This is a genomic window from Streptomyces daliensis (assembly GCF_054782395.1).
Genome location: NZ_BAAGSO010000125.1, coordinates 78,156 through 134,528, shown reverse-complemented (window position 1 = coordinate 134,528; position 56,373 = coordinate 78,156). Strand labels below are relative to the sequence as shown.

Here is a 56,373-nt window from a genome sequence, read left to right as displayed (position 1 = left end):
TCCGGTTCCCGCAGCAGGTCGTGCGTGTCCGACACCGTGAACGGCACCGTCCGCACGGACAGCTTCGGCGTCTCGTCCCAGCCGGTCGTCTCGCTGACGGTGACGCCGGGCCCCGCCTCCCCGTACGGCAGCTCAGGGCCCGGCACGATCCACGGCGCCCGCGCGGGCATGACCGCGCCGGCGGCGAGCACCGAGGCCGGTTCCGCTTCCGGCTCCCCGAGCAGCAGGTGGACGTCCACCTCGTCCTCGCCCTCGACGCGGAACCGGGTGACGGCGCCCGCCGGGGTGGTGGCGACGGCGATCTCGTCCAGGTCCGTGCCCACCCGGAACATGTCGGCGAGCCGCCGCCCGGCCCACGGCCCGCTCTCGGGCACCATCCCGCCCCAGCCGGGCTCGAACGGCCTGGCCCAGCGCGTGCGCACGGTGAGCGCGCTCGCCAGCACGAGCAGCGTGTCCGGTGCGATCTCGACGGGCATGGCCGGGATCTGCCCGCCGGTGTTCGACGAGGCCCAGTCGTCGAGCCGCGCGCGGTCCGCCTCGGCGTCCCCGGTGAGTTCGCCGTGCGCGAGGGGCGGCAGCGCGCCCGCCCACTCCGGTTCCAGTGCCAGCACGTCCCGTGTCCACAGGCCGAGGGCCGCGTCCACGCCGGGGATGCCGCGCAGCTGGGCGACGAGGTCGCGTGAGCGGCGGGCCGCCTCGCGGGCAGCGAGGTCGAGGGCCCGCGAGTCGGCGGGAGCGACGGGAGCGGTCGTGGCAGGTACGGCGGCCGGGTCAGCCCCGTACGTGTCCGTGTGCGTGCCCAGCGCGTGCGCGAGTTCGGCGCGCGCGGGCCCGTGTGCCCCCGCCGTGAGCGAGGCGAGCAGCGGCCACAGTCCGGCGGCGGTGAAGACGGTGCCCTCGTCGCGGAGGGCGTGCCGGGCCCAGCGCGCGGTCAGCGCGTTGACCGCGCGCACCGTCGCGCCGTGGTCGGGTGCCATCGCATACGGCACGCGGGGGTCAGGGCCCGCCCGTCCCGTGCCGCCGACCGTGCCGTGGTCCGTCCCCGTCATGTACCGCCCCGTTGCTCGCCGTTGCCTGCCATGGCCGCCGTTCCGTCGGCGGCGGTCCGAGCATACGGACGGGCGTACGGACGCATGCGCGGAGGGCGGCGCCGGACACCGGCGAAGGGACGGGAAGAGGACCGACCGGCGCGTCCCGTCTCGCACCGGTCGGCCCTCGTCTGCGGTCGCGGCGTCACCACCGCGCCGTGGACGGGCCGTCGTCACGCCCTGTGGTGCGGAGTCTCGGGGTCGGTCTCCGTAGGCACGGGCGGGGGTGTCGTCGGCGCGGGCGGCACGCCGCTGCCCGGCGGCGGAACCGCGCCGGGCGGGGCGACCGCGCCGGGCGTGGGCGTGGTGGGCGGTGCGGGGGCCGCCGTGGTCGCCGCGCCGGTGGCGTCCGCCGCCGTGCCCGTCGCGTCTCCGGCCCCGTCGCGCGAGGTACGCGAGGCCCGTGACACACCGTCACCCGCGCCGGGCCTGTCACCGCGCGCCGCGGAACGCAGCGCGTAGGCGAGCGCGAACAGGGCCGCCGCGACGATGAGGAAGGCCGCCCAGCCGGGGAGTACGAGTGCCAGCACCAGCGCGATCGCGATGGCCAGCGCGGCTCCGCCATAGAGGGCCGAGGCGGCGGCTCCGCCGTTCAGCCGGACCGTACGCCGGAACGCCTGCGCCCGTATCTCCTCGCGCAGCTCTTCCTCGATGGCGTGGAACTGTTCGCGGACTACCCGTGCCACCGGCTCGGAGAGTTCAGCGGCCGAGGCGGCGGCGCGGGACGTGCCCGCCCTGGGATAGATCGCTTTGTCAGTCATGCGGCCCGAGTACCCGTTCGAAGCCAGCCAACCCTTGGGCACCCGGTGCCCAGCGGCCGGTGCCCGCGCACACGCTTCGGGCGCGGGGTCCCTGATTCCCCGCGCCCGAAGCTCTCCCACAAAGGCCGGGCCGCTCTCGCTCTCGGCCACGCCCCGGGTGCCCCACCCGTCACAGAACAAACGCGCCACGCGCCGGTGTTCGCCCCCTCACACGCTCACGCCTCACACGCTCACGCCTCCCGTGCCCGCGCGCCCTCGCGGGTGCGCCCGGAGGACACGACGCGCAGGGGGTTGCGGCGCAGGTACTCGCCCTCCAGCTCGGCCGTACGGGTGCTGTGCGCGACCAGCGCGTCGGCCGAGCCGTGCAGCAGGGTGTCGTGGCGGGTGCGGTGGATCGTCTCCAGTTCCTTGATGAGCTGCGCGTCCGACAACTCACCCGGGTCGACTCCGGTCATCGTTCTCGTCCCTTCCTCGTCCTCGTCCTCGCTCCGGGCCCCGTCTCGTGTACGGGGGCCACGGGTACCCGTTCCACGCCGTCCACCGAGGGAGACACGGAACCGGATCCGTCACGGAAAGGGATCAGCGCCCCGAGCCCTCCGCCCCCTGAGCCCCCACCCCCAGGCGTAGCCCCGCACGGACCGGGTACCCGCCCGAATCCCGTACGCCGGAAGAGCTAAGGCAGGAGCGATGGCAGAGTTGGTAAGGGACGTCATGACCCCGGCCGCCACCTCGGTGCGGCCCGACGCCTCACTGGTCGAGGCCGCACAGCTCATGCGCGCGCAGGACATCGGGGACGTCCTGGTGACCGAGGCCGGGCGGCTGCTCGGGCTCATCACCGACCGGGACATCGCCCTGCGCGCCGTGGCCGACGGCGCCGACCCGCTGACCGTGAGCTGCCGCTCGGTGTGCACGCCCGAGCCGGTGACGGTCGCGCCGGACGAGGACGTGAGCACGGCCGTCGATCTGATGCGCAGTCACGCGGTGCGCAGGCTGCCCGTCGTCGAGAACGGCCGCCCGCTGGGCTTCGTCACCATCGGCGACCTGGCCGGGGTGCGGGACGCGGGCGCGGTGCTCGCCGACATCAGCCGCGCCGAGCCGCGCGGCGGCGAGAACGGGGTACCGGCCTGACCGGGCAGGGCCTGTCCGGGCCGCGCCGCCCCGGACGGGGACACCCCGAGCCGAGCGCCCCCGCCGGGCGGGAACCGTCCGGCCTCCTGTACTCCGGCCTGTACCCCGACCCCCACTCCCCCGGAACCGTGCGGCCCCCTCGCGCCTGGGCCCCGCTCTGGCGGAAGGGCCTCCACTGGCGCACCTGGCGCGAGGTGGACCGTGCCGCGTTCCGGCTCGTGGCCACGCGGCACTGGCCGGGCGCCGAGGACGTGCTTCCCCGCCTCAGCCGGAGCGCGAACCACGGGCGGCTGTGGTTCGCCGTCGCCGCCGGGATCGCCGCGAGCGGCAGCCCGCGCGCCCGCCGCTGCGCGGCCCGCGGCATCGCCTCGCTGGCCGTCGCGTCGGCGACCGTCAACACCCTGGGCAAGCGCTCGGTGCGCCGCGCCCGGCCGCTGCTGGAGGGGGTGCCCCTCGTTCGTCAGCTACGGCGGCAGCCGATCACGACCTCGTTCCCCTCCGGGCACTCGGCGTCGGCCGCGGCCTTCGCGACGGGTGTGGCGCTGGAGTCCCGGCGCTGGGGCGCGGTGGTCGCGCCGGTCGCCGCTTCGGTGGCCTTCTCGCGGGTCTACACGGGTGTGCACTATCCGAGCGACGTGCTCGCGGGTGCCGCGCTGGGCTTCGGCGCCGCCTTCGCCGTACGGGGCGTGGCGCCCACCCACTCCCAGCTCCCGCCCACGGCGCGCCCGGTGGCCGAGGCGCCCGCGCTGCGCGAGGGCAAGGGGCTCGTCATCGTCACCAACGCGTCCTCGGGCCCCTCTGGACGCACGGCGACCGCCCCCGAAGCGGACGACGCGGCGCAGCAGGACGCGGGCGGCGACGCGCGGGTCCCGGTGGCCGAGGACATGGCGGCCGAGGACCCGGCGACCGCCGAGGTGCAGAGCGTGTTACCGCGCGCCGAAGTCGTCGCGTACGGGCCTCGGGACGGCGCACTCCGCGACGTGCTGGAGGAGGCGGCACAGCGCGCGCTGGCCCTCGGCGGCGCGCTGGGCGTGCACGGCGGGGACGGTTCCGTGAACGCGGCGGCCACGGTGGCGACCCGGCACGGGCTGCCGCTCGCGGTGCTGCCCGGCGGCACCCGCAACCACTTCGCCTACGACCTCGGCATCGAGTCGGCCGACCACACCGCGCGGGCCGTGACCTCGGGCGAGGCCGTGGCGGTCGACCTGGGCCGCTTCGCGCCCGTCGGCCCTGACGGCGGGCCGGGCGAGGGACCCTCCGGGTACTTCGTGAACACCTTCAGCCTCGGCTCGTACCCGGAACTGGTGCGGCTGCGCGAACGCTGGGCGCCGCTGATGGGTTCCAGGGCAGCCGGGGTGCTGGCCGCCTGGCACGTGCTGCGCACCTCGCGCCCGGTGGAGGCCGGGGTCGCGGGGCGGCAGCGGCCGCTGTGGCTGATGTTCGTGGGCAACTGCACCTACCGGGGCGTCGGGCTCGCGCCCGTACGGCGGCACGATCTGGCCGACGGACTGCTGGACGTACGGACGGTGCGCGGCGGCAGGTTCGCGCGTACCCGCCTGCTGTCGGCGGCCGTCGCGGGCGCGCTGGGCAGGCGCTCGCGGCGCAGCTCGGCGAAGCTGCGCAGCCTGCTCGTCACGGGGCTCCCGGAGGGGACGCATCTGGCGTACGACGGTGAAGTCGCCGAGGCGCCCGGCCAGTTGCTGCTGGACAAGGAGCGCGAGGCCCTCGTCGTCTACCGCCCGATGCCCGGCTGACCACCGAAGAGGGTGTCCGCACAACGAGCGTGTCCATATAGCGAAACACTCTTGCTCACATACCAAGACGCGGGCGTACGGTGCCGTCATGGCAGACCAAGAGACCGCCGTCTACACGCACGGCCATCACGAGTCCGTCCTGCGCTCGCACGAATGGCGCACGGCGGAGAACTCCGCCGCGTATCTGCTGGGGTCGCTCAAGCCCCATATGCGGATCCTGGACGTGGGCTGCGGCCCCGGCACGATCTCGGCCGACCTCGCCGCGCTCGTGCCCGAAGGGCATGTCACGGCCGTCGACGCGGCGCCGGGCGTGCTGGAGCGGGCCCGGGAGACGGCGGCGGCGCGGGGCCTGACGAACATGACGTTCGCGACGGCCGACGTCCACGCGCTGGACCACCCGGACGACACCTTCTGCGTCGTCCACGCGCACCAGACGCTCCAGCACGTCGGCGACCCGGTGCGGGCGCTGCGCGAGATGCGCCGGGTGTGCAAGCCGACCGGCTATGTCGCGGTACGGGACGCGGACTACGCGGGCATGTTCTGGTACCCGCGCGTGCCAGGGCTCGACCGGTGGCAGGAGCTGTACCGACGGGTCGCGCGCGCCAACGGCGGGGAGCCGGACGCGGGTCGCCACCTGCACGCGTGGGCCAGGGAGGCGGGCTTCACCGACATCACCGCGTCCGGCTCGCTCTGGCACTACCGCACGGAGCCGGAGCGCGCGTGGTGGAGCGGCCTGTGGGCGGACCGCACGGTCGCCTCCTCCTACGCCGACACCGCGCTCGCGGGCGGCCACGCGTCGCGGGAGGAACTGGAGGAAGCGGCGGCGGCCTGGCGGGAGTGGGGGGCGCACGAGGACGCCGTCTTCTTCGTCCCGAACGGAGAGATCCTCTGCCGGGCCTGACGTGCGCGCATGTCCCAACTAGGGGGTGTCTTCAACGTCCCGTCTGGGCTGCGACGCCTGGCACGCACACTCGCGACGTTGTCGGTCGTCAGCGCAGCCCTCCCCCAGGCCCTGCGGGCGGGAGGTACCCCCTGCGCTTTCCTCCCTCCGCCTTGCGATTGCACGCACCAGACTCCCCCAGCTACCGCTGGGAGGTGCCCCCGGCAGCCCCCGGCCTAACGGCCGGACGACGCTACGTGGAAGACACCCCCTAGGCTCGCTCCCATGGACATTCTGGGAACCTCACTGCGTGTCTGCGTCGACGATCTGGACAGCGCGGTGCCGGTGTACGAGAGACTGGCGAACGCCGAAGCGGTGCGCTTCCAGCAGGGGCCCGTCGCGGTCGCGGCGGTCGGGCCCTTCTTCTTGATGAGCGGCCCTGAAGGGCACCTCGAAGTGCTGCGCAAGATCGTGGCCACGCTCGCGGTGAAGGACGTCGACGAGGCGGTGGCGGACCTGCGGGCCGTGGGCGCCGAGATCATCGCGGGCCCGAAACCCACGCCGATCGGCCGCAATCTGCTGGCCAGGCACCCCGACGGCAGCGTCTTCGAGTACGTGGACCGCCAGGAGGGCGCGGCCTGACACGACCCGCACGGTGACGGGGCCGTATCCGTATCGCGGTACGGCCCCGTCGCCCTGTCGTCCCGTCAGGCCCGCCGACCCGTCACTTCACCTCCAGCACCAGCTTGCCGCGCGTGCGGCCCGCCTGGCTGAGGTGCCACGCCTCGGCGGCCTCGGCCAGGGGCAGCACGCGGTCCACGTTGACGGTGAGCTTGCCCGCGTCGGCGAGGGCGCCCAGTTCGGCGAGCCCGGCGCCGTCGGGGCGGACCCACACGTAGTGCGCGCCCTTCGAGGGCGCGTCGGAGTCGGCGATGGACGCGACCCGCTCGGGCTTGGTCACCACCTGCTGGGAGACCTCGACGGCGTCGCCGCCGACGAAGTCGAGCGCGGCGTCCACCCCGTCGGGTGCCAGCTCGCGCACGCGCCCGGCCAGCCCGTCCCCGTAGGTGACGGGCTCGGCGCCGAGGCCGCGCAGGAAGTCGTGGTTGCGCTCGCTCGCGGTGCCGATGACGCGGGCGCCCCAGGCGACCGCGATCTGGGTGGCGAGGGAGCCGACGCCGCCCGCCGCCGCGTGCACGAGCACCGTGTCGCCCGCGCCCACGTCCAGCCGCCGCAGCGACTGGAGCGCGGTGAGCCCGGCGAGCGGCAGCCCGGCCGCCTCCGTCCAGCTCAGCGAGGCGGGCTTGGGCGCGAGCATGCGCACATGCGCGGAGACGAGCTCGGCGTAGGTGCCCTTCTGCGCCCAGTCCTTGCGTACGTATCCGACGACCTCGTCGCCGACGGAGAACTCTCCCGCGTCGAGGCCCACCCGCTCCACGGTCCCGGACACGTCCCAGCCGGGGACGAGCGGGAAGCCCACCTCCATGAGCGGGTCGAGATACCCGGCGGCGAGCTTCCAGTCCACCGGGTTCACCCCGGCAGCGCGCACCCTGATGAGGACTTCGCCGGGTGCGACCTTCGGGTCGGGGAGTTCGGTGAGGCGGAGCGCGTCGGGGCCGCCGTACTGCTCTAGTGCGATTGCCTTCATGCACGGCACAACGGCGGACCGGACGCACACATTCCGCCCACTCCCCCGTTCGGCCCCGCACATGGGGCCACCCGGGGCAGGGGCGTGCCGGGAACCGGGCCTGGGCCCGGCGCGCGGCCGGTCAGGGGACGACGACGATCTTCCTGCCCTTCCCCTCGGAGAAACGTTCCAGCGCGGCCGGGTAGTCGTCCAGCGACATGCGGTCGCTGATGAAGACGTCCGGGTCGAGCACGCCACCGGCGAACAGCTCGGCGGCCCGCTCGTAGCTGTGCAGGACGGCCATCGAGCCGGTGATGGTGATCTCCTGGTTGTAGATCTTGTACGGCTCGATCGTCGCCGTCGTCGCGTAGTCCGAGACGCCGAACTGGAGGAAGGTGCCCGCCTTGGCGACGCGGCCCAGGCCGTCCTGGATGGCGGCGGCGTTGCCCGTCGCGTCGACGACGAGGTCCCAGCCCTGCGGCCGGTCCAGCTCCTCGGCCGTCGCAGCCGCGCCCGAGCAGCCCAGCAGCCTGGCGGTCTCCAGGCGGTCGGGGTTGAGGTCCAGGACCTCGACGCTCGCGGCGCCCGTCCGCTTGGCCAGCTCCAGCATCATCAGGCCCATCGTCCCGGAGCCGTAGATCAGGACGTGGGAGCCGAGCTGGCTCTTGAGGACGTCGTAGCCGCGCACGGCGCAGGACAGCGGCTCGATGAGGGCCGCGTCCTGGGTGCGCACGTGCTCGGGCAGCTTCACACAGTTGGCGACGGGCGCGACGGCGTACTCAGCGGCGCCGCCCGCCGTGGTGACGCCGATGGCGGCCCAGCGGTCGCACATGTTGTTGTGGCCCTGGCGGCAGTAGCGGCACTCGTGGCAGTAGAGCGAGGGATCGACGGCGACCCGGTCGCCCTCGGCCAGCTCCGTCACCTGGCTGCCCAGCGCGACGACCTCACCCGCGAACTCGTGCCCGGGGACCAGGGGCAGCGAGGGCGCGAACTCGCCCTGAAGGATGTGCAGATCGGTCCCGCACAGCCCGCACGCCGCCACCCTCACCACGACGTCGCGGGGCCCCGGGGTGGGGTCGGGCACGGTCGTGAGGGATACCTTGCCGACGGACTCGACGAGTGCGGCCTTCATTTCACGGCTCCTAGAGACAGGCCCTGGACCAGCTTGTCCTGGGCGGCGAACCCCGCGGCGAGAACCGGCAGGGAGATCACGAGAGACGCGGCGCACACCTTGGCCAGGAAGAGGCCCTGGCTGGTGATGAAGCCGGTCAGGAAGACGGGCGCGGTCTGCGCGACGACGCCGGTCAGAACCCGGGCGAAAAGCATCTCGTTCCAGCTGAAGATGAAGCAGATCAGCGCGGTGGCGGCGATGCCTGGGGCGGCGATCGGGGCGATGACGCGCGCGAGGATGACGGGCAGCCTCGCGCCGTCGATCTGCGCGGCCTCGATCAGCGCGGTGGGAACCTCGGCGAGGAAGGACTGCATCATCCACACGGCGATCGGCAGGTTCATCGAGGTGTAGAGGATGACCAGGAGCCAGATGTTGTCCAGCATGCCGGTGTTCTTGGCGAAGAGATAGATCGGCAGGATGCCCGCGACGATCGGCAGCATCTTCGTCGAGAGGAAGAAGAACATCACGTCGGTCCACTTGCGCACGGGCCGGATCGACAGCGCGAACGCGGCGGGCAGCGCGAGCACCAGGACCAGCGCGGTGGACACCAGCGAGGCGGTCAGCGAGTTGGCGAGCGCGAACCAGGGGCTGGCGCCGCCGCCCGCGCCGAAGAACTCGCGGTAGCTGTCCAGGGTGAGCGGGGCCGTCAGGGACGGCGGGTTGGTGGCGGCGTCGCCCTCGGAGTGGAACGAGGTCAGGATCATCCACAGGATCGGCAGGGCGAAGAGTATGCCGATGATCCAGGCGAGCAGCCCGAGCGCGGCGTTGCGCCTGCGCACGCTGCGGGGCTGGGTGTTCGGGTCCACCTTGGCGGCGGACTTCTTGGGTGCGGTCGTGGGGACGCTGTCGACGGCGCTCATGCGCGTGCCTCCTCGCGGAAGAGGGACGAGACCACCCGCAGGGCGACGGTGGCGATGATGAGGGAGCCGATCACGACCAGCACGCCGGCGGCGGAGGCCAGTCCGTACTCGTGTCCCTGGTAGAAGGTCTGGTAGATCGTGTACGGCAGGTTGGCGGTGCCGAGGCCGCCGGAGGTGATGGTGAAGACGGCGTCGAAGTTCTGCACGATGTAGATCGTGCCGAGCAGGCCGCCCAGTTCCAGATAGCGGCGCAGGTGCGGGAACGTGATGTAGCGGAAGATCTGCCAGGCGTCGGCGCCGTCGATCCGGGCCGCCTCGATGGCGTCGGACGGGCGGCTCTGGAGGCCCGCGAGCAGGATCAGCATCATGAACGGCGTCCACTGCCAGATCAGCGAGGCTTCCACCGCGCCGAGCGGCATCTCGGCGACCCAGTCGGGCTGGGCCGCGCCGTCGCCGAAGATCCAGTGGAGGACACCGTTGAAGAGGCCGTACTCGGGGTTGTAGAGCACGTGCTTCCACAGCAGCGCGGCGGCCACGGGCACCACGAGGAAGGGCGCGATGAGCAGCGTGCGGACGATGCCGCGGCCCTTGAAGGTGCGGTCGAGCAGCAGGGCGAGCAGCAGCCCGAGGACGAGGCTGACGAGGACCACCACGACGGTCAGCACGATCGTGGTGAACACGGACTTGCGCAGCGCGTCGTCGCCGAGCACCTCGGCGTAGTTGGCGAACCAGTCGAAGGTGCGGGCCTCGGGGTAGAGGGCGTTCCAGTCGAAGAAGGAGATCACCAGCGTCGCCACCATGGGGAGCTGGGTGACGATGATCATGAAGACCAGCGCGGGCAGCAGGGGCGCGCGGGTCACCCACGCCTTCAGCTTGCCGGGCGGCTGCGGGGGCGCGGGGCGGGTGGGTGGTGGTACGGGCGTGCTGGGCGGCGTCGTCGTCGCGGTGGTCATCGTCCTCGTCCCTCGTAGTCCTCGGAGATCTCTTCGGCGAGCTGCTGCGACTTCTTCAGCGCGGTGTCCACGGACTGGCGTCCCGCGATGGCCGCGCTCAGCTCCTGCGAGACCTTGGTGCCCAGGTCGGAGAACTCGGGGATGTCAACGAACTGGATGCCGATCGTGGGGCGCTCCTGCACGCCGGGGTCGCGCGGGTCGGCCTCGGTGATGGCCTTGCGGGTGACCTCGCCGAAGGCGCCCGCCGTCTTCTTGTACTGCGGGATGTCGTAGGTGGAGGCGCGCTTCCCGGCGGGCACGTTGGCCCAGCCGAACTCCTCGCCGACCAGCCGCTCGTACTCCTTGCTGGACGCCCAGGAGATGAACTTCCAGGTCTTGTCCTTGTTGCGGGACGCCTTCTGGAGGCCCCAGGCCCAGGTGTAGAGCCAGCCGGAGGACTCGGTCTTGACGGTCGGCGCCGGCACGTAGCCGATCTTGCCCTTGACGGGGGACTTGGCGGCCTCCAGGGAGCCCGCGCCCGCCGTCGCGTCGTACCACATGGCCGACTTGCCCTGCGTCATGTTGTTCAGGCACTCGGCGTAGCCGGACTGCGCGGCTCCGGCCTCGCCGTGCTCGCGGACCAGCTTGACGTAGAACTCGGTGGCCTTGCGGAAGCCGGGGTCGGTGAGCTTGGCCTTGTAGTCCTTGTCGAACCAGGTGCCGCCGAAGGTGTTCACCATGGAGGTCAGCGGGGCGATCATCTCGCCCCAGCCGGGGAGCCCGCGCAGACAGATGCCCTTCATGCCCTTCTCGGCGCCGTCCGCCTTCGCCGCCAGGTCGGCGACCTCGTGCCAGGTCGGTTTGGCGGGCATCTTGAGGCCCTTTTCCTCGAAGACGTCCTTGCGGTACATGAGGAAGGAGGACTCGCCGTAGAAGGGCTGCGCGTACATCTTGCCGTCCTCGCCGGTCAGCGACTCGCGCAGCGAGGGGAGGATGTCCTCCTGGTCGAACGCCTTGTCCTTCTTCGTGTACCTGTCGAGCGGCTCCAGCCACTCGTTCTTCGCGTAGATCGGCGCCTCGTAGTTGCTGATCGTGGCGGCGTCGTACTGGCCCGCCTGGTTCGCGAAGTCCTGGCCGATCTTGTCGCGGACGTCGTTCTCGGGCAGCGTCGTGAACTTCACCTTGATGCCCGTCTCTTTGGTGAAGTGCTTGGCGGTGAGCTTCTGAAGCTCGACCATCTGCGGGTTGTTCACCATCAGGATGTTGATGGTGTCGCCGCCTGTGCCGAGGCTGCCGGCTCCGGCACAGGCGGACAGCAGCGCTGTCGCCGTGCCTATGCCGATGGCTGCGCGCGTCCGGTGTCGGCGCTGACTGCGACTGCGCATGGGGGCTCCTGGTCGTATCGGGATATAGCGGGCGCGGGGAGGCGCCGGAGGGCGTGCGGGGTGGGGCGTTCCGGTGTGGCGTTCCAGTGGGGGTGAGGCGGTCCGGTGGGGGCCGGAGCGGGGTGTTCCGGGTGCTTCGGGGTGCTCCGCGAGGGGGAAGGGGGCGGGCCGTGGCCCGTGTCAGACGCGGATCACCTGCGGCCCCTGGAGCGAGTAGCGGTGGGCCTCGGAGGCGGGCAGCCCGGTCGAGGTGATGATGGCTTCAAAGTCGCCGACCTCGGCGAACCGGCAGAAGCTCACCGCGCCGAACTTGGTGTGCATGCCCGCGAAGACCCGCCGCCGCGAGGCGCGGATGGCCTGCGCCTTGACCTCGCTGACGGCCGGGTCGGGCGTGGTCAGACCGTGGTCGCGGGAGATGCCGTTGGCCCCGATGAAGGCGAGGTCGATGACGAACCCGGCGAGCATCTTCGTCGTCCAGTGCTCGACGGTGGCCAGTGTCCCGCCGCGCACCCGCCCGCCGAGGAGCAGCACGGTGACCTTCTCGGCCGACGCGAGGGCCCCCGCCGCCGCCAGGGATGCGGTGACGACGGTGAGCTGACGGTCCTGCGGCAGTGCCTCGGCGATGAGCTGGGGGGTGAAGCCCTCGTCGATGAAGACCGTCTCCGCCTCGCCGAGCATCTCGGCGCAGGCGGCGGCGATCCGCCGCTTCTCGGGGACGTGCATGGTGGTACGGAAGGCGAGCGTCGTCTCGAAGCCCGCGCTCTCCACGGGATAGGCGCCGCCGTGGGTACGGCGCAGCAGCCCGTGCGACTCCAGGACGCGCAGGTCACGGCGGACCGTCTCCTTGGCCACGCCCAGTTCGGCGGCGAGTTGGGCCACGTCGACGGAGCCCGTGCGACGGGCCGCCCCGACGATCTCCCGCTGACGTTCCTCCGCGCTCATGGCGTACGCGCTCCCTCTCCGTTCGGTCACCCGGGTGCCCGTTCGGGCCCGTGTGGAGAGTTGTACAGGCCCTCGAACATCCGGGCCAGGTTCGTCACGAGGCGGATCATGACCGTCTCCGCCCGTTTCCCCGTGCTTCGACTACGCGTCGCACCTGCGGAATCCTGGTCCGTGACCCCTCTCTTGGTGCCCGTTCCGGTGCATGGAGGCGCCCGTTCAGCGTCCGCGCGGCTTCGGGCGGCGGGCCGACGGAGTCCGTACGGGCACTTCCGGTGCGGGTGGGGCATGTGTTCCGCGACGTTCCGGATGCCCGAACGGTCAGCCCCGGATACGGAGTCCGTTCCGCGAGGGTGGCCAGGAGCGGGGCGGAGGCGGTCCGGGCGTCGTCGGGCGGGATTCCGGCGCCGACGGGCACGGCGCGGGCAGACGGGCGCGGGGCCGGGCGGATGCGGGCAGTCGCGGGCAGGGCGGACCGGCCTGCGGGCAGTCCGGGGCCACCGGGGGCCAGTACGCGGGCGTCCCGGCCCCGGGGCGGGCGAGGGCAGGGCCCCGGTCAGTCCCGGGCCGGGCGCATCCGGAAGTCGTAGCGTGCGGGCAGCGGTTCGTCGGTCAGCGCGGCCCAGGTGTCGCTGAGCACCTCGTCGCCCTCGCGGAGGTCGGCCACCTCGAAGCCGTGGTCGAACACCGCCCGCGCCCCCTCTCGGTCACCCCGCGCGAGCAGCACCCGCGCGTGCAGGAGCCGGAAGCGCCCCCGCTCCCTGATGCCGGGGCGCAGCCCCTCCAGTACGGCCGCCGCCTCGTCGGCGAGCCCCGCGGCCAGCAACGCCTCGACCGTCTCCCGGCCGAGCGCGGCCATCGCCGCCGTCCACGGGCCGCCCTCGCGGCTCTCCTCCCGCGCGTCCTGGAAGGCGGCGAGATAGCGCTGCGCGGCCCGTACGGTGTTGCCCTCCTGGAGATCGGCGACGGCGAGGCAGCGCAGCGCGGGCCAGTCGTCGTCGTGGGTGAGGGCCCGCTCCCAACTGCGTACCGCCTGCGAACGGTCACCGGCGGCCCACTGCGCCACCCCCAGGTGGTAGTCCAGCTCCGTTCCCGCGGGCGCCGTCGGCTGCGCCGCCTCCAGCAGTTCGCGCCACTCGCGCGAGACGGGTGCAGGGCCCGGCGGCAGCACCTTCGCTGGCGCGGGCAGTACGCCCGTGCGCAGCAGCTCGGTCCAGGGCTCCTGGTCGGGTCCCAGCGTGTCCGCGTCGAAGGGCGTGCCTGGCAGGTGGTGGCCGCCGCGCGCGGCCTCCAGCGCGCCCCATCCTGAACCCGTCGCCAGGCGCGGCCCCTCGGGCTCGGTGTCCGCGTACGGGCGCCAGGCGGCGAACGCCGCCTCGACGTCCGCGCGGGGCAGCGCCGACTCCAGCCGGTCCGCCGTGTGGGCGCGCGCCGCGGCCCAGTCGGCGCCGTGCACGGTGCCGGGATCGGCGGCCAGCGGTCCGTACGCCTCCAGCCACGCGAACTCCTCCCCGGCGGGCAGCGCCACGTGCTCCAGTTGCGTGCGCGCGAGCCCCGCCTGGATCTCCGCGTACCCCGGTGTGCCGGGCTTCGTCAGCCACTGCTGCCAGCGCCGCCCGCCGGGCCCTCGGCCCCACACGAACAGCTTCCGGCCGCTGAGCAGGTCGGTCGAGGTCTGCACGAGGCCGCGACCCTCCCCGTCGAGTGCCGCGATCCACTTCCTGGCGGCGCGCGGCACCTCGTAGAAGTAGTCGGCGGGGAAGTCCCCGCGCGCGGGATATGTGCGGTCCACCCCCTCCCACTCGGGGACGGGGACGTTGCGCAGCCTGCCCTCGTACGCGAAGTACCAGGTCTCCTCGGCCGGGACGAGCACGCGGGTGCGCTCGTCCTCCGGTACGGCGATGTTGGACCACCAGTAGACGGGCACCGGGCGGTCGTGGGGATTGCGGATACGGACGCCGACGTGGAGGAAGTCCGATCCGTCCGGCAGCCACAGATCGACCTGGAACGGGGTGTCGCGCAGCCGCTCCCACTCCCACAGGCGCAGCATCTCGCCGCTCCCGTCGGGCGCGGGGACGCGCGCTGCGTGCACGGGCGCGCAGGAGAGCGTGGTGTGCCCCGTCGCGCCGATGTTCCACTCGACGCCGCCGGAGAACCACGCGCCGTTGAGCGCGAAGCAGGCGGGCTGGAACACAGGGTTGGAGTAGAGCAGTTCGCGCCCGGTGGGCTTGTGGTGGAGGGAGTGGATCCGCCCGCCGAGACCGGGCAGCACCGTCGCCCGCAGCCGGTCGTTCTCGATCACCAGCGTGTCGAGGTCCGTCGGGACGCGCTTGCGTCCATAGCCGTCCAGCAGCCGGGTGGGCAGTACGGTGCGCAGCGGCTCGTAGCCGACCTGGCGCGCCATGTCGGGGGGCAGCGCGGCGCGGTCGCGGTCCTCGACGGTGTGCGCCTCGTCGAGCGGCACGAGCGCGGGAAGCGGGTTCTCCTGGCCGAGGGGCGCGGCGGGAAGGGTGAGGGTGCTGCGTCGTACGGTCGTGGCCACGGCGTCCTCGCTCTCGTTCACGGGCGCCGCCGCCAGCCGGGACCCCCGATGACCATGGAACACGGTCCGCTACGGCTTGAACAGCCCCTGTTCCGGGCACGCTTGCGGCTCCGGCGGGCCGGGTGCGGGCCGGGTGCGGGGCCGGCGCGGGGCCGGTGCGGGACCGGTTCGCGGGCGGCTCAGGCGGCGGTGCCGTCGCGGGCCGGAGCGGCCCTCCTGACCGCGCGGTTACGCCCCCGTACCGTCCGTGCAACCCGTACCGTCCGGGCCGTTCCCCTCTCGGAGGGCGAGGGCCGAGGCGGCGGCGTAGCCGGGGGGCGCGTCGATGTCGTCGAGCCGCCAGCCCGGGAGGACACCAGGGTCCTCGCCCGTGCCGACGTAGCTGACGGACGGCGCCTCAGCGAGGCCGGTCCCGGTGCCCTTGAGATACGCCTCCTTGCGGGTCCAGCAGCGCGCGAACGCCTCCGGGCGCCGCGCCTCGGGGAGCGCGAGGCACTCGTCGCGCTCGCGCGGGTGGAGGGTGGGGATCAGCTCGGCCACGGCGACGGCCCGCGGATGCTCCTCCACGTCCACGCCGACGGGGGTGGCGGCGAAGCCGAGCAGCACCACGTCACCGGCGTGGGAGAGCGAGAAGTGGAGCGGGTCGCCGGGGACCGAGGGCCGTCCGTGCGGCCCGCCGCACACGGGGCAGTCGGCGCGGGTCAGTTCGAGAGCGGCGGGGTCCCCGCCGAGGCGCGCGGCGAGTTCGCGGCGCAGGGCGACATGCGCGACGCGGTAGCGGTCGCGGTCCGCCTCCCGTACGAACGCCGCGGCGCGGGAACGCTCCGCCTCCGAGAGCAGCGCCTCGTCACGGGCGGCTTCGGCGGCGTACTCGGAGACACGCAGGAGGCTGAACTCGACGGTGCCGGGCGGGGGCGCGGCCCCGGGCGCGGGCCGGGCTCCGGGCCCGGGCGCGGGCGACGGTGGTGTGGGCGGCGGCGTGGGCACGGGCATGGACGGCGGCATGCGCCGAACGTAACAACTCGGAGGCGTCCGCGGATCGCCTCGTGCTATACCGGCACCCCTCGTGGTCTCCCGTCGGCCCCACAGCCCTCGCGGACCTCACAGAGCCCCACTGTCCCCGCCGCCCGCCGCCCGCCGCCGAAGAGGAGCGCCCGCCCGTGCCGCCGTCCTGGGCCACCGCACCGCTGATCCCCGACTCCCTCCCCGTCGTGACCACGATGCGGCGCCACGCGAGCGGCCGGGAGTGGCTGGCCCGACTGCCGGGGCTCATCCGCGAGCTGGCGCTGCGGTGGGAAGTGGAGCTGGGCGCGCCGTTCCACGGGGGCAGTTGCTCCTGGGCCGCCCCCGCGCGCACGGCGGACGGCGGCAGCGCCGTCCTCAAGGTGACGTGGCCGCACCCCGAGGCCGAGCACGAGGGCGAGGCGCTGCGGCTGTGGGACGGGCGGGGCGCCGTGCGGGTGTACGCGGCGGACGCCGGGCACTACGCGCTGCTGCTGGAGCGGTGCGAGCCGGGCACGGAGCTGGGCCGGAGCGGGCATCTGCCCGCCGAGGACCGGCTGCGCCAGGCCGCCGCCGTGCTGCGCGAGCTGTGGGAGGCCGCCGCGCCTGGGGCCGCGCCCGGGACCGTGTCCCGTATGAAGCGCGTGGCCGACGTGACGGCCGAGTGGGCCGGGCTGGCCGAGGAGCGCGCGGCGCGGCGCGTGTGGCCCGCCGAACTGGACAGCGGGCTGTTCACGACGGCGGCCGGGCTGCTGCGGGAACTGCCCGCGACGGCGGGGCGCGAGGTGATCGTGCACGGCGACTTCAACCCCGGCAACCTCCTCGCGGCCCGTCGCAGCCCGTGGCTGGCCATCGACACCAAGCCGATGAGGGGCGACCCGGCCTTCGATCCGTGGCCGCTGCTGGAACAGGTCGACGACCCGTTCGCGCATCCAGAGCCGCACCGGGTGCTGGCCCGCCGCACCGCGCTGATCGCCGACGAGCTGGGCCTGGACGTGGACCGCGTACGCGCTTGGACGGTGGCCCGGCACGTCGAGTACGTCCTGTGGTCCGTGGACGAGGACGACGACCTCTCCGGCAGCGTCCGCATGATGCGCCAGGCCCGGATCCTGGCGGACGTGGCCGGGCTCTGACCCGGCCCCCTCCCGGCCCCCTCCCGTCAAGGCCCGTCACTCCCCCGTGCTGCCGTCGGCCAGCTCCCGCGCGACGTCGAGATGGCCGAGGTGGCGCCCGTACTCCTGGAGCAGGTGGAAGAGGATCCAGGCCAGCGACGGCGCCCGTTCCCCGTCGGGGAAGCGGCCCCCGGTCCGCGCACGCGTGCCCAGCGGCACCCCCGCCACCACGTTCCGCGAGCGCGCGCACTGTTCGTGGAAGGCGGTGAACACCTCCTCGGTGGTCGTCCCCTCCGGGATGTACCACCGCCCGTCCGCTTCCCCGCCCGCGTGATCGCCCCATGGGTCCGGCACGGGCTCAGCAGCGAACCCCCAGGACAGCCAGCGGCGTTCGACGTAGGTCAGGTGCCGCAGCAGTTCCAGGGGCGCCCACCCGGACGGCAGCCGGCTGCCGCGCAGCTCGTCCTCGGACAGTCCGTCGAGCTTCCGCAGCAGCGCGGCACGGTGGTAGTCGAGATAGCCGGACAGGAGGGCGTGCGGGTCCGCGACGGTGGGCTCGGGCTCGCCCGGCGGCAGCGGCGGGATCACGGGTCCGGTCACAGCAGGCCCGGCGCGTCGTACGTCAGGGTGCGGGCATCGGCGTCCAGGACGGCGGGGACGCCCAGCGGCAGCGACAGGGTGGAGGGGCCGTGGCCGAAGCCCAGCTCCTCCACGACGGGGACGCCCAGCGGCGCCAGCCGCTCCCGCAGTACCGCGCGCACCTCCTCCGGCGGCCCGCACCCGGTCCAGGAGCCGAGCGCGATGCCCGCGACGCCTTCCAGCCAGCCCGAGCGCAGCAGTTGCGTCAGCATCCGGTCCAGGCTGTACGGGGGCTGGTCCACGTCCTCCAGGAGCACGATCCCTCCGGCGGCCGACGGGCGCGCGTTCGGGGTGCCGCGCTCGGCGGCAAGCAGGGAGAGGTTGCCCCCGAGGGTGATGCCGCGCGCCCGGCCAGGGACCAGGGTGCGGGTGGCGGGTCCCGGGCCCACCTCGCGCATCGTCTCCGGCTCGAAGAGGGTGCGCCGCAGGTGGTCCTGGGTGGCCTGGTCCTTGAGGAAGGAGGCGGTGGCCGTCATGGGCGCGTGGAGGGAGGCCAGGCCCAGGCGCAGGGCCAGGGCCTCGTGCAGGACGGTCAGATCGCTGTACCCGACGAACAGCTTGGGCCCCGCGGCGCGCAGCGCCTCCCAGTCCAGCAGATCGAGGACGCGCTGGGTGCCGTAGCCGCCGCGGGCCGCCAGGACGGCGGTCAGCGAGGGATCGCACCAGGCGTCCTGGACGTCGCGGGCGCGGTCGGCGTCCGTGCCCGCGAGATAGTCGCACTCCGGGTGCCTGTCGCGCACATGGGGCATGACGACCGGCTCCAGGCCCCACTCGGTGAGCAGTTCCACGCCCGCCTCCAGCCGCTCGCGGGGCACGGGCCCGCTGGGCGCGACGAGGGCCACGCGGTCGCCGGGGCGCAGCCTGCGCGGCCTGGCGAGGGAGCCGAGGGCGACGGTCATTTGCTCAGCTCCACCGTGGGCACGTCCTCGCGGGGGATCCCGAAGGTCTGCGCGTACAGGGAGAGTTCGGCCTCGACCGCGCGCACGATGGTCTCCGCGCGCCGGAACCCGTGCCCCTCGCCCTCGAAGGCGATGTAGGCGTGCCGGACGGCGCGCCCGTCCACCTTCTCCAGGAACCGTTCGCACTGGACGGGCGGGCAGATCACGTCGTCCAGGCCCTGGAGCAGCAGGAAGGGCGCGGAGATGCGCTGGGCGTGGTTGATCGGCGAGCGCTCGTGGTACCGGCCCGGGTAGTCGGCGAGCGGGCCCACCAGCGACTCCAGGTACTGCGATTCGAAGTCGTGGGTCTCGCCGGTGGCCCAGCCCGCCAGATCGAGGATGGGGTACGTGATGGTGCCGCAGGCGTAGAGCCCGGCGGCGGCCGGGGAGGTCAGGGATGCGGCGCTGGTCCAGCCGCCCGCGCTGCCGCCGCGGATGGCGAGCCGCCGGGGGTCGGCGGTGCCCTCCTCGGCCAGGGTGCGGGCGACGGCGGCGCAGTCCTCGACGTCGACCACGCCCCACTGCTCGCGCAGTCTGTTGCGGTACTCCCTGCCGTAGCCCGTCGAGCCGCCGTAGTTGACCTCGGCGACGCCGATGCCGCGCGAGGTGAAATAGGCGATCTCCAGATCGAGGACGAGGGGGGCGCGGCTCGTCGGGCCGCCGTGTGCCCAGACCACGTACGGCGGAAGCTCGCCCTCGGCCGCCGTGCGCTCGGGGTGGTGGGGCGGATAGAGGTGGGCGTGGATGTCGCGGCCTTCGGGCCCGGCGAAGGTGCGGATCAGCGGTTCGGGGTAGTAGGCCGGATCGACCGCGTCCTCGTGCCGGGAGGCGACGACGAGGCTGTGGCCCGTGCAGGTGTCGAGTTCGACGATCTCGTACGCCGTGCGGGGGCTGGCGGCGACGCCGGTGACGCGGGTGCCGGTGACGGCCAGCGTCGGCCCCCATTCGGTCCAGGGGCCCGGCGCGTCCACGAGATCGCCCGTCTCGGGGTCCAGGATGCCGAGCGTCATGGAGCCGCGGCCGTGCAGGGTGGCGATGAGTCCGCTCGGCAGCGGCTGGAACCACTTCTGGCCTATCCGCCACAGCCCCGCGGCGAACTCCTCCTCCCTCGGGCACAGGGCCGTCCCCGAGGCGGGCCCGCGCTGCCACGCGTCGGGTTCCAGGCGCTGGAGGTTCCACCAGCCGCTCGCGTCCGAGGCGTAGAGCAGCGCGCCGTCGGCAGCCCACTCGATCTGCGGCACCGACTCCTCGGGGCCTCCCGCGACGGTGCACACCCCGGTGAACTCGCCCGCCTCGGTCACCAGCGCCGCCTTGACCTCGGTGCCGTCCCAGGGCATCGCCGGGTGGTCCCAGGCGATCCAGGCGACGTGCCGCCCGTCGGGCGACAGGCGAGGCCCTGTCACGAAGCGGCTGCCGTCCCCGTGCAGTTCGCGGACGCGCGAGCGGTCGTCCGCCGCCGATCCGTCCAGGGGCACGGCCACGAGGGCGCGCCGCAGTTCCGTGGGGCCCGGTCCCGTGAACTCCTCCATGACGCACCACACTTCGCCCCGCTCGGGCAGCACGACGGGATCGCACCAGCGCAGTCCGTCCTCCACCACGGCCGAGAGCGGGGTGAGCGGCACGGGGGCCGCGCCGGGGGCGTCGGGTTCGTAGGCGTAGAGGCGCTGATCGCCGAAGTGGGTGAAGACGACGAGGGGCCCGCCCTCGGTGCGGGGGGCGCCCGCCCAGGGCTGGCCGCCGTACTCGATGACGCGGTTGCGGACGTTCCACGGCGCGGGCAGGACCGAGGCGGGCCCGCCCTGGCCGTAGGGGGCGAGCCGGACCAGGGCCCTTCGGCCGCCCTCCTCGGGGCGGGGCTCGGTCCACCACACCTCCTCGCCGACGGAGCCCAGATACTCGGGCCGCCCGTCGTGCGCGGCGACGAGCCGCGCGTCGATGGGCGACGGCCAGCTACCGAAGGGGGCCTGGATGGTGGCCATGGGGTGTCAGCCTCCTGGAAGAGCTAGAGGGCGAGCAGTGTGCGGTCGAGGACGCGTACTCCGAAGTGGAGCGCGTCCACCGGCACCCGCTCGTCCACTCCGTGGAAGAGCGCCTGATAGTCGAAGCCCTCCGGCAGCCGCAGCGGCGAGAAGCCGTACCCCGCGATGCCCAGCCGGGAGAACTGCTTGGCGTCGGTGCCGCCCGACATGCAGTACGGCACGACGTGCGCGTCCGGGTCGAAGTGCTCCAGTGCCTCCTTCATCGCGGCGAACGAGGGGGCGTCCACGGGCGCCTGGAGGGGGACCTCCCGGTGGTGGAACTCCCACGAGACATCGGGCCCCGTGAGCCGGTCCAGGGTCTCCTGGAACTCCTCCTCGCCGCCCGGAAGCATCCGCCCGTCCACATAGGCGGTGGCACTGCCCGGGATGACGTTGACCTTGTAACCCGCCTCGACCATGGTCGGGTTGGCGCTGTTGCGCACCGTGGGCTCGACCAGGGCGGCGGCCGGGCCCAGGCGGGCGAGCAGCGCGTCGACATCGAAGCCGGGCGCGTCCAGCTCCGGCGCCCCCAGCCCGTTGAGCAGGGACAGCTCCGTCAGCGCCGCGCGCACGGTGGGGGTGAGCCGCACGGGCCACTCGTGCTCGCCGATGCGGGTGACGGCGGCGGCGAGCCTGCTGATGGCGTTGGCGCGGTTCACCTTCGAGCCGTGCCCCGCCCTGCCCTTGGCGGTGAGCCGCAGCCAGGCGGTGCCGCGCTCTCCGGCGGCGACGGGATACAGCCGCATCCCCTCCCCCGCGTGGAAGGTGAAGGCGCCGGACTCGCTGATGCCTTCCGTGCACCCTTCGAAGAGGGCGCTGTGCTGGTCGGTGAGATAGCCAGAGCCGAAATCGGCGCTGTCCTCCTCGTCAGCGGTGAAGGCGAGGACGATGTCGCGCCGGGGCCGCACCCCGGCCCGCGCCCAGGCCCGGACGACGGAGAGGACCATCGCGTCCATGTTCTTCATGTCGATGGCGCCGCGGCCCCAGACCACGCCGTCCCGGATCTCGCCGGAGAAGGGGTGCACGGTCCAGTCGGCGGGTTCGGCGGGCACGACATCGAGGTGGCCGTGGACGAGGAGCGCGTCCGCCCCGGGATCGGTGCCCTCGACGCGGGCGACGACGTTCGTGCGGCCGGGTGCCTTCTCCAGGAGGGTCGGCTGGAGACCCGCCTCCACGAGCCGCTCGGCGACGTACTCGGCGGCGGGGCGCTCGGCTCCCCGGCCGCCGCCGTAGTTGGTGGTGTCGATACGGATCAGCTCGGAGGTGTAGGTGACCACCTCGTCCAGCGCACGCTGGTCCACGTGCCCTGCGGGCACGGCGGGACCGGCGTGCGCGAGGTGTTCCCCTTCTTCCGCGCCCTCCGTCCCGTCCGCTGCCCGCGCGGCCCTGGCCGCTCCTCCGGCGCTTCCGGCCCACTCAGCCATACTGTTCCTCCACCGCTGACGACACGACGGTCGTGACCGCCTTGAAGCAGCGAATCCCCTCGTACATGTCCGGCGAGGTGTACGCCACGCGGCGCTCCCCCGCCCTTTCCACTCCGGGGACCACGGTGGCGGCCCCGGCCAGGTGCTCGGCGTCGAACTCCATCTCCACGGTGCGCTCCTGCGGGGCTGCCGGGGTGGTACGGCCCGCCAGCGCCAGCGCCTTGCCCGCCGCTTCCCTGATGTCGGCCGCGGTTCTTCCCGGGGTGCGGCACACCGCGGCGTACCGCGAGACGTAGTCCTTCACGGCGACGCCGAGGGCTTCCGGGGCATAGCCCTTGGCGTCCTCGACGGTGCGGTCGTCCCCGGTGACGAGGATGACCGGCACTCCGTACTCCGCGACGACGAGGGAATTGAGCAGGCCCTCGCTGGCGCGCACGCCGTCCACCCAGACGCCGGTGAGCGAATTGGCGAGATAGGTGTGGGCGAGCACGCCCTCGTCGCCAGCGCCGGTGTGATAGCCGACGAACGCTATGCCGTCCACGTCACCGTGCTGGACGCCCTCGACCATGCTGAGCGACTTGTGCCTGCCGGTGAGCATCTGGGCCCTGTCGTCCAAGCGCTCCAGCAGCAGATTCCGCATGCTCCAGTGCGCTTCGTTGATGAGGACCTCGTCCGCGCCCGCGTCGAAGAAACCGGCCACCGCCGCGCTCACGTCCGAGGTGAACATCGAGCGGCAGCGCTCCCACTGCGGGGTGCCGGGGAGCACGTCCGCAGGCCAGGTCACACCTGTGGCGCCCTCCATGTCGGCGCTGATGAGGATCTTCATGCCCGGAAACGTTACGCGGTCGGCACAGGCCACGACAGCCCTGTGGATAACTACAGAGGTATGGACCTCTTCACGTCATCCGTTCCGCCCAACGACCAGCCAGTTGGCGGGCAGCGCGACCGGTGATCCGTCGGCTCCCGGGACCGTCAGGACGAGCGGCAGCGACCCGCTGGCGAACACCCGCAGCCCGGCGGCACGGAACAGTCCCGGCACCGAGCCGTCGTCCATTCCGACGGGCGCGATGCCGTGCGAGAAGACGGCGGCGAGCGCGGGCGGCGGCCCCTCCTCCCGTCGCATCAGGCGCAGCAGGACGTCCTTCGCCGCCCTGGCGGGCTCCACGACCAGGGCGCGCCCATGGCGTCCGACGAGCGTGGCGACGGACGCGGCGATGCGGGCGCGGTCGTCGGGCCCGCACTGGTGGAGCACGCCCCGCAGATAGACGTCGGCGTCCCCCAGCTCCTCGCTCAGCTTGCCCACCGGTGCCGGGTCGGCGGCGTCCAGCCGCCGGAACTCCACCGTCCCCCGGGAGGCCGCCGTCCCCTGGGAGGCCCCTCCCCCCGTTCCCTCGGTCTCCCCGCGCGCCCGCTCCACCGCCGTGCCCGACAGGTCCACGCCGATCACGCGCGCGTAGTGCCGCGCCAGGAAGCGGGTCTGGGTGCCGTTGCCGCAGCCGACGTCGACCAGGGGCAGCGTGCCCGGGGTGTGCGAGAGCAGCAGGGGCAGGTGCAGGGCCGCGACCTCTTCGGGCGCCGCGTCCCACAGGACGGCCCCCGCGCCGGGCGGTGCGTCCCGCCAGAAACTCTCCCAGGCGTCGGCGTACTCCGTCAGTGCGTTCATCCCTGCCCCCCTGAGCGCGCGTGGGAAAACGAGCCTGTGTTGGTTGAACATTCGAGAACGCAGCGGGCCCCGTCAACCCCCGCCGGAGCCCCGTCCCGTAGCCCCTTCCCCGCGCACGCGCCCGGACGGCGACGCGCGCGCCGCCCGGCGCTCGGGGCCGCCTCAGCGTCCGGGCAGCGACAGCTCGAACCACACGGTCTTGCCGCGTACGGAACGGCTCGTTCCCCACTCGCGCGCCAGGCGGCTCACGACGCGCAGCCCGCGCCCGTACAGGTCGTCCTCCGCCGCCTCCACGAGCACCGGGAGCGCCGGATCCTCGTCGGACACCTCGCACAGCAGGACGTCGGTGCGCACCAGACGGAGTTCGAACCGCTCACTCCGTGCGTGCCGCACGGAGTTGGTGACGACCTCGCTCACCAGCAGCTCGACGGCGTCCCCCACCGTGCCGACCGCGCCGCCGTCCAGTTCCGCCAGCCCCCAGCGCACCAGCCGTTCCCGTGCCAGCCGCCGCGCCCGCACCACCTGCCGGGGCTCGGCGGGCAGCTTCCAGCCCGCCACATCCTCGGGCCCGATGCCGTTGAGGCGGGCCATCAGCAGGGCCACGTCGTCCTTGCGGCCCGCGCGGCCCGCCGTGGTGGTGCGGGCCAGCTCGCGGATGATCGTGTCGCAGGCGTCGTCCATGGAGGCGGCGGGGTGCGCGGCCGACTCGCACAGCGCGGCGAGCCCCTCGCCGATGTCCTCGCCGCGCACCTCCACGAGCCCGTCCGTGCACAGCACCAGCCGGTCACCGGGCGCGACGTCCAGCGTCACCGTCTCGAAGGGCACCTCGCCGACCCCGATGGGCGCGCCGGTCGGCAGCTCCAGCAGTTGGCTGTTCCCGTCGGCCGCGCGCACGAGAACGGGCGGGATGTGACCGGCGTTGGCCATCTGGAGTTCGGCCCTGATCGGGTCGTAGACGGCGTAGAGACAGGTGGCCAGATAGTTGTCGCCCAGCCGCTGCGCGAGGTCGTCCAGCTTGCGCAGCAGCCGCGCGGGCGGCAGATCGAGGGCCGCGAGGGTCTGTACGGCCGTACGCAACTGGCCCATCATCGCCGCAGAGTTGAGCCCGTGCCCCATCACGTCGCCCACGACCAGGGCCGTGCGCGAGCCGGGGAGCTTGATGGTGTCGAACCAGTCGCCGCCGACGCGGCCCAGCCGGGTGCCCGGAAGATAGCGGGTGGCCGTGTCGCAGCCCGCCGTGCGCGGCTGGACGCGGGGCAGCATGCTGTCCTGGAGCGTCTCCGCGACGTTCTCCTGATACGCGTACATCCGCGCGTTGTCCAGGACGAGCCCCGCACGCGCCGCCAGCTCGGCGCCCGTCACCCGGTCCATGTCGTTGAACTCGGCGCGCGAGCGGTGCCGCAGCAGGATCATGAAGCCCAGCACCACGTGGCGCGCCTTGAGCGGCACCACGAGCATGGAGCGGTTGTTGATCAGCGGGCTGATGTCCCGCTTCTCGAACTGCGCCGCGATGGCGTGCCCCATCTCCTCGCTGATCCGCGGCACCAGCACGGGCTCGCCCGTGGTCATGCACTGGAAGAACGGCGTGTGCACGGGGAAGGGCATCGACTCGCCCACCGGCACCACATCGTCCCAGCGCCCCGGCTCGTCGTTGTGCTCGACGGCGACCCGGTGCCACATCGTCGTCGCGTCAGGGGCTCCCTCGGGGAACCCCTCCCCCGCGACGACCTGCTCCCGCAGATAGGTCCCGGCCACGTCGGTGAAGCGGGGCACGACGGCCTCGCTGACCTCCTGGATCGTACGGGTGAGGTCGAGCGAGGAACCGATGCGTCCGCTGACCTCGTTGAGGAACTCCAGGCGCTCCCGTACGGCCGCGTACTCCAGGTCCGACTCCAGCTCGCGCGCGGCGGACTCGGCGTCCTCGGGGGCCGCCTCCTCGACGGCGCGCAGCAGCCGCGTGCGCCGCTCCACCCGCCGGGGCACGCCCCAGTCGGGAGTGACGGGAACCCTCTCGTGCTGGCTGATCTCCAGCACGGGGTAGCCGAGTTCGAGGACCTGCGAGACGATCCGCGCGCTCTCCTGGGGGCTCATGCTCGGCAGGATCTCGGGGAGTCTGCCGGCCAGCTCGTCGGAGCCGGGGAACTCCGTGTGCAGGGCGAATCCGGGCGCGACGCGGTGGTGTTCGGCCTCGTCGGCCTCCTGGACACGGGCCGCGTCGGCGGCGAGCACCAGCAGCCGCCCCGGGTCGGGCCCCACGAGGGGGTACGCCCACCAGACGACGTCCCCTGAGCCGCTGCCAGGATCGGCCGTACGGGCGCGTCCGGCCGTCGCGTACGCCGTCCTCCCGCAGCCCCGCTCCTCGCTCCGCACGGTGTGCCCCGGGTGGTCGAACCCGCCGGTCAGCCCCTCGTCACCACGCCAGCCCGCGACGTCGCCGAATGCCCCGGCTATCGGCATGAGTTCGACCGCGAGCGCGCCGACGGCTTCCTCGCGCGCGTACCCGAAGAGCTTGCGCGCACCTGTGCTCCAGTGCGAGACGAGTCCCTCGCCGTCGACGACGACCACCGCGAGCGGAAGGCGTCCCAGCGGGAGGGGTCGCGCCCCCTCCGCGGTCTCTCCCGCTCGCTCCATGGGGACCGTTCTCCCTTCCCGTGGCTCCGTGTCCACGGTACGGCGGCGCGGGGGCGCGGTGCGGGGCAACGGGGAATCTCGGGGGCGTCCACGCCCGGCACCCGGCGCCCGGAGGCTCAGGGGCCCGCCGGGCACCGGGGGACGTGAACGCTCCGCGTCACTTCTCCGTCTCTGCGGCGAGCTTGCCGAGCAGCTCGTCGTAGATCCGGGCGAGCCCCTTGGGCGCGAAGGTCTTCTCGAAGAAGCCGCCGATGCCGCCCGCGCCGTTCCACACCGTCGTCACCACGACGCGCGAGGTGCCCTCGGCCGTGCCGGGGGTGACCTTCCAGGTGGTGACCATGGAGGAGTTGCGGTCCTTCTCGACCAGTTCGCCGTCGGTCGGCTCGGTGACCTCCAGCAGGCAGTCGCGCACCCGCTTGCTCGTGGCCTGGAGCTTCCAGTGCACGACGGTGCCGTCCCCGTCGCCGCCCTCGCGCACCTCGTACTCGCTGAAGTGCTCCGGCAGCAGCTTGGGCCGGGTCCCGCTGTAGTCGGCGAGCGCGTCGAACACGTCGTCCGGCTTGGCGGCGATCTCACGCTGCGTGGTCGCCTCGACCTGCGCCATCAGTCCTCCTGTCGTAGCCACCTGAAGGGGCTCACTGGTGGTCACCACGGCCCCTGGCGGCAAGCCAATCACCCCCGGGTCCGCCGCCCAAATCCGGGTTGACAGACTCGAAGGGAACAGGTGTTCTATTCGGGTACGAGAACGTGGCACCGGTAGGAGGAGGCTCCATGCGCTGGGAGAACCTGAACGGCGACGGAGCGGCGGCCGACCCCGTGCTCTTCGGTACCGATGCCGTGACCCGTACGTTCGACACCCCGGAGTTCCGGGGCATCACCTTCCACGAGATCCGGGCCCGCTCGCTCGTGAACCGGGTGCCGGGAGCCTCGCGGATGCCGTTCGAATGGACGGTGAACCCGTACCGCGGCTGCACCCACGCCTGCGTGTACTGCTTCGCGCGCGGCACCCACCGCTATCTCGACCTCGACACGGGCCAGGACTTCGACTCCCAGATCGTCGTCAAGGTCAACGCGCCCGAACTGCTCCGCCGCGAGCTGGGGTCCCGCCGCTGGCTCGGCGAGCACATCGCCATGGGCACCAACGTCGACTGCTATCAGCGCGCCGAGGGCCGCTACCGCCTGATGCCCGGCATCCTCACGGCGCTGCGCGACTACGCGAACCCCTTCTCGATCCTGACGAAGGGCACGCTGATCCTGCGCGATCTCGATCTGCTGCGCTCGGCCGCCGCGATCTCGGACGTCGGCGTCTCCGTCTCCGTCGGCTTCACGGACGAGGAGCTGTGGCGCACCGTCGAGCCGGGCACGCCCGCGCCCGAGCGGCGCCTGGACGTCGTGCGCACGCTCAGCCAGCACGGCATACCCTGCGGGGTCCTGATGGCCCCGGTCATCCCCTTCCTCGGCGACTCACCCGCGCAGTTGCGCGCCACCGTGCGGGCCGTCGCCGCCGCGGGCGCGACGTCCGTCACCCCGCTGGCGCTCCATCTGCGGCCCGGCGCCCGCGAGTGGTACATGAGCTGGCTCGGCCGGCACCACCCGCATCTCGTGCGGCACTACGAGGCGCTGTACGCGGACGGCGCCTACGCGCCCAAGTGGTACCAGCGCCGCATCACGCGCCAGGTCCACGAGCTGGCGGCCGAGTACGGCATCGGGCCCTCGGCGCCCGGAGCGGCCCGGCGGATCTCGGTCAGCCCGGAGGAGCCCCAGGAGCCGGACTCCCCGCACTGCACGCAGCTCACCCTGCTCTGACCCTGCTCCGACGGACGCCCCACACACACCGACACTCCCCGAGTGCCCCGTAAATCCGGTGGCCAGTCCGGCACCGCGCGGGTGATCATCTGCCGCATGTCCTCACTCACCCACATCGCCACACCGTCCGGCGTCGCGCCGGGCAACGGATACAGCCATGTCGTCTGGGGCGAGGGCCGCTTCGTCGCCGTCTCCGGGCAGGTCGCCCTCGACGGGAACGGCGAACTCGTCGGCCCTGGCGACCCGGCTGCCCAGGCCTGCCAGGTCTTCGAGAACCTGCGCCGCTGCCTCGCCGAGGCGGGCGCCACCTTCGAGGACGTGGTGAAGCTGACCTTCTACACGACCGACGTCGGCATCCTCCCTGCGGTCAGGGAGGCCCGCGACGCGCACATCGACACCGCACGGCCCCCGGCCAGCACCGCCGTCCAGGTGGCCGCGCTCTTCCGGCCCGATCTCCTGCTGGAGGTCGAGGCGTTCGCCCTCGTGAGCGGCGGCGAAGGCCGGGGCGGGGAGAGGCCCGGGGCATAGTCTGGAGGCATGCGCATCGGTGCTCTCGCTCACGCGGCCGGGGTCAGCACGAAGACCATCCGGTGCTACGAGCAAGCGGGACTCCTTCCCGCGCCTCCCCGCACACCGTCCGGGTACCGCGACTATCCCCCGGACGCCGCCGAACGCCTCGCGCTCATCCGTGCGGCGCAGACGGCGGGTCTGACGCTCGCCGAGGTCAGACGCGTCCTGTCCCTCCGCGACGCGGGACACGTCACCTGCGGACACGTCACCGCACTCATCGAGGAGCGCCTGCGCCACGTGGAGGCGCGCATCGCCGCGCTGGAGCGGGTGAAGGCGTCTCTGCGGCGCCTGACCGAGGCCGAAGTCGAGGTCGAGGCCACCGGAGACCGCTGCGGGCAGGGCGACAACGGCGCCGTCAGCGCGGTGCTCGACGGCGGCCGTACGGGCTGATCCGCCCGGCCCGCTTCCAGCCCCCCGTCCGGCCCGCGCCGGGTCGGCGGCCGGGCGGGCCGGACGGGACCGGCGGCCGGGCGAGCCGCCGGGCGGCCTCCGCGTCGGCGTCGGTCTCCGCCTCGGCGTCAGACAGCGGCAGCCGTGCCCGGGTGCCCCAGGGCGGCGCGCACCGTCTTGCGCCCGCTCCCCCGCACCCGCACCGTCCAGCGGCAGGCGAGCGCGTCGACGATGGCGAGGCCGCGCCCATGGCCGCGTTCGGCGCTCGGGGGCAGGGGCACCGGACGGCCGGGGCCGATGTCGTCGACCTCGACCAGCACACCGCCGGGGCGCCGGATCAGCCGGAGTTCCTCGGGGACTTCGGCGTGCTGGAAGGCGTTGTTGACGAGTTCGCTGACGACGAGCGTCACCTCCGAGGCGAACCCGGGATCCGCGAACTGCCAGCCCCTCAGGCACTGACGGGTGAAGGTGCGCGCGGTGTCGACGTCGGCCTGCGCGAGGGGCAGCCGCTGGATGTGTGGCCTCGTGTACTCGCGCGGGGCGAGCGCCGTATGGCCGCTGTCGGATTCCGTGGTGGCCATGGTGGCCGCGGAAGCCATGGTGATCACGCTCCTGCCGGTCTGCCGAGCTTGCTCGATGGACAACCTTGCTCGATGGACAACAGGGCCCTGTCCGGCGTCCTACCCACCGTGCGGGGTGATCCACCTCCGGCACGCGCACAATCCGGACAGAAGATGTCGGGTATCCGCGCCAGCATGACCGCATGACCTACGACCCCTGCAACTGGTCCGCTTTCGCCGCAGCCGAACCCGGCCTCGCCGAGACCGCCGTGAAGCGCTTCGAGCCGTACAAGCACCACGTACTCGCCACGCTGCGCGCCGACGGGTCCCCGAGACTGAGCGGCATCGAGGCCGACTTCAGCCGCGGTGAACTGTGGCTCGGCATGATGCCGAACTCACGCAAGGCCCTGGACCTGCGACGCGACCCGCGCTTCTCGCTGCACGTCAACCCCGGCAGCGGCACGGAGATGGTGACGGCAGCACACGGTGGCGACGTACGGATCTCGGGGCGCGCCGTCGAGGTGACGGACCCCGAAGTGTTCGCCGGCTTCGCGGAGGCGGCTCCCGAGGGCGAGCTCCCGGAGGTGTTCCACCTCTTCAGGACCGAGCTGACGGAGGTGGTGCGCACGTACGTCGAGGGCTCCGACATGGTGCTGGAGACCTGGCGCCCCGGACGCCCGCTGCGCGTCGTGCGCCGCGGCAACGACGACAGCCCGCCGCGCGAGGACGGCTGACAAGCGCGGGGTTCTGGGCGCGGCGCTCTGTCATCATCCGCTCGTGCGCGTACGGGAGATGGCGGCGGACGACAGCGCGGCGGTCGCGGAACTGACCGTGCGCGGCTGGCAGCACGCGTACGCCGGGCTGATGCCCCAGGGCTATCTGGACGCGATGTCGGCCGAGGAGAGCGCCGTGCGGCGGCGGGAGATCTTCGCGGCCACGCTCGGCCGGGTCAGCAACCTCGTCGCGGAGGACGCGGCGGGCACCGTCACGGGCTGGGCCGCGGTCGGCCCGTACCGGCAGGGGACCGGCGCGGGCGCCACCGCCGCCGACGACGACGCCGAGCTGTACGCGGTCTACGTGCGGCCGGAGCTGATCGGCACCGGCACGGGGCGCGCGCTGATGGACGCCGCGCTGGAGCGCGCCCGGGCGCGCGGGTTCCGTCGGATGCTGCTGTGGGTCGTGACGGGCAACGCGCGTGCCCGCCGGTTCTACGAACGGGCGGGCTTCACGGCCGACGGCGCCGAGAGCACGTACGAGGTGGACGGCACACCGGTGCCCGAGATCCGGTACGGGCGCGCACTCTGACGCCCCCGCACCGCTCCCGTACCCCCGGCCGCGCCCCGCCGCCAACGCCCCCCTCAGCGCCGCCCCCGCACCTGCGGGGGTATGCGGGCGCGGGCCGCCTTCGCCGCCGGGGAGAGGCGGTGGTGTTCGGCCGCCGCGTCGAGGACGGGGATGGCGCGGCGGTCGCCCAGCGCGCCCAGCCCCTGCACACACGCCTCCGCGATCGGCCAGTAGTGGACCGGGCCCATCAGGAGCCGCTGGAGCACGGAGATCAGGGTGGGCACGGATTCGGGGGCGCGGAGCGAGGTGAGGAGGCGGACCGCGTGGAGGGCGTACGCGGTCCGCAGTTCGTTCGTCGCCAGGGCCGAGGCGGCGCGCGCGGTGCGCGGGTCGCGCAGCCGCGCCAGCGCCTGCGCGGCCGTGGCGCAGCGGACCGGGTCGCGGTAGTTCAGCATGAAGATCAGCGTCTCGAAGGCCCGCGCGTCGCCCGCGCTGCCCAGCGCGAAGGCCGCGAACTCCAGCGCCCACAGGGGCCGCCCCGGCTCGGTCAGCACGGAGGCGAGCTGGTCGCGGGCCTCGGGCGTGTTCTGCCTGGCGAGCTTGATCAGCCGCTCGTACTCGGCCGGCTCCGCCTCTCCTCGTAAACGATCGATCAACGATCGGAATGGGTCGCCCACTTACGCCTTCCTCCCCACGTGGTCCCTACGTGGTCCCTGCCACAGCCTTGGGTGTGCCATACCCCTGGCGCATTGGTTACCCACGAGTTACGGTGCTCATCAGAGCGGTACCCCCGCTCAGGCGGCCTGGTGACGCAGCCGCCGAGAGTGCAGTCGGTTCGGTATGTCGAGTACGGCCGGGTCCCGGGACAGGACCCGCCGCCGGGGTCGGCGTCCACGCGGCACAGCCGCCGTCGGACGCAGCTTCCCCCGGAAAGCACAGGCTCACAACTCCCTCGCCGTACGCGTGTTTCCGCGTGCCGCGCCGTGCGTTCCGCGCCTGGCGTGCGCGTGTGTCCGCGCCCCGGCCCCACCCTCATCTGCACGCCCCTCCGGGGGCCTGTGTCACCGAATTTCCTGGAGTCCCGTGATGGACCGTCCGCCCCTGAAGTCCCTGAACACGATCGCTGTCGTCGGCCTCGGCACCATGGGCACCGGCATCTCCGAGATCCTGGCCCGCGCGGGCCGCGAGGTCATCGGCATCGACACCGACGACGCGGCTGCGCGCAACGCCACCACAGCTCTCGAAGCCTCCACCGCGCGCGCCGTGCGCCGCGAGCGGATGACCGAGGCCGAGCGACGGGACGCGCTGGCGCGCTTCCGCACCTTCCCCGACCTCCAGGCCGCCGCCGAGGCGGACCTCGTGATCGAGGTCGTGCCCGAGGACTACGACACCAAGTGCCAGGTCTTCGCCGCCCTCGACACGGTCGTCAAGCCGGACACGATCCTCGCCACCGGCACCAACGCGCTGTCCGTGACGCGGCTGGCCGCCGACTCCGACCGCCCCGAGCGCGTGCTGGGCCTGCACTTCTTCAACCCGGCGCCCGCCATGAAGCTCGTCGAGGTCGTCTCCTCCGTCCTGACCTCGCCCGAGGCCGTGGCGGCGGTGACGGCGCTCGCGCAGGAGCTGGGCAAGGAGCCCATCGCGGTGGGCGACCGCCCCGGCTTCGTCGCCGACGGGCTGCTCTTCGGCTACCTCAACCAGGCGGCGGCGATGTACGAGTCGCGCTACGCCAGCCGCGAGGACATCGACGCCGCGATGAAGCTGGGCTGCGGGCTGCCGATGGGCCCGCTCGCGCTGCTGGACCTGATCGGCGTGGACACGGCCCGCACCGTCCTCGACGCGATGTACGCCGAGTCCCACGACAGGCTGCACGCACCGGCGCCCGTGCTGCGTCAGCTCAGCGAGGCCGGGCTGACGGGGCGGAAGGCGGGGCGCGGCTTCTACACGTACGAGGCGCCCGGCAGCTCCGTGACGGTCCCGGACGCGCTGAGCCCCGACGCGACGGGCACCGGCGCTTCCGCGCGCCCCGTGCACGCCGTCGGCGTCGCGGGCTCGGGCACCATGGCCAGCGGCATCGCGGAGGTCTTCGCGAAGGCGGGCTACGCGACCGTGCTCGCGGCGCGCGGCGAGGCGAAGGCCGAGAAGGCGAAGGCGCGCGTCGCCTCCTCCCTCGACCGGTCCGTGAAGAAGGGGCGGCTGAGCCAGGAGGACCGGGACGCGGCGCTGGCCCGGATCACGGCCGCCGGGAGCCTGGAGGCGCTGGCCGAGGTGGATCTGGCCGTCGAGGCGGTCGCGGAGCACCTGGAGGTCAAGCGGCAGCTCTTCGCGGCCCTGGACAAGGTGTGCAAGCCGGGCGCGGTGCTGGCCACCACGACCTCGTCCCTCCCCGTCGTCGCCTGCGCCCGCGCGACCTCGCGCCCGCAGGACGTCATCGGCATGCACTTCTTCAACCCGGCGCCCGCCATGAAGCTCGTCGAGGTCGTGCGCACGGTGCTGACCGGCGACGAGGCGCACGCCACCGTCCGCGAGGTGTGCGCGGCCGTCCGCAAGCACCCGGTGGACTGCGGCGACCGCGCGGGCTTCATCGTGAACGCGCTGCTGTTCCCGTACCTCAACAACGCCGTGAAGATGGTCCAGGAGCACTACGCCAGCCTGGAGGACATCGACGCCGCGATGAAGCTCGGCGGCGGCTACCCCATGGGGCCCTTCGAGCTGCTCGACGTCGTCGGGCTGGACGTGTCCCTCGCCATCGAGCAGGTGCTGCACCGCGAGTTCCGCGACCCGGGGCTGGCGCCCGCGCCGCTGCTGGAGCACCTCGTGGCCGCTGGGTGTCTGGGCCGGAAGACGGGGCGGGGCTTCCGCGAGTACGCGCGCCAGTGACGCGGGCCTCCCGGTGGGGCGGGCTGCTGGAGCCCTCGGGCAACAGCGGCCCGTCCCTGGAGTCCGTCACAGCATGTAACGTTCCACACATGTCGGAGCCCGTGAAGCCTTCCCGTTCGCATGCCGCGTCGTCCCAGCGTCTGAAGATGCGCCGTGAGTTGGCGGCGGCGGCGATGGAGCTGTTCGCGACGAAGGGTTACGAAGCGACGACCGTCGATGAGATCGCCGCGCAGGCCGGTGTGGCACGGCGCACGTTCTTCCGGCACTTCCGCTCCAAGGAAGAGGCGATCTTCCCGGACCACGACGACACACTCGTACGGGCCCAGGCCGTGCTGGAGGCGGCACCCGCACACGAGAACCCGCTCGACACGGTGTGCCGCGGCATCAAGGAAGTCATGAAGATGTACGCGTCCTCGCCGAAGGGCAGCGTGGAGCGGTACAAGCTGACGCGCGAGGTGCCCGCGCTGCGCGAGCGCGAGATCGCCTCCGTCGCGCGGTACGAGCGGCTGTTCACCCGCTATCTGCTGGGGCACTTCGACGAGGCGGCGCACCGCGACGGGGGCGGCGACTTCGACGAGCCGCTGCTCGCCGAGGTCGCGGCGTCCGCCGTGGTCACCGCGCACAACCATGTGCTGCGGCGGTGGCTGCGCGGGGGTGCGGTGGGTGACGTGGAGGCGCAGTTGGACCACGCCTTCGCGATCGTCCGCAAGACGTTCGGGACGGGGCTCGGCGCGTCCCGGCTCGTCGCCGGGGACGGGTCCTCGGCGACCGCTTCCGCGTCCGCGACGGTGTCGCGGGAGGACGAGGTGCTGGTCACTGTCGCGCGCACGGATGCGCCGCTCGGCGAGATCATGCGCACGATCGAGCAGGCGCTCCAGCGCGGCTGACGCCTCCCTGCGCCGACGTCACATCGCGGGTGCGCCCGGTGGCCCCGCGCGCGTTGTGATCGGTACGCGTTGTGGTCCGGGGCGCCCTGTGACTCGGCGCGACGTGCGGCCCGGGAGCCCTGGCCTCGCGCCCTGTTACCCGGCTCGCCGTGTGGCCGCGTCCATCCCTGTCCGGGTCCGGGTCTGGCCTGTTCGGCACCGCCGGTATCCACCGTCCTGGCGCGCCACCGTCGCGGCGGGAGAAGGGTTGCCGTCACGGCGGGGGGACCGTCGCGGCGGGAAAGGGTTGCCGCCACAGGCGGGGGCACCGTCGAGACGAAAAAGGCACGCAGTGTCTTGTGCGCTGGCACTGGGTGTCATACCGTGAAGTAGTCCGGGCGCTGTCCCAGCGGCTCTACCCCGCGTACGTCCGGACGCCTGCGTCACAGGCAATCTCAATAGGCGCCCCACCCGGCGCCGCCCCTCACGCACCACTGAGCCGAACCGACGGCACTGCCTCACAACCGACGACCCCTCAAGCGTTTCTCCCTCATCAGCGCTTCGCCGGAGGCATTACCGTGAACAAGATCCTCGACGCGATCCTCGCGTCCGACACGACCGCAGACGACTTCGCGAACCTCCCCCTCCCGGAGTCCTACCGCGCGGTGACCGTGCACAAGGACGAGGCCGAGATGTTCGACGGCCTCCCCTCGCGGGAGAAGGACCCGCGCAAGTCGCTGCACGTCGAAGACGTCGCCGTGCCCGAGCTGGGCCCGGGCGAGGCACTGGTGGCCGTCATGGCCTCCTCGGTCAACTACAACTCCGTGTGGACGTCGATCTTCGAGCCCGTCTCGACCTTCGCGTTCCTGGAGCGGTACGGGCGCCTCTCCCCGCTCACCAAGCGGCACGACCTCCCGTACCACGTCATCGGCTCCGACCTGGCGGGCGTCGTCCTGCGCACCGGGCCAGGGGTGAACGCCTGGCACCCGGGCGACGAGGTCGTGGCGCACTGCCTGTCCGTCGAGCTGGAGAGCGCGGACGGGCACAACGACACGATGCTCGACCCCGAGCAGCGCATCTGGGGCTTCGAGACCAACTTCGGCGGGCTCGCCGAGGTCGCGCTGGTCAAGTCGAACCAGCTCATGCCCAAGCCCGACCACCTGAGCTGGGAGGAGGCCGCGGCTCCGGGGCTGGTCAACTCCACCGCTTACCGGCAGCTCGTCTCCCGCAACGGCGCCGGCATGAAGCAGGGCGACAACGTGCTGATCTGGGGCGCCAGCGGCGGCCTCGGCTCGTACGCGACGCAGTTCGCGCTGGCCGGTGGCGCCACCCCGATCTGCGTCGTCTCCAGCGACCAGAAGGCGGAGATCTGCCGCCGGATGGGCGCGGAGGCGATCATCGACCGGAACGCCGAGGGCTACCGGTTCTGGAAGGACGAGCACCACCAGGACCCGAAGGAGTGGAAGCGCTTCGGCAAGCGCATCCGCGAGCTGACCGGCGGCGAGGACGTGGACATCGTCTTCGAGCACCCGGGCCGCGAGACGTTCGGCGCGAGCGTCTACGTCACGCGCAAGGGCGGCACCATCGTGACCTGCGCCTCCACCTCGGGCTACGACCACTCCTACGACAACCGCTACCTGTGGATGTCGCTCAAGCGGATCGTCGGCTCCCACTTCGCGAACTACCGCGAGGCGTGGGAGGCGAACCGGCTGATCACCAAGGGGAAGATCCACCCGACGCTGTCGAAGACGTACCGCCTGGACGAGACCGGGCAGGCCGCCTACGACGTGCACCGCAACCTCCACCAGGGCAAGGTCGGCGTCCTCGCGCTGGCCCCCGAGGAGGGACTCGGCGTGCGCGACGAGGAGAAGCGGGCCCGCCACATCGACGGCATCAACCTCTTCCGGAACGTGTGAGGCCAGTCCGTGACTGATCCAGCAGAACCCCTCACTGATCCGGCAGAGCCCCTCGGGGCGAGTGAGCCAAAGGGCGCGCCGGTGCCGAAAGCGACGAGGTCAAGCGCAGCGAGGAACGAGCGGAGCGCAGCGCCGGGGAGTGCCGGTGCCGGACCGGAGCGCCCGGAGGCGAGCGAACACAGGAAAAGGGACCGTCCGTGGCTGATGCGGACCTACGCAGGGCACTCCACGGCCGAGGCGTCCAACGAGCTGTACCGGCGCAACCTCGCCAAGGGGCAGACCGGCCTGTCGGTCGCGTTCGACCTGCCGACGCAGACCGGATACGACCCCGACCACATCCTCGCCCGCGGCGAGGTCGGCCGGGTCGGGGTCCCGGTCTCCCATCTGGGTGACATGCGGAGGCTGTTCGAGGGCATCCCGCTGGAACAGATGAACACCTCGATGACCATCAACGCCACGGCCATGTGGCTGCTGGCGCTCTACCAGGTGGTCGCCGAGGAGCAGGGCGCCGACATCTCCCGGCTCCAGGGGACGACGCAGAACGACATCGTCAAGGAGTACCTCTCCCGCGGGACGCACGTCTTCCCGCCGGTGCCGTCCCTGCGCCTGACCACGGACATGATCGCGTACACCGTCAGCCACATCCCCAAGTGGAACCCGATCAACATCTGCTCGTACCACCTCCAGGAGGCCGGGGCGACGCCCGTCCAGGAGATCGCGTACGCGATGAGCACGGCCGTCGCCGTCCTCGACGCCGTGCGCGACTCCGGGCAGGTGCCGCAGGAGCGGATGGGCGACGTGGTGGCCCGCATCTCGTTCTTCGTGAACGCGGGCGTCCGCTTCGTCGAGGAGATGTGCAAGATGCGGGCCTTCACCCGCATCTGGGACAAGGTCACCCGCGAGCGGTACGGCATCGAGAACCCCAAGCAGCGCCGCTTCCGCTACGGCGTGCAGGTCAACTCCCTCGGCCTGACCGAGGCCCAGCCCGAGAACAACGTGCAGCGCATCGTGCTGGAGATGCTGGCCGTGACCCTGTCCAAGGACGCGCGCGCCCGCGCCGTCCAGTTGCCCGCCTGGAACGAGGCCCTGGGCCTCCCCCGGCCCTGGGACCAGCAGTGGTCGCTGCGCATCCAGCAGGTGCTGGCGCACGAGAGCGATCTGCTGGAGTACGAGGACATCTTCGCGGGCTCCCACGTCGTCGAGAAGAAGGTGGAGGAGCTGATCGACGAGTCCCTCACCGAGATGCGGCGCATCGAGGAGATGGGCGGCGCCATGGCGGCCGTCGAGTCCGGCTACCTCAAGTCCCAGCTCGTCGCCTCGCACGCGGAGCGGCGCGGGCGTATCGAGTCGGGCGACGAGAAGATCGTCGGCGTCAACTGCTACGAGTCGACGGAGCCGAACCCGCTCACCGCCGACCTGGACACGGTCATCCAGACCGTGGACCCGGCGACGGAGAAGCAGGTCGTGGAGGCCATCGGGCGGTGGCGTGCCACGCGCGACGAGCCGTATGTGCACCCGCGCTCGGCGCAGGCGCTCCAGTTGCTGAAGGAGGCGGCGGCCACCGAAGCGAACCTGATGGAGGCCACCCTGGAGTGCGCCCGCGCGGGGGTGACCACCGGCGAGTGGGCGGGCGCGCTGCGCGAGGTGTTCGGCGAGTTCCGGGCCCCTACGGGTGTGAGCAGCGCGCCCGTCGCCGTACCCGTCGAGGAGGGCTCGGCCCTGGACGGGGTGCGCCGGAAGGTCGACGCGACGGCGGCCGACCTCGGCGTCGGCAAGCTCCGGCTGCTGGTGGGCAAGCCAGGACTCGACGGGCACAGCAACGGAGCCGAGCAGATCGCCGTACGGGCCCGCGACGCGGGCTTCGAGGTGATCTACCAGGGGATCAGGCTCACCCCGGAACAGATCGTCTCGGCGGCCGTCGCCGAGGACGTGCACTGCGTCGGCCTGTCCATCCTCTCCGGCTCGCACGCCGAGCTGGTGCCGGACGTGCTGGCGCGACTGCGCCGCACGGGCGTCACCGACATGCCCGTGATCGTCGGCGGCATCATCCCGTCGGCCGACGCCGAAGCGCTCAGGGCCGCCGGAGTCGCGGCGGTCTTCACCCCGAAGGACTTCGGCATCACGGAGATCATCGGCCGTATCGTCGACGAGATCCGCACAGCGAACCAGCTCGACCCCCTGGAGGTCCCCGCATGAGCCCCGTCAACCGTCTCCGTCCGCGGCGGTCCTGTCTCGCCGTACCCGGGAGCAATCCGCGCTTCCTGGAGAAGGCCCAGGGCCTCCCCGCCGACCAGGTCTTCCTCGACCTGGAGGACGCCTGCGCGCCGCTCGCCAAGCCCGACGCGCGGCACACCATCGTCAAGTTCCTCAACGAGGGCGACTGGACCGGCAAGACCCGGGTCGTGCGGGTCAACGACTGGACGACGCACTGGACGTACCGCGACGTGATCACCGTCGTGGAGGGCGCGGGCGCCAACCTGGACTGCATCATGCTGCCGAAGGTGCAGGACGCGCAGCAGGTGCAGGCCCTGGACATGCTGCTGACGCAGATCGAGACCACGATGGGCTACGAGGTCGGCCGGATCGGCATCGAGGCGCAGATCGAGAACGCCAAGGGCCTCGTCAACGTCGACGCCATCGCCGCCGCCTCGCCGCGCGTGGAGACCATCATCTTCGGCCCCGCTGACTTCATGGCGTCCATCAACATGAAGTCCCTGGTCGTGGGCGAGCAGCCGCCCGGCTACCCGGCGGACGCCTACCACTACATCCTGATGCGGATCCTGATGGCGGCCCGTACGCACGACCTCCAGGCGATCGACGGGCCCTACCTCCAGATCAAGAACGTCGACGGCTACCGCGAGGTCGCCCAGCGCGCCGCCGCGCTCGGCTTCGACGGCAAGTGGGTGCTGCACCCGGGCCAGGTCGAGGCGTCGAACGAGATCTTCTCGCCCTCCCAGGAGGACTACGACCACGCCGAGATGATCCTCGACGCGTACGAGTACTTCACCTCCGAGAAGGGCGGCAAGAAGGGCTCGGCGATGCTCGGCGACGAGATGATCGACGAGGCCAGCCGCAAGATGGCCCTGGTCATCTCGGGCAAGGGCCGCGCGGCGGGCATGCGCCGCACCACGACGTTCGAGCCCCCGGAGGCGTGATCATGCAGTTCGGCCGCACCTACGAGGAGTTCACGGTCGGTGACGTCTACAAGCACTGGCCGGGCAAGACGGTCACCGAGTACGACGACCACCTCTTCTGCCTCCTCACCATGAACCACCATCCGCTCCACATGGACAGCAACTACGCGGAGCGGACGACGGACTTCGGCAAGAACGTCGTCGTCGGCAACTACGTCTACTCGCTGCTGCTGGGCATGTCCGTGCCGGACGTCTCGGGCAAGGCCATCGCCAACCTGGAGGTGGAGTCGCTCAAGCACGTGGCCCCCACCTTCCACGGGGACACGATCTACGGCGAGACGACGGTGCTGGACAAGACGCCGTCGCGGTCCAAGAGCGACCGGGGTGTCGTGCACGTGGAGACCAAGGGCTACAACCAGGACGGCACCCTGGTGTGCGTCTTCCGGCGCAAGGTGATGGTGCCCACGGAGGCGTACATCAAGGAGCGCGGCGGAGAACAGCCGGGCCGCCCGGAGCTTCGTGAGGCTCCGGCCGCGCGGAAGGGAGAGAAGTGAGATGGGACGTCTCGCGCAGACCGACGGGCTGACGGAGATCCAGCGGGAAATCCTCTCCACCGTCCGTAGTTTCGTCGACAAGGAGATCCTGCCTGTCGCCACGGAGCTGGAGCACAAGGACGAGTACCCCGCGGAGATAGTCGAAGGACTGAAGGAACTCGGGATCTTCGGTCTGATGATCCCGGAGGAGTACGGCGGCCTCGGGGAGTCGCTGCTCACTTACGCGCTGTGCGTGGAGGAGATCGCACGCGGCTGGATGAGCGTGTCGGGCATCATCAACACGCACTTCATCGTGGCCTACATGCTCAAGCAGCACGGAACGCGGGAGCAGAAGGAGTATTTCCTGCCGAGGATGGCGGCCGGCGAGATCCGGGGCGCCTTCTCGATGTCGGAACCCGCGCTCGGCTCCGACGTGTCGGCCATCTCTTCCAAGGGCGTGCGCGACGGCGACGATTTTCTGCTCAACGGACAGAAGATGTGGCTGACGAACGGCGGCTCCTCGACGCTCGTCGCGGTGCTGTGCCGCACCGACGAGGGCCACCCGGAGGGCACGGCCCCGCACAAGTCCATGACGACCTTCCTGGTGGAGAAGGAGCCGGGATTCGGCGAGGTCAGGCCGGGCCTGACCATCCCCGGGAAGATCGACAAGATGGGCTACAAGGGCGTCGACACTACCGAGCTCATCATGCAGGACCTGCGAATTCCGGCCGACCGCGTGCTCGGCGGAGAGACCGGCCGCGGCTTCTATCAGATGATGGACGGTGTGGAGGTCGGCCGCGTGAATGTCGCGGCGCGTGGTTGCGGCGTGGCGCAGCGTGCCTTCGAATTGGGCATCGACTACGCACAGCAACGCCATACTTTCGGAAAGCCGATCGCCCAGCACCAGGCCATCCAGTTCAAGCTGGCCGAAATGGGTACCAAGGTTGAGGCCGCGCACGCGCTCATGGTGGGCGCTGCCCGCAAGAAGGACTCCGGACAGCGCAATGACCTTGAGGCGGGGATGGCCAAATATCTCGCCTCCGAGTACTGCAAGGAGGTAGTGGAGGACGCGTTCCGTATCCACGGCGGGTACGGTTTCAGCAAGGAGTACGAGATCGAGCGGCTCTACCGAGAGGCGCCGATGCTCTTGATCGGCGAAGGAACCGCCGAGATCCAGAAAATGATCGTGGGCCGCCGCCTGCTGGAGGAGTACCGCTTCCAGGGCTGAATGTCCTTTTTCGGGGTGTTTTCTTGGGGATCAAGATCACACCCCGATCTGGGACTTCGCACACTGACTGGCGCTCTGGCTTGCCCAGTTGCCACCAGTAACCGATAGCATCCCGGAAAGCCGCCGTCCCCCCGTCGAATACGCGGCTCCCTCCGCTACGAAGGTCATCCATGCCCCACAGCCCATCCTCTGCACCCAGCGGTCGCGTCCGCCTCGCACGCGGGGCGTCGCCGTGGCTCCTCCCGACAGTGGCCACGGCCGCCGTCAGCCTGTTCCGGGCCCGCCGCTCGGGCAAGGCGGCAGCGGTCGCCGTGCCTGCCACCGCGCTCGCGGCGGGCATGCTGTGGTTCTTCCGCGACCCGGAGCGCGAGATCACGCAGGGCCGCGTCATCTCTCCCGCCGACGGCGTGGTGCAGAGCATCATGCCGTGGAAGGACGGGCGCACCCGCGTCGCGATCTTCATGAGCCCGTTGAACGTCCACGTCAACCGCGCGCCCCTGGCGGGCTCGGTGACGTCCGTGGAGCACATCCCCGGGGGCTTCGTGCCCGCGTTCAACAAGGAGAGCGAGAACAACGAGCGCGTCGTCTGGCACTTCGACACGGAGCTGGGCGACATCGAGATGGTTCAGATCGCCGGTGCCGTGGCGCGCCGGATCGTTCCTTACGTGGCGCAGGGTGCCAAGGTGGAACAGGGCGAGCGCATCGGGCTGATCCGCTTCGGCTCCCGGGTGGACATCTATCTGCCGGAGGGAGTCGAGGCCGCCGTCGAGGTCGGCCAGACCACGACCGCGGGGGTGACTCGAATTGACCGTGATTGATCCCGATACACAGGCTTCGTGGGTCCCGGAGACCGACGAGGACGACGACGAGATGCCGCTGTCGACGCGGCTCTCGATAGCGGACACGCTGACGCTGGGCAACGCGACGTGCGGCTTCATGGCGGTGTACTTCACCACCACGGGCGTGCTGATCCCGCACCTCACCGGCAGCGAGGACGGCGGCATGGCGCGGCACAGCGCCGCGACCGCCGTCGTACTGATGCTGCTCGCGTCCGTCTTCGACCTGTTCGACGGCCTCGTGGCCCGCAAGCTGCGCAGCTCCGCGATGGGCGCCGAGCTGGACAACCTCTCGGACCTCATCAGCTTCGGCCTGGCACCCGCGTACTTCGTGAGCGTGTGGGGCATGGTCGCCAACGACGCGAACCAGCGGGTCTCGCTGGTGGCCGCGGTGGTGGTGCTGCTGGCTGTGGTGCTGCGGCTCGCGCGGTTCTCGTGCGTCACGCTGAGAGACGGCATCTTCCAGGGGATGCCGAGCCCGTTCGGGGCGCTGACGGTCGTCTCGATCGTGCTGCTGGAACTTCCCTTCCTGCCGACGCTGCTGGCCATCATCGGTGTGGCCTGGCTGATGGTGAGCCGGGTCGAGTACCCGAAGCCGCGGGGCAGCCTCGCTGTCGCCATGCTGGGCTGGATCGTGGCGAGCATGGGGCTGCTGGCGGCCTGGGCGTTCGACGCGCCCGGCGGTGAGCTGCTGCTCCAGACGGGGTGCGCGCTTCAGGTCGTCCTCGGCGCGGTGATCCCGCTGTTCGCGACGGCGCGACGGGTCAACACGTTCCGCGACAACCGCCGCGAGGCGCGGACTGCTGCGCAGGGCTGAGCGGAGTGAACGTAATGGGCGTGGGCCCCGAGCAGAAGCTCGGGGCCCACGCCCATTACGCGTCACGGGGGTGTTGCGCGGGACGGCTGGCCGGTGTGGTGGGTGCCGTAGGGTCCCGCGCTGATTTTTGTGCCGCTGCACGAGGCGCTGCGCGTGTGGCGGGGCGCCGTTTCCGGGTGCGGGCCGGTGGCTTCGGCGCGGCGTGTGGTGACGGTGCGACGCGGCTGGCGCCGCGTGATTCTTGGCTTGCGCCGGTGGTTATGGGGTGCCTGGGTGGTGGGGGTCGGCGCCGCGCCGGGGTGTCTCCTCGGCGTGAAGGTCTCGTTTTTGCCTCTCGGCCGGTGACTTGCTCGACCTGCGGGGACACCCCACCACGTCCCCTCCCACCCGGTGGCCAACCGCAGGTCGGTGACCCCTCCACTTGTTCCCACGCTGTGTGCCCGCACCTCGCGGTACGGGCCCAGCCACCACTGTTGTGGGCAGGCGTTCCGCATGGCGGAACGGGTGGGCACAACCCACCCACCGGCCCGCACCCGCGCACGAAACCCAAAGGGGCACCCAGGCAGGCGCACCCCTGCCAGAAACGGGCACCCCGTGTGGCCTTCACCGCGCACCCCGTGAAGGGGTGCAACCGGTGAAGGGGGGAGCCGGTGTTTCAGTCTGCGGTCTGCGCGTCGCGGGCTACCACCAGGCCGCCCTTTGCCTTTTCGTCCGGCTTGAGGATGTAGCTCTCGCGAGTGGAGGGCTTGTCCGGGTTCGAGAAGTCGTGGGTGATGCCGAAGCCGTTGCCGTAGGCGCGCAGGGACAGCAGGGCTTTGGTGACGCCCTCGCGGGTGAGGTCCTTGGCCTCGCACGCCTTCTTGAGGGCCTGGACGTAGACCGCCGTGGCGTTGTAGCCCGCGATCACGCCATTGTCGAGGACGGCCTTGGGGTACTCCGCGGCGTACGCACGGGCCAGTTTGCTCGGCCCCGGCTCCTCGGAGCCGATCGGCAGGGTGGAGGCGGCGACGTAGTAGTCACCCTGGAGCGCCTTGCCCGCCTGGGTCTTGAGCAGCTGCGGCGCGAAGGCCGAGTTGTTGCCGGCGATCGGTATCTTGAGCCCGCTCGCCGCCGCCAGCCCCACCAGCGACGCGGCCTGCCGCGGCCCCGCGCTGACGAGGGCCGCCTTGACGCCCGCCTTGTCGAACGCGGAGACCTGCGCCGACATGTCCTCGTCCGTCGGCTTGATCTTCTGCTTGACGAGGGTCAGTCCGTGCTTCTTGGCCGCCTCCTCTGCGCCCTCCAGCGCGTTCTCGCCGTAGTCGCCCTCGAAGTAGACGTGGCCGACCTTGTCGCCCTTCTTCAGGCCCTTCTCCTTCACCAGGAAGTCGACGGCGTTGACGGTCTCCACGTCGTAGGTAGCGCCGATGACGCGGATGTGCTCGTCGCCCAGCAGGGAGGCGGACCAGGCCATCGGGATGACCAGGACCTTGTCCTCCTTCTCGATGCGGCTCTTGGCCGCGCTGACGAAGGGCGAGCCGAGGAACTGGACAAAGCCCAGGACCTCGGGCTCCAGCTCGGTGTAGGCGGGGATGGCCTTGCCCGCGTCGTAGCCGTGGTCGCGGACGGTGAGGTCGAGCTTGCGGCCGCAGATGCCGCCGTCCGCGTTGGTCTGCTTGATGTAGAGCTGCTGCGCCTGGGTGACGCTCTTGCCGAGCGAGGCGTAGACGCCCGTCATGTCGGTGAGGGCGCCGAGGGTGATGGTCTTCTCCGTGACCCCGGCGCCTGTCTTGACGCCCTGCGCGTCCTCGCCGTCGCCCCCTCCCGCCGTGGACTTGCCGCTGCACGCGGAGGCGGCGAGGAGCGCGAGCGCGGCGGCGAGCGCGGTGCGGGTGACCGCGCGGGTACGTGTACGGGTACGGGTACGGGTACGGGTACGGGTACGGGTACGGGTGTGCGTCGTCATGAAGGGGACCCTCCGTCAGTGGCGTGCGGCGAACGGTGGACGGCGAGCCGGACGAGGCCGCCTGGCAGGAAGAGGACCACCGCGACTACGGCGGCGCCGTAGAGATAGCGGGACATCTCACCCGGCGCGACCCCGCCCGTGCCGGGCGCGGAGACGAGGGGCAGGACATCGCTGTAACGGGTGAGCAGTTGGGGCAGCAGGGCGATGAAGGAGGCGCCGAGGACGGCCCCGGTGACCGAGCCGAGCCCGCCCACCACGATCATCGCCAGGTATTCGAGTGACAGGACGAACCCGAAGTAGTCGGGCACCGTCCGCTGGAAGACCAGGGCCAGCAGGACCCCGGCCAGGCCCGCGTACATGGACGAGAGCACGAAGACGGCGCCGCGGTAGCGGGCGACGGGCACCCCCATCACCCCGGCGGCCACACGGTGGTCGCGGATCGCGTTCATGGCCCTGCCGGGACGTCCGCGCAGCACGCCCCGGGCGAACAGCGCGCACAGGGCGAGCAGGACCAGGCCCGCGTACCAGAGCTTCTCTGACGACTCGAAGGGCACCGAGGCCACCACGACGGGGCTGTCGTCGAAGGTGAACCCGAAGAGCGAGAGCCGGGGCACCTCGCGTCCGTTGTAACCGCCGGTCAGATCACCTGCGTTGAAGAGGACATGCTGACCGATGAAGATCAGCGCGAGCGTCGCGATGCCCAGATACGGGCCGTGCAGCCGCCCCGCGATGGGGCTGAACAGCCCGCCCGCCGCGCCCGCGAGCAGCACGGCGAGCACCACGGCCAGCCACGGAGGGGCCCCGAGCCCGGTCAGCTCGTGGCCGCTCTCCGTACTCCCGACGCCCGCGAAGGCGCAGTAGCCGTACGCGCCGACCGCGAGGAAGAACGCGTGCCCCAGGGAGAGCTGCCCCGTGGACCCGGTGAGCATGGTGAGGCCGATGGCGCCGATCGAAGCGGCCATGGCGAAGAGCCCGGCCTGGAGCCAGAAGCGGTCGAGGTAGAAGGGGAGGGCGAGGAGGAGCACCGCCGCGAGGGCGCCGCCGATGAGGCGCGGCGGCGAGTACGGGAGGCGGTCCGCGAGGCGGCGGCCCGCCTGTTCGCGCGGGGCACGGTTCTCCGCCGACGGTGAGGCGTGCGCGGTGCGGCGTGGGCGGTCAGACACGGGTCAGCTCCCTCGTACCGAAGAGCCCGGCCGGGCGGACGAGGAGCACCAGGACCATGACCACGTAGGGGGCCAGTCCGCCGATGCCGCGGCCGAGGAAGGTCAGATCGCTCTGGTAGCCGGTCACCAGCGCCTCCGTCACACCGACGATGAGCCCGCCCGCCAGGGCCCCCGTCGTCGAGTCGAGACCGCCGAGGATGGCCGCTGGAAACGCCTTGAAGGCGGCCAGCGAGGTGCCGCGCTCCAGCCCCGGCGTGGGGAAGACGGTGAGGAACAGCGCCGCGACGGCGGCCAGCCCGCCCGCCACCGCCCACGCGGAGGCGGAGACCCGGCCCAGCCTGATCCCCATCAGCGCCGCCGTCTCGGGCCGTTCGGCAGCGGCGCGCATGGCCACACCCCAGGGCGTGAAGCGGAACGCGAACAGGAACGCGGTGATGAGCAGCGCGGCGACGACGAACGCGGCGACACGGGTCTGCGGGAGGGTGACGGGGCCCAGGGACAGCACGCGGTCGCCCCACGGGTCGCCGAGGCCGTAGACATGGGAGCCGATGCGCCGGGTGAGGTCGGTGATGAGCAGGATGTCGACGCCGATGGTGACGATGGCGATCAGGCTCTGGTCCCGGCCCCGGTAGCGGCGCAGCACCAGGAACTCGACGCCCGCGCCGAGCACCGCCGCGCCCGTGACACCGACGGCCAGCGCCGCCCAGAAGCCCAGGTCGTCCTGGAGGACCGCCGTCAGATAGCCGCCCGCCAGGAGGAGGGAGGCGTGGGCGAAGTTCACGACCTCGGTCGCCTTGTAGATGACGACGAAGCCGAGGGCGATGAGCGCGTAGACGGCGCCCATCGAGAGCCCGCCCAGCAGGAGTTCGGTGAAGGTGGTCACGGGGCCTCCTGCGTGCCGGTGCGGTTGCTCTTGTCAGGGGTCCCGCTGTCTTCGCCGTCGCCGTCGTCCTGGGCCTCTTCGTCGTCCGTGGACGCTTCGCCGAGGTAGGCGCGGATGACGGCGGGGTCGCGGCGCACGTCGTCGGGGTGCCCGTCGGCGATGCGGCGGCCGAAGTCGAGCACCGTGACGGCGTCGGCGAGGCGCATCACCATGCCCATGTCGTGCTCGACGAGGACGAGGGAGATGCCGAGGCTGTCGCGTACGCCCGCGATCACCGCGGCCGTGCGGCGGCGCTCGTCCGCCGTCATTCCCGCGACCGGCTCGTCGAGCAGCAGCAGTCGCGGCTCCATGCACAGCGCCCGCGCCAGCTCGGCCAGCTTCTGGAGCCCGTACGGCAGCGTGGCGGCAGGCCGGTCCAGATACCGGTCCAGGCCCGTGAACTCCGCGATCTCCTCGACGCGCGCACGGTGCCGCGCCGCCTCGCGGGCCGCCGACGGCAGCCGCAGCCCGCTGGCCAGGAAACCCGCGCGGGTGAGCCGGTGACGGCCCAGCAGCAGCGTGTCCGCGACGGTGATGTGCGGGGACAGCGCGAGATTCTGGAACGTACGGGCCACGCCGAGCCCCGCGACGCGGTGCGGTGCGAGCCCCGTCAGCTCGGCGTCCCCGAGGCGGACGCTGCCCTCGGCCGCGCGATAGAGGCCCGAGAGCACGTTGAGGCAGGTGGACTTGCCCGCACCGTTCGGCCCGATGACCGCGTGCACACTACCCGGCTCGACGGTGAACGAGACCCCGTCCAGCGCCGTCAGCCCAGCGAAGCGCACGGTAAGGCCGCGTACGGCCAGCGGCGGCACGGGGGGCTCCGAGGCCGGGGAGGGTGCGACGGGTGCGGGTCGCGAGGACGATACGGGCCTCGCGCTCGCGGAATGCGACGGCCGCTCGGGCGCCGGCACCCGGGAGTGCTCCGTACCGCCCTGCCGCCCCGTCACGCGGACCACCGGCGCAGGACCGGCACGGGGCGCGGGGCTCCGGCGGGGGCGGGGAGACCGGCTGCCGGGGCCTGCGGGGGCTCCTCGTCGGCGATGCCGAGGTAGCGGCGCCGTACCTCGTCCGACGCGGCCAGCTCGTCGGCCGGACCCCGCAGCGTCACCTCGCCGACCTCCAGCACACAGGCCGAGGACGCCAGCCTGAGCGCGACGGCCGCGTTCTGCTCGACCAGCAGGACCGAGGTGCCCTGCGCGTTGATCTCCCGGATGGTCTGGGCGATCCGGGCCGAGGCGAGCGGGGCGAGTCCCAGCGTGGGCTCGTCCAGCAGCAGCAGCCTGGGCCGCGCCATCAGGGCGCGGCCGAGCGCGAGCATCTGCTGTTCGCCGCCCGAGAGCAGGCCCGCGCGCTGGCGGGACCGCTCGGCCAGTACGGGGAAGAGCGCGTGCACGCGGGCCAGCGCTTCCGCCGTTGCCGCGCCACGGCGGCCGCGCGCTCCTGCGCGTAAGTTGTCCGCCACGGTCATGCGGGCGAAGATCTGCCGCCCCTCGGGCACCTGCACCACTCCCGCGGCGACCACCTGGTCGGGCGGGAGTCCGTCCAGGCGTCGGCCGCCGAAGGCGAGGGTGCCCGAGCGGATCGCTCCGCCGTGAAAACGCAGCGTGCGGGAAACGGCCCGCAGCAATGTGGACTTGCCCGCGCCGTTGCCGCCCAGTACGGCGACCACGGCTCCCTCGGGCACGTCCAGGGAGACCTCGCTCAGCGCCCGTACCGGCCCATAGCCGACGGACACCTCCCGGACCTCCAGTGAAGCGGCCGCCATCGGCCCTCCTTCCACCGGTGCTCGGCGCTCACCTCAGCACCGGCGGAAGTCCCCGTCCACGGCATCCCCCAGGTTCGCTGCCCCCGACCACCCGACGGACGCCCGGCCTGTGCGACGGCACAACGGGTCCCCTTCGCGGGGGGCGGAAGGAAACGGGGGGTTCCCCGTTCGACGGGGGTGTTGCGCGGGACGGTTGGCCGGTGTGGTGCGCGCTGTAGGGTCCCGCGCTGATTTTTGCGCCGCGTCACGGGGGCGGTGCGCGTGTGGCTTGGCGCCGTGTTCGGCTGCCTGGCCGGTGGCTACGGCGCGGCGTGTGGTTGCGGTACGACGCGGCTGGCGCCGCGTGGTTCTTGGCTTGTGCCGGTGGCCGTGTGGGGTACGTGTTCTACGGTGTCCGGTGCCGCGCCGGGGTGTCTCCTCGGCGTGAAGGTCTCGTTTTCGGCTCCCGGCCGGTGACTTTCTCGACCTGCGGGGACACCCCACCACGTCCCCGTCCCGCCGGTGGCCCACTATCCAGCTCCGGGTGCGCCAAGGTCCACCCCACAGCGCGGGACCTGCGGTCCCCTTTCACGGGGCAACCGGTCCCGCGCAACTCCCCCTGTCGGGGGTGCGTAGCCCGGTGCCCCTTTGGGGTTTCGTTCGCGGCTGCGGGCCGGTGGGGGGGTGTGCCCACCCTCCCCCAGCTACCGCTGGGAGGTGCCCCCTCGCCATGCGGAACGCCTGCCCACAACAGTGGGAGCGGACCCGGAGGTTGTCCCCGCAAGTGGTGGCGACGAGTATGTACAGACAGCCGAAAAACCGACCCGCACTTGTCGCCGCCCGAGGAGACACCCCACCGCGGCACCGACCCCCACCACACACCGACCCCACACGACCACCGGCACAAGCCAACAACCACGCGGCGCCAGCCGCACCGCACCGCAACCACACGCCGCACCGAAGCCACCCACCCGCACCCGAAAAACGCCGCGCCCCGTGCAGCGGCACAAAAATGTTGTGGGCAATCGTCCCGCTGGCGGGACGGGTGGGCACAACCCGTGCCACCGGCCCGCCACACGCGAACGAACCCCCAAAGGGGCACCCACACCAGGCGCACCCTCTGAGGAGAGGAGCACCCCGTGAGGCGGTCAACGTCGCACCCCGTGAAGGGGCACAACCCGGTGAAGGGGCGACCCTTCGTTTCATAGATGCGCCGCAGCCACGCGTTCTGCTGTGGATTCCAGGAGTGGGCCCGCGTTGGCGATGCAGCGGGACGTGTCGGGTTCGAGATCGGTGAGGGGGTACGCCCTCTCGATGCCCGCCCCCTTGAGCGCGGGCTCGTCGAGCGCGAGCCTGCCGCACACCGCGACGACCTGCTTGCCCGCCTTACGGGCCGCCGCCGCGACCCCCGCCGGAGCCTTGCCGTGCAGCGTCTGCTCGTCGAGCGAGCCCTCGCCCGTGATCACGAGGTCCGCGCGGTCCAGGGCCGGGGCGAAGCCCAGGACGTCGAGCAGTACCTCGATGCCGGGCCGGAAAGAGGCGCGCAGGCCGACCAGCGCCCCGTACCCGATGCCCCCCGCAGCGCCCGCGCCGGGCGCCCGCGCCGCCTCCGTCGCGCTGGGCCCGACCGCCTCGGCCAGCACCTGCGTGAAGTGGGTGAGCGCCGTGTCGAGGACGGCCACGTCCTCCTCGCTGGCCCCCTTCTGGGGCCCGTAGACCGCGGGGGCGCCCTTCGGCCCCGTCAGCGGGTTGTCGACGTCGCTGGCGAGGACGATCTCGACGTTCTTCAGCCGCTCGTCCAGCCCGGAGAGGTCGGCGGAGACCATCTCGATGAGCGGGCCGCCGCCGTGCGGCACGGGGTCGCCGTCCCGGTCGAGGAAGCGTGCCCCGAGCGCTTCGAGCATGCCCGCGCCGCCGTCCGTCGTCGCCGAGCCGCCGACGCCGAAGACGATGGTGCGCGCCCCCGCCTCGACCGCGGCGAGCAGCACTTCGCCCGATCCGTACGTGGTGGCCGTCAGCGGCGCGAAGACGCCGGGCGGCATGAGCTGGAGGCCGGACGCCTCCGCCATCTCGACCACGGCGGTGTCGCCGTGCAGTGCGAACGCGGCGGTGACCGACGCGCCGAGCGGTCCGGTGACCTCCACCTCTCTGCGCTCGAAGCCGCCCGCGACGGCTGCGGCCACGGTGCCGTCGCCTCCGTCGGCGACGGGCAGGGCCTCGATCCGGGCCTCGGGCCGGGCTCTCCTGATACCGGCCGTGACACGCTCGGCGACCTCGACGGCCGTCAGCGATCCCTTGAACTTGTCCGCGGCAATCAGCACGCGCGCCGTCGTTGTCATGGTTCTGCCCCTGGGTCTCTCTTGCGTTCGAACAGGCAGTCGCGCCGCTGCGACCCTATCCGCAGCCCCTGCCCGCCGACTACGGCGCACCGTCCGGCGAGGCCTCCGTCCACGGCGCGGCACCACCAGAAAACAGCGGGTATCGCACCATAGTGGGGCGGCATGAGCACCGATACGACCACCTTCCCGGAGCCGCCCGGGCAGGACGGCCCCGGCACGCCCGGTGACGGCCCCCCGGGCGACGGCACGCCCGGTGACGGCACGCCCGGTGACGGTACCGGCACCTCCGGCGAAGGCCCGCCCCTCGACCCGCCCCCGGACAAGGCCGTGGTGACCCTCGGTGTCCTCGTCGTCGCGGGCGTCGTGCTGTGGGCGGCGCTCGGCAAGGGCTCCTTCGACTCGTTCACCGACGGCGCGCTGAACTGGGTGCTCGGCAACTTCAGTTGGCTGTTCATGATCGCCGCGAACGTCTTCCTCGTGCTGTGCCTCATGCTGGCGCTCGGCCGCTTCGGGCGGCTGCGGCTCGGCAAGGACGACGAGGAGCCGGAGTTCGACAACCTCGCCTGGATCGCAATGATGTTCAGCGCGGGCATGGGCATCGGCCTGATGTTCTACGGGGTGGGCGAGCCGCTCCAGCACTACGCGGATCCGCCGCCCTTCGGCGACGTCGCGCCCCGCTCGGGGGCCGCCGCGCAGACGGGGCTGGAGTACGCGCTGTTCCACTGGACGCTCCACCCCTGGGCCATCTACGGGATGGGCGGGCTCGCCCTCGCCTACGCCACGTTCCGCAAGGGGCGCGGCAACCGCGTCAGTTCCGTGTTCGTGTCCCTCATCGGGCAGCGGCGCGCTGACGGCTGGCAGGGCAAGGTCATCGATCTGCTGGCGGTCTTCGCGACCGTCTTCGGCACGGCCACCAGTCTCGGTCTGGGCGCGCTCCAGGTCGCGGAGGGGCTGCATCTCTCGCTGGGCGTGCCGCACACGACCACCGTCGAGCTGCTGGTCATCGTCGTGCTGGGGGCCGCGTTCGTCCTCTCGGCCTTCTCCGGGCTGCACAAGGGCGTCAAGTGGCTGAGCAGTATCAACATCGTGCTCGCCGCACTGCTGATGGTCTTCGTCTTCGTCGCGGGCCCGACCGTCTTCCTGCTCGACTCGATCCCGGCGACGGTCGGCCCGTACCTCCAGGAACTCCTGGTCACCTCGTCCCGCACCGGCGCCTTCGGGCACAGCGACTGGCTCGGCACCTGGACGATCTTCTACTGGGCGTGGTGGCTGTCGTGGGCCCCGTTCGTCGGCACGTTCCTGGCCCGTATCTCGCGCGGGCGCACCGTCCGCGAGTTCCTGCTCGGCGTGCTGCTGGTGCCCAGCGGCGCTTCGGCGGTGTGGTTCTGTGTGATGGGCGGTACGGCGATCAGGCTGGACTCGACGGGCCGCGCCGGCCTGGCGGGCGAGGCAGACAACGCGGAGAAGTCCCTCTTCGCCACGCTGGAGGCGCTGCCGTTCCAGTCCGTGACCTCGGTGCTGGCGATCCTGCTGGTGATGATGTACTTCATCACCAGCGCCGACTCGGCCTCCCTGGTGATGGGCTCCCTCACGAGCAGGGGCGCGCTGCATCCGCGTACGTGGCTGGTCGTCACGTGGGGCGTGCTGATGTCGGCCGTGGCCGCCGTGCTGCTGCTCGCGGGCGGCCTCGAATCTCTCAAGTCCGGCACGATCCTGGTGGCGCTGCCCTTCGTGCTGGTGATGCTGGCGCTGTGCTGGGCGCTGCTCAAGGAGCTGCGCGAGGATCCCGGCGCCGGGCCGCCCCGGCACCATCCGCTGTACGGGCTGCGGGACGCGGTCCGGGCGATGGTCGGCGAAGCGCTCCACGGCGGCGGCTCGACCCGGCTCCGCCCCTGACCGGCGTTCGCGCGCGGCGGTTCACCCCGGCGGGCGGCGTGCCAGTGCCCGCCCTCCAGGGCTGCCCGGGAGGGCGGAAGGAACATTCAGCGGCGCAGGCGCAGACGGCGCCAGACCGCGCGGGCCGCGTGGTGGCCGCCCATGCCGTGCACCCCCGCACCCGGCGGCGTCGCCGAGGAGCACAGATACACGGCCGGGTGCGCCGTCTCGTACGGCACCCGTGTGAGCTTCGGGCGCAGCACCAGTTGCAGCGACTGCGGCGACCCGCACGCGATGTCGCCGCCCACATAGTTGGCGTTGCGCGCCGCGAGTTCGGGCGGGCCCGCCGTCGCGCGGGCCAGCACCAGATCGCGGAACCCGGGTGCGAACCGCTCCAGTTGGCGCTCGACGGCCTCCGTCGCGTCGCCCTCCCAGCCGTTGGGCACGTGTCCGTACGCCCAGAAGACGTGCTTGCCCTTGGGCGCGCGCGAGCCGTCCACCAGCGACGGCTGGGCCGTGATCAGGAAGGGCCGGTCCGGGGCACGGCCGCCCACCGCGTCGCGCATGGCGGTGTCGATGTCGCGCGCCGTCGGCCCGACGTGCACGGTGCCCGCGCGGCGCGCCTCCTCGCTGGTCCAGGGGACGGGCCCGTCCAGCGCGTAGTCGATCTTGAAGACGCTGGCACCGTACCGGTAGTTCGCGTACGCGTTGCCGAGCCCCGCGATGCGCGCGAGGGCCGTCGGCGAGGTGTCGAAGACGTAGGCACGCGCGGGCGGCAGTTCGTCGAGGCGCTTCACCTCGGTACCGGTGTGGATGACACCGCCCAGCGCGCGGAAGTACCCGGCGAGCGCGTCCGAGATGGCCTGGGAGCCGCCGCGCGGCAGCGGCCAGCCGTTGGCGTGCGCGGCGAGCGCGAAGACCAGCGCGGGCGCCGTCACGGCGGGCGTGGACAGCGGCGCGATGACGTGTCCGGCGAGGCCCGCCAGCAGCGCGGGGGCCTTCGCGTCGTGGAAGCGGCGGTTGACCCAGCTCAGCGGGCGCAGCCCCGTCAGCCCGAAGCGGGCGAGCAGCACGGGGTCGGTGGGGAAGCGGCCGTTGAGGGCCGAGCCGATGCCGAGGAAGTCGGCGGCGAGGGTGTCCCACTTGCCGGTGAAGGGTTCGACGAGACGGCGGTACGTTCCCGCGTCGCGCGGCCCCAGCGACATCGCCGTCTCGCCGACGGAGCGCGCGAGCACGGCCGCGCTGCCGTCGGGGAAGGGCTGGGCCATGGGGAGTTCGGGGTGCAGCCACTCCAGCCCGTACCGCTCCAGGGGCATGTCGCGGAAGGCGGGCGAGCCCGCGCCCGTGGGGTGCACGGCGGAACAGGGGTCGTGCCGGAAGCCGGGGAGGGTCAGCTCCTCCGTACGGGCGCCGCCGCCCACGGACTCCCGGGCTTCGAACAGCTCGACGGAGAAGCCGCGGCGGGCGAGTTCGACGGCCGCTGTCAGCCCGTTCGGCCCTGCTCCGACGACGACCGCGTCACGGATCGATGGCACTGTCGGCTCTCCCCTCGCCCGATCCTCGTCCTTGAGGTCAGCGGCGTCAGCCGCCCCCGTCGCGCGCACGGCGGCACCGGCCGGTTCCGGTTCCGGTTCTGGTCCGGTTCCGGCCGCGGGCGCCGCCGGCAGGGCGTGTCAGCGGCCCGCGCGCAGCAGCCCCACCATACGCCGGGCCGTGGCGGCGTCCCGCGCCGCGGTGAAGGGCAGCGCGTTGCCGCCCGCGAGCCGGAACGGCTCGTCCGCCACCGTCGCGCTCGCGCCGCCCGCCTCTGCGACGAGCAGCAGCCCGGCCGCGTGGTCCCAGGCCGCCTCCCAGCTGAAGGCGACGGCGTCGAGACCGCCGCGCGCCACCGCGAGGTATTCGAGCCCGGCCGAGCCGCAGGGGCGGGGCTCGACGCCCTCCGTACGGAGGCCGAGCAGCGCCCGCTTCTGCTCCTCGGTGGTGAAGTCCGGGTGGGACGTGGCCACCCGGAGCGGGGCACCGGGCTCGGGCGAGCCGGAGCGCAGTGCCTCGCCGTCGAGCAGCGCGCCGCCGCGGCGCCGTGCCGTCGCCATCACGTCGAGCGCGGGCGCGTAGGTCCAGGACGCCAGCACCTCGCCGAAGCGGGCGAGCGCCACGAGCGTGCAGAAGCCCTCCTCACCGCGCACGAACTGGCGGGTGCCGTCGACCGGGTCCACGATCCAGACGGGCGCGTCGCCGTGCAGCGCCTCGTACGTGGCGGGCTTGGCGTGCACGGCCTCCTCGCCGACGACGACGGAGCCCGGCAGCAGCTCGGACAGCGCGTGCGTCAGATGCTCCTCGGCCCGCTGGTCGGCCACGGTGACCAGATCGTGCGGCCCGCTCTTCTGGACGACCTCGTCGTCCCCGAGCTGCCGCCAGCGCGGCATCACCTCGTCGGCCGTGGCCTTGCGGACGGCCTTCTCGACCTGTGCGATCAGCTCATCGTCGATCATGCCTCCATGGAAGCACGGCGGGGGGGCGGTCGGCGCTGTCCCCTTCGCGGGGGGCGGAAGGAAACGGGGGTTGCCGGTTCGTCGGGGGTGTTGCGCGGGACGGTTGGCCAGTGTGGTGCGCGCTGTAGGGTCCCGCGCTGATTTTTGCGCCGTGGCACGCAGTGGGGTGGCTGGGCGCCGTTCTTCGGGTGCGGGCCGGTGGCTTCGGCGCGGCGTGTGGACCGGTGCGTCGCGGCTGGCGCCGCGTGGTTCTTGGTTTGTGCCGGTGGTTGTGGGGTTGGTGTGTGGTGGGGGTCGGTGCCGTGCCGGGGTGTCTCCTCGGGCGGCGACAAGTGCGGGTCGGTTTTTCGGCTGCCTGCTGGTGGGGGTCGGTGCCGTGCCGGGGTGTCTCCTCGGGCGGCGACAAGTGCGGGTCGGCTTTTCGCCTGCCTGTACATACTCGTCGCCACCACTTGCGGGGACACCCCACCACGTCCCCTCCCGCCCGGTGGCCATCAGCACCACCGTTGTGGGCAGGCGTTCCGCATGGCGAGGGGGCACCTCCCAGCGGTAGCTGGGGGAGGGTGGGCACAACCCGTG

The 56,373-nt window shown here is 72.4% G+C and carries 49 protein-coding genes (1 of these 49 cut by a window edge); 20 read left to right on the top strand and 29 right to left on the bottom strand.

All coding sequences use genetic code 11. From position 1 onward, the window contains the following. The 3 genes from ACYVOO_RS36490 to ACYVOO_RS36480 all read right to left on the bottom strand — a co-directional run. Window positions 1-1,049, bottom strand: the 5' portion of a protein-coding gene (locus ACYVOO_RS36490; RefSeq protein WP_461020019.1) for a serpin family protein. It extends 334 nt beyond the left edge of the window; the window shows 1,049 of its 1,383 coding nt (coding positions 1-1,049); it begins with the start codon at window positions 1,047-1,049; its stop codon lies beyond the left edge, outside the window. Window positions 1,050-1,261: 212 nt separating this feature from the next. After that, entirely contained in the window at window positions 1,262-1,849 is a 588-nt protein-coding gene (locus tag ACYVOO_RS36485) for a phage holin family protein (protein ID WP_461020018.1), read from the bottom strand. 230 nt (window positions 1,850-2,079) lie between these two features. Beyond that, window positions 2,080-2,304 (bottom strand): DUF6158 family protein, encoded by a 225-nt coding sequence (locus ACYVOO_RS36480; RefSeq protein WP_461020017.1) that lies wholly within the window; start codon window positions 2,302-2,304, stop codon window positions 2,080-2,082. Between the two features lie 232 nt (window positions 2,305-2,536). On the opposite strand from ACYVOO_RS36480, the gene ACYVOO_RS36475 reads away from it, so the two are divergent. The 4 genes from ACYVOO_RS36475 (at window position 2,537) to ACYVOO_RS36460 (ending at window position 6,253) form a co-directional block, all read left to right on the top strand. Further along, entirely contained in the window at window positions 2,537-2,977 is a 441-nt protein-coding gene (locus ACYVOO_RS36475) for a CBS domain-containing protein (RefSeq protein WP_453343661.1), read from the top strand. Window positions 2,978-3,105: 128 nt separating this feature from the next. Further along, a complete protein-coding gene (locus ACYVOO_RS36470) occupies window positions 3,106-4,731 on the top strand; it encodes a phosphatase PAP2 family protein (RefSeq protein WP_461020016.1) in 1,626 nt (541 codons plus the stop codon). A gap of 88 nt (window positions 4,732-4,819) precedes the next feature. Next, window positions 4,820-5,632, top strand: a complete 813-nt coding sequence (locus ACYVOO_RS36465) for a methyltransferase domain-containing protein (RefSeq protein ID WP_461020015.1) — start codon at window positions 4,820-4,822, stop codon at window positions 5,630-5,632. A 264-nt stretch (window positions 5,633-5,896) separates the two neighbouring features. Continuing rightward, entirely contained in the window at window positions 5,897-6,253 is a 357-nt protein-coding gene (locus ACYVOO_RS36460; protein WP_453343659.1) for a VOC family protein, read from the top strand. Window positions 6,254-6,335: 82 nt separating this feature from the next. Here the strand turns inward: ACYVOO_RS36460 and ACYVOO_RS36455 are convergent, their stop codons facing one another. From ACYVOO_RS36455 to ACYVOO_RS36420, 8 genes are all read right to left on the bottom strand, one after another. Further along, on the bottom strand, window positions 6,336-7,259 hold the full coding sequence (locus tag ACYVOO_RS36455) for an NADP-dependent oxidoreductase (protein WP_461020014.1): 924 nt from the start codon (window positions 7,257-7,259) through the stop codon (window positions 6,336-6,338). A gap of 121 nt (window positions 7,260-7,380) precedes the next feature. Then, window positions 7,381-8,370: a zinc-dependent alcohol dehydrogenase family protein gene (locus ACYVOO_RS36450; RefSeq protein ID WP_461020013.1), complete on the bottom strand. Its 990-nt coding sequence runs from the start codon at window positions 8,368-8,370 to the stop codon at window positions 7,381-7,383. Beyond that, the gene (locus tag ACYVOO_RS36445) at window positions 8,367-9,269 is read right to left on the bottom strand and encodes a carbohydrate ABC transporter permease (RefSeq protein WP_461020012.1); all 903 of its coding nucleotides are present in this window, start codon (window positions 9,267-9,269) and stop codon (window positions 8,367-8,369) included. Before ACYVOO_RS36445 ends, ACYVOO_RS36450 begins: the two co-directional genes overlap by 4 nt. Then, window positions 9,266-10,222, bottom strand: a complete 957-nt coding sequence (locus tag ACYVOO_RS36440; protein ID WP_461020011.1) for a carbohydrate ABC transporter permease — start codon at window positions 10,220-10,222, stop codon at window positions 9,266-9,268. Before ACYVOO_RS36440 ends, ACYVOO_RS36445 begins: the two co-directional genes overlap by 4 nt. After that, a complete protein-coding gene (locus tag ACYVOO_RS36435) occupies window positions 10,219-11,586 on the bottom strand; it encodes an ABC transporter substrate-binding protein (RefSeq protein ID WP_461020010.1) in 1,368 nt (455 codons plus the stop codon). Before ACYVOO_RS36435 ends, ACYVOO_RS36440 begins: the two co-directional genes overlap by 4 nt. Window positions 11,587-11,766: 180 nt before the next feature. After that, entirely contained in the window at window positions 11,767-12,528 is a 762-nt protein-coding gene (locus tag ACYVOO_RS36430) for a DeoR/GlpR family DNA-binding transcription regulator (protein WP_453343653.1), read from the bottom strand. Window positions 12,529-13,081: 553 nt separating this feature from the next. Then, entirely contained in the window at window positions 13,082-15,067 is a 1,986-nt protein-coding gene (locus ACYVOO_RS36425) for a DUF5107 domain-containing protein (RefSeq protein ID WP_461020074.1), read from the bottom strand. Window positions 15,068-15,295: 228 nt separating this feature from the next. Next, window positions 15,296-16,072, bottom strand: coding sequence for a 4'-phosphopantetheinyl transferase family protein (locus tag ACYVOO_RS36420; protein ID WP_461020009.1), 777 nt, complete (start codon window positions 16,070-16,072; stop codon window positions 15,296-15,298). Between the two features lie 155 nt (window positions 16,073-16,227). Here ACYVOO_RS36420 and ACYVOO_RS36415 point away from each other — a divergent pair, with 155 nt between their 5' ends. Then, window positions 16,228-17,202: an aminoglycoside phosphotransferase family protein gene (locus tag ACYVOO_RS36415; RefSeq protein ID WP_461020008.1), complete on the top strand. Its 975-nt coding sequence runs from the start codon at window positions 16,228-16,230 to the stop codon at window positions 17,200-17,202. A 36-nt stretch (window positions 17,203-17,238) separates the two neighbouring features. On the opposite strand, the gene ACYVOO_RS36410 is transcribed toward ACYVOO_RS36415, so the two are convergent. The 8 genes from ACYVOO_RS36410 to ACYVOO_RS36375 all read right to left on the bottom strand — a co-directional run bounded on the left by ACYVOO_RS36410 (window position 17,239) and on the right by ACYVOO_RS36375 (window position 27,098). After that, window positions 17,239-17,781, bottom strand: coding sequence for a DinB family protein (locus ACYVOO_RS36410; protein ID WP_461020007.1), 543 nt, complete (start codon window positions 17,779-17,781; stop codon window positions 17,239-17,241). Beyond that, complete coding sequence (locus ACYVOO_RS36405; protein ID WP_461020006.1) at window positions 17,778-18,719, bottom strand: S66 peptidase family protein; 942 nt, start codon at window positions 18,717-18,719, stop codon at window positions 17,778-17,780. The genes ACYVOO_RS36410 and ACYVOO_RS36405 overlap by 4 nt, the downstream gene beginning before the upstream one ends. Continuing rightward, window positions 18,716-20,737: a S9 family peptidase gene (locus ACYVOO_RS36400; RefSeq protein WP_461020005.1), complete on the bottom strand. Its 2,022-nt coding sequence runs from the start codon at window positions 20,735-20,737 to the stop codon at window positions 18,716-18,718. Before ACYVOO_RS36400 ends, ACYVOO_RS36405 begins: the two co-directional genes overlap by 4 nt. Before the next feature lie 23 nt (window positions 20,738-20,760). Beyond that, window positions 20,761-22,200, bottom strand: a complete 1,440-nt coding sequence (locus tag ACYVOO_RS36395) for a M20/M25/M40 family metallo-hydrolase (RefSeq protein WP_461020004.1) — start codon at window positions 22,198-22,200, stop codon at window positions 20,761-20,763. Further along, window positions 22,193-23,026: a M55 family metallopeptidase gene (locus ACYVOO_RS36390; protein WP_461020003.1), complete on the bottom strand. Its 834-nt coding sequence runs from the start codon at window positions 23,024-23,026 to the stop codon at window positions 22,193-22,195. The genes ACYVOO_RS36395 and ACYVOO_RS36390 overlap by 8 nt, the downstream gene beginning before the upstream one ends. 75 nt (window positions 23,027-23,101) lie before the next feature. Then, on the bottom strand, window positions 23,102-23,863 hold the full coding sequence (locus tag ACYVOO_RS36385) for a class I SAM-dependent methyltransferase (protein WP_461020002.1): 762 nt from the start codon (window positions 23,861-23,863) through the stop codon (window positions 23,102-23,104). 162 nt (window positions 23,864-24,025) lie between these two features. Next, window positions 24,026-26,494, bottom strand: a complete 2,469-nt coding sequence (locus tag ACYVOO_RS36380; protein WP_461020001.1) for a SpoIIE family protein phosphatase — start codon at window positions 26,492-26,494, stop codon at window positions 24,026-24,028. A 157-nt stretch (window positions 26,495-26,651) separates the two neighbouring features. Then, the gene (locus ACYVOO_RS36375; protein ID WP_461020000.1) at window positions 26,652-27,098 is read right to left on the bottom strand and encodes an SRPBCC family protein; all 447 of its coding nucleotides are present in this window, start codon (window positions 27,096-27,098) and stop codon (window positions 26,652-26,654) included. Between the two features lie 167 nt (window positions 27,099-27,265). Between ACYVOO_RS36375 and ACYVOO_RS36370 the strand changes: the two genes are divergently transcribed. From ACYVOO_RS36370 to ACYVOO_RS36360, 3 genes are all read left to right on the top strand, one after another. After that, window positions 27,266-28,300 (top strand): Rv2578c family radical SAM protein, encoded by a 1,035-nt coding sequence (locus tag ACYVOO_RS36370; protein ID WP_461019999.1) that lies wholly within the window; start codon window positions 27,266-27,268, stop codon window positions 28,298-28,300. 96 nt (window positions 28,301-28,396) lie between these two features. Further along, entirely contained in the window at window positions 28,397-28,828 is a 432-nt protein-coding gene (locus ACYVOO_RS36365; RefSeq protein ID WP_461020073.1) for a RidA family protein, read from the top strand. A gap of 9 nt (window positions 28,829-28,837) precedes the next feature. Beyond that, a complete protein-coding gene (locus tag ACYVOO_RS36360; RefSeq protein WP_461019998.1) occupies window positions 28,838-29,260 on the top strand; it encodes a heavy metal-responsive transcriptional regulator in 423 nt (140 codons plus the stop codon). 128 nt (window positions 29,261-29,388) lie between these two features. On the opposite strand, the gene ACYVOO_RS36355 is transcribed toward ACYVOO_RS36360, so the two are convergent. After that, on the bottom strand, window positions 29,389-29,859 hold the full coding sequence (locus tag ACYVOO_RS36355; protein ID WP_461019997.1) for an ATP-binding protein: 471 nt from the start codon (window positions 29,857-29,859) through the stop codon (window positions 29,389-29,391). A gap of 164 nt (window positions 29,860-30,023) precedes the next feature. Here ACYVOO_RS36355 and ACYVOO_RS36350 point away from each other — a divergent pair, with 164 nt between their 5' ends. Both ACYVOO_RS36350 and ACYVOO_RS36345 read left to right on the top strand, forming a co-directional pair. Continuing rightward, window positions 30,024-30,554, top strand: a complete 531-nt coding sequence (locus ACYVOO_RS36350; protein WP_461019996.1) for a pyridoxamine 5'-phosphate oxidase family protein — start codon at window positions 30,024-30,026, stop codon at window positions 30,552-30,554. A gap of 58 nt (window positions 30,555-30,612) precedes the next feature. Continuing rightward, window positions 30,613-31,125: a GNAT family N-acetyltransferase gene (locus ACYVOO_RS36345; protein WP_461020072.1), complete on the top strand. Its 513-nt coding sequence runs from the start codon at window positions 30,613-30,615 to the stop codon at window positions 31,123-31,125. A 53-nt stretch (window positions 31,126-31,178) separates the two neighbouring features. Here ACYVOO_RS36345 and ACYVOO_RS36340 read toward each other — a convergent pair whose 3' ends face one another. Further along, window positions 31,179-31,781, bottom strand: a complete 603-nt coding sequence (locus ACYVOO_RS36340; protein WP_461019995.1) for a HEAT repeat domain-containing protein — start codon at window positions 31,779-31,781, stop codon at window positions 31,179-31,181. Window positions 31,782-32,190: 409 nt separating this feature from the next. Here ACYVOO_RS36340 and ACYVOO_RS36335 point away from each other — a divergent pair, with 409 nt between their 5' ends. The 9 genes from ACYVOO_RS36335 (at window position 32,191) to pssA (ending at window position 43,314) form a co-directional block, all read left to right on the top strand. Then, a complete protein-coding gene (locus tag ACYVOO_RS36335) occupies window positions 32,191-33,984 on the top strand; it encodes a 3-hydroxyacyl-CoA dehydrogenase family protein (protein ID WP_461019994.1) in 1,794 nt (597 codons plus the stop codon). A gap of 89 nt (window positions 33,985-34,073) precedes the next feature. Next, window positions 34,074-34,871, top strand: coding sequence for a TetR family transcriptional regulator (locus ACYVOO_RS36330; RefSeq protein WP_461019993.1), 798 nt, complete (start codon window positions 34,074-34,076; stop codon window positions 34,869-34,871). A gap of 551 nt (window positions 34,872-35,422) precedes the next feature. After that, complete coding sequence (gene ccrA / locus ACYVOO_RS36325; protein ID WP_461020071.1) at window positions 35,423-36,766, top strand: crotonyl-CoA carboxylase/reductase; 1,344 nt, start codon at window positions 35,423-35,425, stop codon at window positions 36,764-36,766. Window positions 36,767-36,847: 81 nt separating this feature from the next. Continuing rightward, on the top strand, window positions 36,848-38,962 hold the full coding sequence (locus tag ACYVOO_RS36320) for a protein meaA (RefSeq protein ID WP_461019992.1): 2,115 nt from the start codon (window positions 36,848-36,850) through the stop codon (window positions 38,960-38,962). Then, window positions 38,959-39,921 carry an HpcH/HpaI aldolase/citrate lyase family protein gene (locus tag ACYVOO_RS36315; protein WP_453343630.1) on the top strand — a complete coding sequence of 321 codons (963 nt, stop codon included), beginning with the start codon at window positions 38,959-38,961 and terminating at the stop codon, window positions 39,919-39,921. Before ACYVOO_RS36320 ends, ACYVOO_RS36315 begins: the two co-directional genes overlap by 4 nt. 2 nt (window positions 39,922-39,923) lie before the next feature. Further along, on the top strand, window positions 39,924-40,454 hold the full coding sequence (locus ACYVOO_RS36310; RefSeq protein ID WP_453343629.1) for a MaoC family dehydratase: 531 nt from the start codon (window positions 39,924-39,926) through the stop codon (window positions 40,452-40,454). Between the two features lies 1 nt (window position 40,455). Then, on the top strand, window positions 40,456-41,661 hold the full coding sequence (locus ACYVOO_RS36305) for an acyl-CoA dehydrogenase family protein (protein ID WP_461019991.1): 1,206 nt from the start codon (window positions 40,456-40,458) through the stop codon (window positions 41,659-41,661). 170 nt (window positions 41,662-41,831) lie between these two features. After that, window positions 41,832-42,479 (top strand): phosphatidylserine decarboxylase, encoded by a 648-nt coding sequence (locus tag ACYVOO_RS36300; protein WP_461019990.1) that lies wholly within the window; start codon window positions 41,832-41,834, stop codon window positions 42,477-42,479. After that, window positions 42,466-43,314, top strand: a complete 849-nt coding sequence (gene pssA / locus ACYVOO_RS36295) for a CDP-diacylglycerol--serine O-phosphatidyltransferase (protein WP_453343626.1) — start codon at window positions 42,466-42,468, stop codon at window positions 43,312-43,314. Before ACYVOO_RS36300 ends, pssA begins: the two co-directional genes overlap by 14 nt. Window positions 43,315-43,969: 655 nt before the next feature. Here pssA and ACYVOO_RS36290 read toward each other — a convergent pair. The 6 genes from ACYVOO_RS36290 to ACYVOO_RS36265 all read right to left on the bottom strand — a co-directional run bounded on the left by ACYVOO_RS36290 (window position 43,970) and on the right by ACYVOO_RS36265 (window position 51,427). Further along, window positions 43,970-45,259: an ABC transporter substrate-binding protein gene (locus tag ACYVOO_RS36290; RefSeq protein WP_461019989.1), complete on the bottom strand. Its 1,290-nt coding sequence runs from the start codon at window positions 45,257-45,259 to the stop codon at window positions 43,970-43,972. Continuing rightward, window positions 45,256-46,422 (bottom strand): branched-chain amino acid ABC transporter permease, encoded by a 1,167-nt coding sequence (locus tag ACYVOO_RS36285; protein ID WP_461019988.1) that lies wholly within the window; start codon window positions 46,420-46,422, stop codon window positions 45,256-45,258. The genes ACYVOO_RS36290 and ACYVOO_RS36285 overlap by 4 nt, the downstream gene beginning before the upstream one ends. Beyond that, window positions 46,415-47,305, bottom strand: a complete 891-nt coding sequence (locus ACYVOO_RS36280; protein ID WP_461019987.1) for a branched-chain amino acid ABC transporter permease — start codon at window positions 47,303-47,305, stop codon at window positions 46,415-46,417. The genes ACYVOO_RS36285 and ACYVOO_RS36280 overlap by 8 nt, the downstream gene beginning before the upstream one ends. Then, window positions 47,302-48,156 (bottom strand): ABC transporter ATP-binding protein, encoded by an 855-nt coding sequence (locus ACYVOO_RS36275; protein WP_461019986.1) that lies wholly within the window; start codon window positions 48,154-48,156, stop codon window positions 47,302-47,304. Before ACYVOO_RS36275 ends, ACYVOO_RS36280 begins: the two co-directional genes overlap by 4 nt. 131 nt (window positions 48,157-48,287) lie before the next feature. Continuing rightward, window positions 48,288-49,109 (bottom strand): ABC transporter ATP-binding protein, encoded by an 822-nt coding sequence (locus tag ACYVOO_RS36270; RefSeq protein ID WP_461019985.1) that lies wholly within the window; start codon window positions 49,107-49,109, stop codon window positions 48,288-48,290. A 1,181-nt stretch (window positions 49,110-50,290) separates the two neighbouring features. Then, window positions 50,291-51,427, bottom strand: a complete 1,137-nt coding sequence (locus tag ACYVOO_RS36265; protein ID WP_461019984.1) for a glycerate kinase — start codon at window positions 51,425-51,427, stop codon at window positions 50,291-50,293. A gap of 162 nt (window positions 51,428-51,589) precedes the next feature. Here ACYVOO_RS36265 and ACYVOO_RS36260 point away from each other — a divergent pair, with 162 nt between their 5' ends. Next, window positions 51,590-53,323, top strand: coding sequence for a BCCT family transporter (locus tag ACYVOO_RS36260; RefSeq protein WP_461019983.1), 1,734 nt, complete (start codon window positions 51,590-51,592; stop codon window positions 53,321-53,323). 86 nt (window positions 53,324-53,409) lie between these two features. Here ACYVOO_RS36260 and ACYVOO_RS36255 read toward each other — a convergent pair whose 3' ends face one another. Together ACYVOO_RS36255 and ACYVOO_RS36250 are read right to left on the bottom strand one after the other, a co-directional pair. Next, on the bottom strand, window positions 53,410-54,837 hold the full coding sequence (locus ACYVOO_RS36255) for a phytoene desaturase family protein (RefSeq protein ID WP_461019982.1): 1,428 nt from the start codon (window positions 54,835-54,837) through the stop codon (window positions 53,410-53,412). Window positions 54,838-54,975: 138 nt separating this feature from the next. Beyond that, window positions 54,976-55,794 (bottom strand): inositol monophosphatase family protein, encoded by an 819-nt coding sequence (locus tag ACYVOO_RS36250; RefSeq protein ID WP_461019981.1) that lies wholly within the window; start codon window positions 55,792-55,794, stop codon window positions 54,976-54,978. Between the last annotated feature and the right edge of the window lie 579 nt (window positions 55,795-56,373).

What these genes read in the sequence shown, in the direction of transcription:
- ACYVOO_RS36465 (WP_461020015.1), top strand. Translation starts at nt 4,820, where the DNA reads ATGGCAGACCAAGAGACCGCCGTCTACACGCACGGCCATCACGAGTCC.
- ACYVOO_RS36250 (WP_461019981.1), bottom strand. Translation starts at nt 55,794, where the DNA reads ATGATCGACGATGAGCTGATCGCACAGGTCGAGAAGGCCGTCCGCAAG.
- ACYVOO_RS36475 (WP_453343661.1), top strand. Translation starts at nt 2,537, where the DNA reads ATGGCAGAGTTGGTAAGGGACGTCATGACCCCGGCCGCCACCTCGGTG.
- ACYVOO_RS36260 (WP_461019983.1), top strand. Translation starts at nt 51,590, where the DNA reads ATGAGCACCGATACGACCACCTTCCCGGAGCCGCCCGGGCAGGACGGC.
- ACYVOO_RS36335 (WP_461019994.1), top strand. Translation starts at nt 32,191, where the DNA reads ATGGACCGTCCGCCCCTGAAGTCCCTGAACACGATCGCTGTCGTCGGC.
- ACYVOO_RS36330 (WP_461019993.1), top strand. Translation starts at nt 34,074, where the DNA reads ATGTCGGAGCCCGTGAAGCCTTCCCGTTCGCATGCCGCGTCGTCCCAG.
- ACYVOO_RS36405 (WP_461020006.1), bottom strand. Translation starts at nt 18,719, where the DNA reads ATGACCGTCGCCCTCGGCTCCCTCGCCAGGCCGCGCAGGCTGCGCCCC.
- ACYVOO_RS36355 (WP_461019997.1), bottom strand. Translation starts at nt 29,859, where the DNA reads ATGGCTTCCGCGGCCACCATGGCCACCACGGAATCCGACAGCGGCCAT.
- ACYVOO_RS36445 (WP_461020012.1), bottom strand. Translation starts at nt 9,269, where the DNA reads ATGAGCGCCGTCGACAGCGTCCCCACGACCGCACCCAAGAAGTCCGCC.
- ACYVOO_RS36265 (WP_461019984.1), bottom strand. Translation starts at nt 51,427, where the DNA reads ATGACAACGACGGCGCGCGTGCTGATTGCCGCGGACAAGTTCAAGGGA.
- ACYVOO_RS36420 (WP_461020009.1), bottom strand. Translation starts at nt 16,072, where the DNA reads ATGCCGCCGTCCATGCCCGTGCCCACGCCGCCGCCCACACCACCGTCG.
- ACYVOO_RS36365 (WP_461020073.1), top strand. Translation starts at nt 28,397, where the DNA reads ATGTCCTCACTCACCCACATCGCCACACCGTCCGGCGTCGCGCCGGGC.
- ACYVOO_RS36310 (WP_453343629.1), top strand. Translation starts at nt 39,924, where the DNA reads ATGCAGTTCGGCCGCACCTACGAGGAGTTCACGGTCGGTGACGTCTAC.
- ACYVOO_RS36430 (WP_453343653.1), bottom strand. Translation starts at nt 12,528, where the DNA reads ATGAGCGCGGAGGAACGTCAGCGGGAGATCGTCGGGGCGGCCCGTCGC.
- ACYVOO_RS36300 (WP_461019990.1), top strand. Translation starts at nt 41,832, where the DNA reads ATGCCCCACAGCCCATCCTCTGCACCCAGCGGTCGCGTCCGCCTCGCA.
- ACYVOO_RS36350 (WP_461019996.1), top strand. Translation starts at nt 30,024, where the DNA reads ATGACCTACGACCCCTGCAACTGGTCCGCTTTCGCCGCAGCCGAACCC.
- ACYVOO_RS36360 (WP_461019998.1), top strand. Translation starts at nt 28,838, where the DNA reads ATGCGCATCGGTGCTCTCGCTCACGCGGCCGGGGTCAGCACGAAGACC.
- ACYVOO_RS36290 (WP_461019989.1), bottom strand. Translation starts at nt 45,259, where the DNA reads ATGACGACGCACACCCGTACCCGTACCCGTACCCGTACCCGTACCCGT.
- ACYVOO_RS36370 (WP_461019999.1), top strand. Translation starts at nt 27,266, where the DNA reads ATGCGCTGGGAGAACCTGAACGGCGACGGAGCGGCGGCCGACCCCGTG.
- ACYVOO_RS36455 (WP_461020014.1), bottom strand. Translation starts at nt 7,259, where the DNA reads ATGAAGGCAATCGCACTAGAGCAGTACGGCGGCCCCGACGCGCTCCGC.
- ACYVOO_RS36270 (WP_461019985.1), bottom strand. Translation starts at nt 49,109, where the DNA reads ATGGCGGCCGCTTCACTGGAGGTCCGGGAGGTGTCCGTCGGCTATGGG.
- ACYVOO_RS36380 (WP_461020001.1), bottom strand. Translation starts at nt 26,494, where the DNA reads ATGGAGCGAGCGGGAGAGACCGCGGAGGGGGCGCGACCCCTCCCGCTG.
- ACYVOO_RS36440 (WP_461020011.1), bottom strand. Translation starts at nt 10,222, where the DNA reads ATGACCACCGCGACGACGACGCCGCCCAGCACGCCCGTACCACCACCC.
- ACYVOO_RS36305 (WP_461019991.1), top strand. Translation starts at nt 40,456, where the DNA reads ATGGGACGTCTCGCGCAGACCGACGGGCTGACGGAGATCCAGCGGGAA.
- ACYVOO_RS36460 (WP_453343659.1), top strand. Translation starts at nt 5,897, where the DNA reads ATGGACATTCTGGGAACCTCACTGCGTGTCTGCGTCGACGATCTGGAC.
- ACYVOO_RS36315 (WP_453343630.1), top strand. Translation starts at nt 38,959, where the DNA reads ATGAGCCCCGTCAACCGTCTCCGTCCGCGGCGGTCCTGTCTCGCCGTA.
- ACYVOO_RS36390 (WP_461020003.1), bottom strand. Translation starts at nt 23,026, where the DNA reads ATGAAGATCCTCATCAGCGCCGACATGGAGGGCGCCACAGGTGTGACC.
- ACYVOO_RS36375 (WP_461020000.1), bottom strand. Translation starts at nt 27,098, where the DNA reads ATGGCGCAGGTCGAGGCGACCACGCAGCGTGAGATCGCCGCCAAGCCG.
- ACYVOO_RS36400 (WP_461020005.1), bottom strand. Translation starts at nt 20,737, where the DNA reads ATGGCCACCATCCAGGCCCCCTTCGGTAGCTGGCCGTCGCCCATCGAC.
- ACYVOO_RS36485 (WP_461020018.1), bottom strand. Translation starts at nt 1,849, where the DNA reads ATGACTGACAAAGCGATCTATCCCAGGGCGGGCACGTCCCGCGCCGCC.
- ACYVOO_RS36385 (WP_461020002.1), bottom strand. Translation starts at nt 23,863, where the DNA reads ATGAACGCACTGACGGAGTACGCCGACGCCTGGGAGAGTTTCTGGCGG.
- ACYVOO_RS36450 (WP_461020013.1), bottom strand. Translation starts at nt 8,370, where the DNA reads ATGAAGGCCGCACTCGTCGAGTCCGTCGGCAAGGTATCCCTCACGACC.
- ACYVOO_RS36345 (WP_461020072.1), top strand. Translation starts at nt 30,613, where the DNA reads ATGGCGGCGGACGACAGCGCGGCGGTCGCGGAACTGACCGTGCGCGGC.
- ACYVOO_RS36395 (WP_461020004.1), bottom strand. Translation starts at nt 22,200, where the DNA reads ATGGCTGAGTGGGCCGGAAGCGCCGGAGGAGCGGCCAGGGCCGCGCGG.
- ACYVOO_RS36480 (WP_461020017.1), bottom strand. Translation starts at nt 2,304, where the DNA reads ATGACCGGAGTCGACCCGGGTGAGTTGTCGGACGCGCAGCTCATCAAG.
- ACYVOO_RS36435 (WP_461020010.1), bottom strand. Translation starts at nt 11,586, where the DNA reads ATGCGCAGTCGCAGTCAGCGCCGACACCGGACGCGCGCAGCCATCGGC.